Raw genomic sequence first — 56,107 nt, forward strand, 5'->3', positions numbered from 1 at the left:
CGGCGGGCGGCCGACGCCGCGGTGGCCGCGGTGCACGAGTCCCTCCCGCTGCGCCAGTGCAGCGGCCGACTGTCCCCCAGCGGGACCGGCACCGCGTGCGCCCTGGCCGACATGGGCCGGTGCGGCGCCCCGTGCACCGGCGCCCAGTCCCGGGAGGAGTACGCCTCCGTCGCCGCCGTCTTCGCCGCGGCCGTCTCCACCGACCCCCGGGAGCTGTGCGCACCGCTGCTGGCCCGCGTCGACCGGCTGGCCACCGAGGGCCGGTTCGAGGACGCGGCCGTGCTCCGCGACCGGGTCGCGGTCCTGGTCCGCGCCGTCCGCCGCCGGCAGCGGCTGGAGCTGCTGGCCGCGGTGTCCGAGCTGACCCTGGCCCGACCCGACGGGGCCGGCGGCTGGGCCCTGTCGGTGGTCCGCCGGGGCCGCCTCGTCGCCGCCGGGGTCGCGGAGCGGGGCACCTCCGTGCGGGCCCACCTGGAGGGGCTGCGGGCCACCGCGGAGACGCCGACAGGGCCCGAGGACGAGCTGGCCGCCACCGTGGACGAGACGGAGCTGGTGCTGCGCTGGATGGAGAAGCCCGGCACCCGGCTCGTCGACGTCACCGGCACCCTGGCCAGCCCGGTCCCCGGCACGGGGGCGTTCAGCGGCTTCCTGGACCTCGTGGAGGCCGGCCGGGACGCCCGGGACCCCTTCGGGGACTCACGGTCCCTGCGCACCAGCTCCCAGCCCGACCGCGTCCGCCCGACCCGCGGACGCGCGGACGGCCGACGGACGCGGGCGGCGCTAGCCTCCCGGGTGTGATCACCGCCATCGTCATGATCGACGCCGCGACCGACTCGATCGGCGAGGTCGCCCAGGCCATCGCCGACCTCGACGGGGTCAGCGAGGTCTACTCCGTCGCCGGCGACGTCGACCTGGTCGCGCTGGTCCGGGTCCGCGAGTTCGACCAGATCGCCGACGTCGTCGCCGGGCGGATCAACAAGGTCCCCGGCGTCGTCGACACCGCGACCCACATCGCCTTCCGCGCCTACTCCCAGCACGACCTGGAGTCGGCGTTCTCCCTCGGCCTGGACTGAGGCGCCGCCGGGGGCAGCGCCTCAGGAGCCTGCGCGTACCTGCTGGCTGACCCGGGACCACCGCTCGAGCACCGCCGCGGCCCGCCCGTCGTCCACGGCGGCGGCGGCCCGTCCCAGCCCCTCGGCCAGCTGGTCGTGCAGGCGGCCACCCCGCTCGTCGAAGGCGGTCAACGCCGCCGCTGCGTTGAGCAGGACCGCGTCCCGCACCGGGCCGGTCTCCCCGCCGACCAACCGGCGCACGACGTCGGCGTTGTAGGCCGGGTCGCCACCGCGCAGGGCATCGGGTCCGGGGTCGGCGATGCCCAGGGCGAGCGGGTCGACCCGCTCGGGCACGACCTCGCCGTCCCGGACGACCCAGACCGCCGACGTGGTGGCGGTGGTGAGCTCGTCGAGGCCGTCGTCCCCGCGGAAGACGAGCGCACGGTTGCCCCGGCCCGCCAGCACCGCGGCCAGGACCGGGGCCATCCGGGCGTCGGCGCAACCGATCGCCGCGGCCACCGGTCGGGCCGGGTTGGTGAGGGGACCCAGGAAGTTGAAGACGGTGCCGATGCCCAGCTCGCGGCGCGGAGCGGCGGCATGGCGCATCCCCTGGTGGAAGACCGAGGCGAAGAAGAACCCGATGCCGGCCTCGGTGACGCAGCGCGCGACCCCGGCCGCCGGCAGGTCGATCGCGACACCGAGCGCCTCGAGCACGTCGGCCGACCCCGAGGACGACGACGCCGCCCGGTTGCCGTGCTTGGCGACCGGCACGCCCACCGCGGCTGTCACGAGCGCGGCCATCGTCGAGATGTTCACCGTGTGCATGCCGTCGCCACCGGTGCCGACGATGTCGACGCACGCCAGGGGGAGGTCCACCGCCACGGCCTGGTCGAGCATCGTGGCGGCCATCCCGGCGACCTCGTCGGGCGCCTCGCCCTTGGCGCGCAGGGCCACCACGAAGCCGGCCACCTGCGCCGGTGTCGCGGCGCCGGCCATGATCTCGCCCATCGCCCAGGCAGTGTCGGCCTGGGCCAGGTCCTCGCGCCGCAACAGGCGCGTCAGCAGCCCCGACCAGGTCGGGGTGGGTGTGGTCACCGGTTCAGCCGTGGACGGCCGGGCGACGGGCACGCAACAGCCCGGCGACGACGTCGGGAGCCACGAGCGGGTCGACCGGGTGGGCCAACGTGGCCTCGGCCATCGACCAGTGGGCGAGCCACCGGTCGGCCTGACGTGCGATGAGGACGACCACCGGTGGGCACTCGGCGACCTCGTCCTTCAGCTGGCGCGCGATGCCCATGCCACCGGTGGGCTGTGCCTCACCGTCGAGGACACAGAGGTCCACCCGTCCCGAGTCGACCGCGGCGACGACCTCGGCGCCGGTGGTGCACTCCAGGTACTCGACGGGCCCGACGTCGACGGCCGGGAACCGGCCCACGGCAGTGCGGACGGCGTCACGCACGTCGGCGCGCTGGCTGAAGACCAGCACGGTGGCCGGTGCGGCGGCAGGACTCACGTCCGCGACCCTAGTGCCCTCGGCCACACCCGCTCCTCCCCGCGCCCCCGTGCGCGTGAGGACCGGCTCCCGGGGCCCCTCGCGCACCACCCGTCCCGACCGGCACCGGCCTGGTCAGCGGCTTCGTCGGCAGCGGACCCACAGGCACCTCCCGGGTTCGCCACGCGGGTGCACCCCCAGTCGTCCACCGGCTGCACCGATGCCATGATGAGTCTGTGACAACGGCCCCCGTGGCGAGCAGCACCTTCGACACCTCGCGGGTGCACTCCCTGACCCGACCGAACATGGTCAGCGTCGGCACGATCATCTGGCTCGCCAGCGAGCTGATGTTCTTCGCCGGACTGTTCGCCATGTACTTCACCGCGCGCGCCCGGGCAGGTGACCCCTGGCCACCGGCGCCCACCGAGCTCGACGTGCCCTACGCGCTGGTCTTCACGCTGATCCTGGTCGCCTCCTCGGTGACCTGCCAGCTGGGCGTCTTCGCCGCGGAGAACGGCAACGTCTACGGGCTCCGCCGCTGGTTCACGGTCACCTTCGTGATGGGCCTGGTCTTCGTCCTGGGCCAGGCCAACGAGTACCGCGTGCTCGTGACCGAGCACGGCACGACGATCTCCTCGTCGACCTACGGCTCGGTCTTCTTCCTGACCACCGGCTTCCACGCCCTGCACGTCATCGGCGGCCTCGTGGCCTTCGTGTTCGTGCTCATCCGGTCCACCATGGGCCGATTCACGCCAGCACAGGCGACCTCGGCGATCGTGGTCTCCTACTACTGGCACTTCGTCGACGTCGTGTGGGTCGGGCTCTTCGCCACGATCTACCTGATCCGCTAGGGAACCGGTGTCCACCACGAACCCCACCCCCGACGTGCCCACCGAGTCGGCTCCCGCCGGCGGGCTGCTGTCCCGCCTGCGCCGCTCCACCGGTGCCCCCGCCGATGCCGCCCGCGCCCGCAAGCGCTCCAAGCAGCGTCGGCGGATGACCAACGTCGCCGGCCTCATGGCCGCTCTGGTGCTGACCGGCGTGGGCTACTCCGCCGTCGCACCGGCCAACGCCGCCGACGACGCGGTCGCCAGCCAGTCCTCCGCCGAGGAGGCCGGTCAGGCCCTGTACGAGCGTTCCTGCATCACCTGCCACGGCAGCAACCTGCAGGGCGTCGACGACCGCGGCCCCTCCCTCATCGGGGTGGGCGAGGCCTCCGTCTACTTCCAGGTGCACACCGGCCGCATGCCGCTCGTCCGTCAGGAAGCCGACGCGGCCCGCAAGCCCGCTGTCTTCTCCGACGCGGAGATCGACCAGCTGATGGCCTACGTGCAGGCCAACGGCGGCGGTCCCACGCTGCCCTCGGGTGACCTGCGTGAGGGCGACGTCGCCGAGGGCGGCGAGCTGTTCCGGCTCAACTGCGCCTCCTGCCACAACTTCGTCGGCGAGGGCGGGGCGCTGTCCTCGGGCAAGGCCGCCCCCAGCCTCGAGGACGCGAACGACCTCGAGATCTACTCGGCGATGCTGTCCGGGCCGGAGAACATGCCGGTCTTCGGGGACAACCAGCTCACGCCCGAGGAGAAGCGCTCGATCATCGACTACGTGCAGACGCTCAAGGAGCAGGCCGACCCGGGTGGCCTGGGCATCGGCCGCGCCGGCCCGGTCGCCGAGGGCCTGGTCATCTGGCTCGTCGGCATCGGCGCCCTGCTGTTCGGGATCTTCTGGATGGGGACCAAGGCGTGAGCACCACCGACCACCGCAGCCCCGGCTCGCACGGCGGCGACGACACCCCCGGCCCGCTGCACGGCGGCCCGGACGACGACTACACCCCCCAGCAGCTCGCGGGGATGGACGCGGAAGAGCTCAACCGGCTCGGGGCGCGCTACGACGGCGTGGAGATCCTCCACGTCGACCCGCCGCCGGCCCCGGGCTCCGGCCTGGAGAAGCAGGCCGAGCGCCAGGTCTCCCTGGCCTTCGGCGCTGCCGGCCTGTTCGCGGTCCTCTTCGCGGTCGTGTACTTCGGCTCCGACTGGTTCCTGCCGAACTGGCAGTGGGCGTCCACCGACAACGGCTGGAGCGCGCTCTACACGCCGCTGCTGGGCCTGACGATGGGCGGCGCGCTGGTCTTCATCGGCGTGGGCCTGGTGCTCTTCGTCAAGAAGCTCCTCCCCCACGAGACGGCCGTGCAGGACAAGCACGACGGCTCGCAGTTCGACCGTTCGACCACGGCGGCGACTCTGATGGGTGGTCTGGACAAGACCGGCTTCCCCCGCCGCAAGATGATCGGGCGCAGCCTGGGCTTCGCCGGCGGCGCCATGGGCCTCATGCTCATCGCCCCGCTGGGCGGTCTGATCAAGAACCCGAACAAGGGCAACCCGCTGGGCACCACCCCGTGGGCCGAGGGCATCCGCCTGGTCCGCGACGACGGCACCCCGATCCGGCCCGGCGACCAGGAGCCCGGCTCCCTGGAGACGGTCTTCCCGGCCGTCGAGGGGGGCAACTTCGCCGCCGACGCCGCCACCATGCTGATCCGCCTGCGCCCCGAGCAGATGGCCGACCTGCAGCCCCGCGAGGGCCAGGCCGACTTCGGCTACGGCGACTACGTCGCCTACTCCAAGATCTGCACGCACGCCGGTTGCCCGGTGTCGCTGTACGAGCAGGAGACCAGCCGCATCCTCTGCCCGTGCCACCAGTCGCAGTTCGACGTCACGCAGGGCGCCAAGCCGGTCTTCGGTCCCGCGTCCCGCTCCCTGCCGGAACTGCCGATTACGCTGGATGACGAGGGGTACTTCGTCGCGCGGAGCGACTACATTGAAGCGGTCGGCCCCACCTACTGGAACCGAGAGCGGATCTGATGGCAACAACCGCGGTCGCGCCGGGACAACCCACCACGAAGATCGGCAAGGCAGCCAGCGAGATCGACGAGCGACTCATCGTCGCCGGTCCACTGCGCCGCACCCTCAACAAGGTCTTCCCCGACCACTGGTCCTTCCTGCTCGGGGAGATCGCCCTCTACTCCTTCGTCATCCTGCTGCTCTCGGGCACGTACCTGACGTTCTTCTTCGACGCCTCGATGGCGGAGACCGTCTACGAGGGCGCTTACGCCCCGCTGCGCGGCGTCGAGATGTCCCAGGCGTACGAGTCGACCCTGGCGCTGAGCTTCGACGTCCGGGGCGGTCTGCTGATCCGGCAGATCCACCACTGGGCGGCCCTGCTGTTCGTGGCCTCGATCGTCGTCCACCTGCTGCGCATCTTCTTCACCGGCGCGTTCCGCAAGCCGCGTGAGACGAACTGGATCATCGGTGTCGTCCTGCTGGTGCTGGCGCTGCTCATGGGCGTCACGGGCTACTCGATGCCCGACGACCTGCTGTCGGGCACCGGCCTGCGCATCATCTCGGCGATCCTGCTGTCCATCCCGGTCATCGGGACCTGGGCGCACTGGGCGGTCTTCGACGGTGACTACGTCGGCGACGCGATCATCGGACGCTTCTACATCGTCCACGTGCTGATCCTGCCGGCGATCATCCTGGCGCTGATCGCCGTCCACCTGCTCCTGCTGATCAAGCAGAAGCACACCCAGTTCCCCGGTCCCGGCCGGACCGAGCACAACGTGGTCGGCAACCGTCTCTTCCCGGCCTTCGCGGGCAAGGCGACGGCGCTGTTCTTCATCGTCTTCGGCCTGACCGCCGCCCTCGGTGGCCTCGTCCAGATCAACCCGATCTGGCTGTGGGGTCCGTACAACCCGGCGCAGGTGTCGGCCGGTTCGCAGCCGGACTGGTACATCGGCTTCCTGGACGGCTCGACGCGTCTGTTCCCGGCCTGGGACATCAACCTCCCCGGCGACTACACGATCCCGGCGCTGTTCTGGCCCACGGTCGTCGTCGCCGGTGCGATGTTCACCGTGCTGGCGCTCTACCCGAACATCGAGCGCAAGCTCACCAAGGACACCGCGTCGCACCACCTGCTGCAGCGTCCCCGCGACGTCCCGGTGCGCACCTCGGTCGGCGTCATGGCACTCACCTTCTACGGCGTGCTCATGATGTCCGGTGGCAACGACCTGATCGCCGACAAGTTCGACATCAGCCTCAACGCCATGACCTGGGTCGGGCGGATCGGGATGATCGTCCTGCCCCCGATCGCCTACATGGCGACCTACCGGATCTGCCTGGGTCTGCAGCGCCACGACCGTGAGGTCCTGGAGCACGGCATCGAGACCGGTGTCATCCGCCGGCTGCCCAGCGGTGAGTTCATCGAGGTGCACCAGCCCCTCGGCCCGGTCGACGAGCACGGCCACGGCCAGCTGACCTACGGCGGAGCTCCGGTGCCGAAGCGGATGAACCAGGTCGGCGGTGCGCGGCGGGCGGTCAAGGGCTTCTTCAAGCCCGTCGAGCGGATCTCCGACGTGCACATCGGCAGTCGCCAGGAGCAGCGTGGCCTGGAGGCCGCCGAGGCCGAGCGGCAGCAGCTCACCGGCTCGGGTCGTCCCTCCGAGGGCGGCCGCCCGTCCGACGGCGGTCGACCGCAGGACCCGCGCGACTGATCGAGCACGACCCGCACCACCAGCAGGGCCCCGACGGTCTGACCGTCGGGGCCCTGCTCGCGTCGGGGCCCAGCTCGCGTCCGGCCCGGCTCGCGTCGAGGCCCAGCTCGCGTACGGCCCTGCTCGGGTTGGACCTTGCTCGCACTGAGCCCCCTGCTCGCAACGGGCTGGCTCGCGTCGGGTCCTGCTCGCGTGAGGCTCGCACGCGTCGGGCCATGCCCACATCGGGCCTGGCTCGCGTCGCGCCCTGCTCACGTCGGGGGTCCCGGTCGCCTCGGGGTCCAGATCGCGTCATCGCCCTGGCCCATGCCGCGCCTCTGCTCACGCCCCGTGCGAGCTCACGCTCCAGCCTCTCGCCCGTGACCGGACTCCGCTCACACCACAGCCTCTGGGCGAGCCGCAGCTCCGCCTCACGCCTGCTCTGCTCACGCCGCTGCCGTTGCTCGCGCCCTCCCTCTGCCAGCACCGAGCCTGACCAGGCACGGCTGCCCTGTCCGCGGGGGCGCCGGCCCACCCCACGTCAGATCCCCCCACCGCCGTGGCCCTGTGGGCACGCAGCTGTGTTCCCGCCGTGGTCCTGCTCGCGCTGGCCGACTCACTCCCCCGCGATTCGACGCCACGTCGCGTCGGTCCGTGTCTGTCGAGCCCACACAGCCACCAGCGGCCGTCTCCGGTGGCCGACTGACCGTCCCCCCGGGCGATGCGGGCATCGACGTGCAAGGCGGGCGGGGGCACCACAGCGCCGTGCGCCCCTCGCGAGGTACCGGTCTGTCAGCCCTCAGGGAGCTGGTCGGCGCCACCAGAGGTGGACTGGCCAGGACTCGTGGCGTGCCTGGGACGCATTCCGCAGGCTGACTGCGTCCTCAGCACTCCCTGAGGACGCCCCGCCCAGAGGACGAGGGCGACGTCGACGGTCGGCGGTCGGGAGCCGCGGGGTCCAGGCCCGTCCAGTCGCTGAGGCGGTCCGTCAGGGCGCGGGGCTCCACGCACGGCGGTCCTCCATGGCCCGAGGGGCCCACCCCGTCCGTCTGCGGGCGCCCGTCCGGCCACCCGGCCCCGCCGCTCGCTGCTGTCACCCGACCGAGCGGCCGAGGACGGGGGCGAGGTCAGTCCGGGAACCGCTGACGTCCGTCGCATCGGGGCAGTGGGCCGAGCTCGGTGCAGCGTCCACCCGACGAGCGGCGCTGAGCAGGGCGAGGCGAGAGCCTGACGCAGCTCGTCCGGCGATCAGGCGCGATCAGCCTCGTCCACCCCGACGCTCGGAGGGGCCCCACAGATGCTGGCGACGCGTCCACGACCACCAACTGGCCCAGGAACGCACGAAGGCCCCTCCCACAGCGGGAGGGGCCTTCGGTAGAGCGCAGAGCTCGAGCTCAGCTGTGCGCGTTCTGCCCGGTGTAGTACTCGAAGAGCAAGCCACCGATGGTGATCAGCAGGAAGACCCCCGCCGTGACGATCAACCAGGGGTAGAAGAACGCCAGGGCCAGACCCATCAGCGCGGCCGAGAGGGCCAGGCCGAACGGCCAGTAGCTGCCCGGGGAGAAGAAGCCCAGCTCGCCGGCGCCGTCGGCGATCTCGGCGTCCTTGCGGTCCTCGGGGCGGGCGTCGATGCGCCGCGCCACGAACCAGAAGAAACCGCCGATGAGCCCCATGAGGCCGGCGGACAGGGCCAGCGCCGTGGTGCCGATCGGCTCACGCGACCACACGCCGTAGACGACGGCGGCCACGACGCAGAACGCGGCGATGACGTTGAAGATGAGCGCTTCGACCTTCACGGCCGGTCCTCCTGCTGGTGGGTCGTCACGTCAGTTGCCGGCAGCGTCGAGCTGCTGCTGCTCGCTGATGTTGAAGGGACGCGTCGTGGTGGCCGAGCCGGGCTGGCCGATGCTCTCCAGCGCGTCGAAGGTCGACAGACCGTCTTCCCGCGCGGCGAGGTAGGCGTCGTAGTCCTCGCCGGAGACGGCGCGGACCTCGAAGTTCATGTTCGCGTGGTAGGTCCCGCACAGTTCGGCGCAGCGGCCCACGAAGGCACCCTCCTCGCGGACGGTCACCTCGAAGACGTTGTCGCGCCCGTTCTCGTTGCCCGGGATGACGTCGAGCTTGAAGAGGAACTCCGGCACCCAGAACGAGTGGATGACGTCGGCGGAGGCGACCTCGAAGCGGACGGTCTGGTCGGTCGGGACCACCAGGATCGGGATCTCGGTGCTCGACCCGACGGTGCTCACCGGCGTCCCGCCGTTGGAGTCGGTCGTCTCGGGGTAGACGAACTGCCAGTTCCACTTGAACGCGTTGACCGCGATGGTCACGTCCGGGTTGTCACTGCGCTCCTGGACCCGGTTCTGCACGACCACGGTGTAGAAGAAGAGCACCGCGATGATGACGAACGGGATGATCGTGTAGACGATCTCCAGCGGCAGGTTGTAGGCGGTCTGCTTGGGCAGTTCCTCGCCACGCTTCTTGTGCCGCACGACCGACCAGAAGATCAGCGCCCACACGGCGATGCCGACGACCAGGGCCGCGATGACCGACCCGGTCCACAGCTGCCGCATGTCCTGCGCCTGGTCCGTGATGCCCTCAGGCCACCCGAACCGCCAGAACTCGTTGTTCAGGTCGCACCCCGTGAGGGTGAGCACGGCCAGGACGCCGAGCGCGGCGACCCGCGCGAGCTTGCTCCGTCGAGCCACTGCCCGCTGCCTCCTTGTTCCTCCGCACGACGTGTGTCGCGCGGTCTGGCTCGTGGGTGCCCTCTCGGTGTCCCGACAGGTCCTGCCCACTCCGACCACAGTCTGGTTGGAGCGTAGCCGAGTGCACCGACGCGGCGACCCCTGGCCGGGTGGCCGGGGCACCGGGTGTCGGGACCACCCGCGGCCCGGCCGAGGAGACCCAGACGGGGTGCGACGGGGCTCACCACCGCGGCACCGGGGACGGGGCAGCCCACCGCGGTCGGGCGACCGCGCACACGACACGGCCGCTCCCCCACCGGCCCGTCCCGCGGGTGTGACGTCGGTCGGCCCTGCCGCCGCGCCCCACCCGGCGGTTACAGTCGAGGGGTGCTCCCCCGGCTGCTGACCCCCAGGTGGGTGCTGCTCCACCTGCTGGTGGCGGCCCTCTTCGTGGCCACGTTCTTCCTCGGTTACTGGCAGTTGACCAAGGCCGAGGACGGCGGCGGCGCCGTCAACTGGAGCTACGCGCTGCAGTGGCCGCTCTACGGCTTCATGGGCCTGTGGTTCTACTCCAAGATGGTCCGGGACGAGCTGGCCCGGGACCCCGACGCCGACGAGCCCGGCCACGAGGTCGTGCTTTACCAGCGTCCGCGGATCGACACCACGGGCGACCCGGAGATGGCCGCCTACAACGCCTACCTGGCCGAGCTCAACGAGAAGGCACTGCGAGGCCGAGATGTCCGCTGAGACCACCGCCCCCCGCGCGCCCCGCCGGGACGAGGCGAAGATCCCCGGCAGCCTGCGGCGCTACTCGGTCATGGCCTACGTGGTCGGCGTGATGCTGGCGGTCCTGGTCTTCGTGGGCGTGCCGCTGAACTACGGGTTCGGCGTCCCGGAGGTCTCCGCTGTGGTCTCCCCGATCCACGGCTTCCTCTTCATCGTCTACCTCGTCGCCGCCTTCGATCTCGCCCTCAAGGCCAGGTTCACCGGCAAGGGCACCGCTCTGGTCCTGCTGGCCGGCGTCGTCCCCCTGCTGTCCTTCTGGGTCGAGCGCCGCGTCAGCCGCCGCGTGCGCGCGGGCCTGCCCGTCTGATCCCGCACCAACCGCTCGTCCCGTCCGGGGCCGAGCCGCCGACACCCCCGGAGACCTGCGCCTGATGTGTGGCCTGCTGGCCTACCTGTCCACCGACGCCGAGCGGGTCGACGACCCCCGGGTGAGCGGGGTGCAGCACGCGCTGCACTGCCTGCACCACCGCGGCCCCGACGACACAGCGGTGTGGTCGGACGGCAACGTCGTCCTCGGGTTCAACCGGCTGTCGATCATCGACGTCGACGGGAGCCCGCAGCCGCTGCCCTACGCCGGTGGCCGCTACCGGATCCTGTTCAACGGCGAGATCTACAACTACCTGGAGTTGCGGGCCGAGCTCGCGGAGCTGGGGGCGGAGTTCGCCACCGAGGGCGACACCGAGGCGATCGTGGCCGGCTTCCACCACTGGGGTCCCGACGTCGTCACCCGGTTGCGCGGGATGTTCGCCTTCGTCATCTGGGACACCGAGACCCGGACGGCGTTCGGCGCCCGGGACCACTTCGGCATCAAGCCGCTGTTCACCGCCCGTCTCGCCGACGGCGGACTGGTCTTCAGCAGCGAGAAGAAGGCCGTGCTCGAGCTGCTGGGCGGGTCCGAGGCCGCCGGCGGCGTGGACCCGGCGTCGCTGCAGCACTACCTGACGCTGCAGTACGTGCCCGAGCCCGCGACCCTGCACCGCGGCATCCGCCGGATCGAGAGCGGGACCCGGTTCACCGTCGCCGGCGGCGAGCTCACCACCGAGCGCTGGTTCCACCCCACGTTCACCCCGCAGCCGGTGCCCGCCGGCCGGGAGCAACAGCTCTACGACCGGATCGCCGCAGCACTGGACGAGTCCGTCGCCAAGCACATGCGCGCCGACGTCACCGTCGGGTCCTTCCTGTCCAGCGGCATCGACTCCACGGCGATCGCCGCCCTGGCGCACCGGTACAACCCGGACCTGATGACCTTCACCGTCGGCTTCGAGCGGGAGTCGACCTCCGAGGTGGACATCGCGGCGCAGTCGGCCGCGGAGCTGGGTGTCGCCCACGTCCCCGTCGTCATCACCGCCGAGCAGTTCGCCGCCGCCATCCCCGAGGTCGTCTGGTACCTCGACGACCCGGTCGCCGACCCGGCGCTCGTGCCGCTGTACTTCGTGGCCCGCGAGGCCCGCAAGCACGTCAAGGTGGTGCTCTCCGGGGAGGGCGCCGACGAGCTCTTCGGCGGCTACACGATCTACCGCGAACCGATCAGCCTGGCCTGGGCCCAGCGCGTGCCCGCCGTCGGCAAGAGGGTGATGGCCGCACTGTCGAGCCGCCTGCCCGACGGCGTGCGCGGCAAGGACCTGCTCCGCCGGGCCTCGATCCCGTTGGAGGAGCGCTACTACGGCAACGCGCGCAACTTCTCCGGCGCCGAGCTCGCGGCCCTGCTGCGCGGGCACGACGCCGACGTCTCGCACGTCCAGGTCACCGAGGACCTCTACCGACAGGCCCGCACCGCCGGCTACGACGACGTGACCGCGATGCAGTACGTCGACCTGTTCACCTGGCTGCGCGGGGACATCCTGGTCAAGGCCGACAAGATGACGATGGCCAACTCCCTGGAGCTGCGGGTCCCGTTCCTGGACGCCGAGGTGTTCGAGGTGGCCCGCACCATCCCGCTGGACCAGCGGGTCCCCCGCGGCGGCGACGCGACCAAGTACGCGCTGCGCCGGGCGATGGAGCAGATCGTGCCGCCGGCCATCCTGCACCGCCGCAAGCTGGGCTTCCCGGTGCCGACGGCCGAGTTCCTCGCCGGCCCGCTGCACGAGTGGGCCCACCAGGTGATCGCGGACAGCCAGACCGACGAGTGGCTGGACCGCGCCAGGGTCGCGGCCATGCTCACCTCGCTGAGGACGGCGGAGGTCCCGAGCAAGCGGATCGCCCGTCAGTTGTGGGAGGTGCTCGTCTTCATGGTCTGGCACGGCATCTTCGTCGAGGAGCGGATCGTGGTCGACGTCCCGGAGACGGTGTACCCGGTCCGCCTGTAGGCAGCCCGGACAGACGACGAGGCCCGGTCCCCCCACGTGGGGAGACCGGGCCTCGTCGGTCGTTCAGGCGATCAGGAGAACGAGTCCCCGCAGGCGCAGGAGCTGCCCGCGTTCGGGTTGTCGATCGTGAAGCCCTGCTTCTCGATGGTGTCGACGAAGTCGATCGTCGCGCCGCCGAGGTACGGGCCGCTCATCCTGTCCACGATGACCTCGACGCCACCGAACTCGTGGGTCTGGTCGCCGTCGAGGTAGCGCTCGTCGAAGAAGAGCTGGTACCGCAGGCCCGAGCAGCCACCGGGCTGGACGGCGATGCGCAGGCGCAGGTCGTCCCGACCCTCCTGGTCCAGCAGCGTCTTGACCTTGAGGGCGGCGGTGTCGCTGAGGAGCACGCCGGTGGCGGCGGGGGCCGCGGGGGCCGTCGTGTCGACAGTGGTGTCCTGCACGGTCATGGTCTGTCCTCCCACATTCGAGGGTGTCCGGTACGCGGGTGTCGCAGCCGTTGCCACGACCAACACCGCCGTGGCGGAGCTACTTCCCACTGTACGGCGCGGAACGGGCCGGACCGTGTCAGCCGCGTCTCCTCGTGCACGGGGACACCCCCTGGGGGCACGTAGACTCCCCCACGTGAAGCTCCGCCTGCCCGGCCGCCGCCGCGACGAGACGACGTCGGACACCGCCACCGACCTGACCGCCCAGCAGCTGGCCGCGGTCGGCAAGGGCCGCCCCACGCCGCGCCGCGCCGAGGCACAGGGTCGGCGTCCGGGCCCGCCCCCGCCGCCGCCGACCACGCGCAAGGAGGCCTACAAGCGGCAGCGCGAGCAGCAGGCCGCCAACCGCGGGTCGGCCCGCGAGGCCGCCGCCCGAGGTGACGACAGCGCCCTCCCGGCCCGCGACCGGGGCCCGGAGAAGCGCCTGGTGCGCGACCTCGTCGACGCCCGCCGCAACGCCGGCAGCCTCTTCCTGATCGTCGCCGCCCTGGTGCTGGTGGGCTACTTCATCCCCAACGCCGCCGTGCAGCAGTACACGGTCTTCATCTGGTTCGCCTTCTTCCTGCTGATCATCGCCGACTCCGTCGTCCTGGGTCGCAAGATCAAGAAGAAGATCGCGGAGCGCTTCCCCGCCGTCACCAAGACGCGTGGGCTCATCTGGTACGGCGTCAGCCGAGCGACGATGATCCGCAAGTGGCGGTTCCCCAAGCCTCAGGTGGAGCTCGGCGCCGACGTGTAGACCGGCCGCGACCGGCCTAGGTTCGTGGCGTGGACACACGTCGCCTGGGCCGCTCCGGCCTGAACATCACCCAGCTCGCGTACGGCAACTGGCTCACCCACGGCAGCCAGGTCGAGGAGGACGCGGCGCACGCCTGCGTGCACGCCGCCCTCGACGCCGGCATCACCACCTTCGACACCGCCGACGTCTACGCCGGCACCAAGGCCGAGTCCGTGCTCGGCCGCGCACTCAAGGGCCAACGCCGTGAGGGCCTCGAGGTCTTCACCAAGGTGTACTGGCCCACCGGGCCCGGTGCCAACGACCGCGGCCTCTCCCGCAAGCACGTCATCGAGAGCTGCCACGCCTCCCTCGACCGGCTGCAGACCGACCACATCGACCTCTACCAGGCGCACCGGTACGACTCCACGGTGCCGCTGGAGGAGACGATGACCGCCTTCGCCGACCTGGTGCGTGCGGGCAAGGTCCTCTACATCGGTGTCAGCGAGTGGCGCGCGGAGGAGATCGCCGCCGGTGCGGCGCTGGCCCGCGAGCTGGGCATCCAGCTGATCAGCAACCAACCGCAGTACTCGATGCTGTGGCGGGTCATCGAGAGCGAGGTCGTCCCGACGTCGGAGCAGGAGGGCCTCTCCCAGATCGTCTGGTCCCCGCTGGCCCAGGGGGTGCTGACCGGCAAGTACCTGCCCGGTCAGGCCCCGCCGGCAGACAGCCGCGGCGGCCACGAGCAGGCCGGGGCGTCGATGAAGGGCTACCTCACCGACGACATCCTGACCCGCGTGCAGCAGCTGCGGCCCATCGCCGACGAGCTCGGTCTGTCCATGGCCCAGTTCTCGTTGGCCTGGGTGCTGCAGAACCAGAACGTCGCGGCCGCGATCATCGGCGCGACACGTCCCGAGCAGGTGCACGACAACGTCAAGGCCGCCGGCGTCGAGCTGCCGGCCGAGGTCATGACCCGGATCGACGAGGTGCTCGGCGACGTCGTCGAGCGCGACCCGGCGAAGACCAGCCGCGGCTGACCGGGAGGCCTGGCCGCCGGCGGTCCGTCTCCGGACGGGTCAGCCGGCGGCCAGGCCCATCGGGCCGTAGACCACGGCGTCGCCGCGGAGCAGGCTCACCGTGGCGACGCCGCGCTCGAGCAGGTCGCGCCAGTGCTCGCCCAACCAGGACTCCGCCTCGGCCTGGGCGTCCTCCACGGGGACGACGACCCCCACCGCCGCAGGGTCCAGGGTCTCCCCCGCTGGGTCGTGCAGCCGCCAGGTCCAGGACGAGGGCGAGGTCATGCCGGGGAGCGTAGTGACTGCCCGACCGCCCGGCCCGCCGCGCACGGGCGCGCAGGCGGCGCGCCCGACCGGGGGTTGCACCTGGCCTGCAACGGGCATGGGACGGACTCGTCTGCATCCCACGCCCCGAACCACCGTGCCCCACCACCGTGCCCCGGAGGAACCATGAGCCAGCCCCCCGCGGCTGACGGCGCACACCGCGCCTCCACCCCGCCCCTCGACCCCGCCAAGGCCTCCACCGGCCAGTTGATCGGCGAGCTCCCCGAGCTGGTCACCCGCCTCGTCCGCGACGAGGTCCGCCTCGCGCAGGCGGAGGTCAAGGGCAAGGCCAAGAAGCTCGGCGTCGGTGCCGGGCTCTTCGGCGGCTCCGGACTGGTCGCCCTGCTGGCCCTCAACGCGCTGATCACAGCCGCCGTCCTCGGCCTGGCGAACGTGCTGCCCGGCTACCTGGCCGCGATCGTCATCGCCGTGGTCCTGCTGCTGATCGCCGGCGTGCTCGCGCTGATCGGCAAGAAGGACGTCGAGAAGGCGAAGCCGCCGCTGCCCACCGACACCCTCGAGAGCGTCAAGGCCGACGTCGCCGCCGTCAAGGAAGGTGCCGCCCGATGAGCGAGCCCACGTACCGCCCGCACGACGCCGACGGCCCCGGCGCGCCCGACGTCTCCGGCCCCACCGAGCCCGACGAGATCAAGGCCGACATCGAGGCGACCCGTGAGCAGCTCGCCGCGACCGTCGACGAGCTCAGCCACCGCCTGGACGTGCCCACCCGGGCGAAGGAGGGTGCCGCCCAGGCCAAGGACACCGCTGTGGAGACCTACCGGGAGAACCCGCCGGTGGTCATCGGTGTCGGGATCGCCCTGGTCGCCGGCATCGTCGCCCTCGTCGTCTGGCGGCGGAAGCGGTGAGCGCCGGTGCGAAGATGGCCTACCGGCCCATCGGGCTGCTGGGCAGCCTCGCCGCCGGTGCCGTGTCCAGCGCCGTCTTCGGGCAGGTGTGGAAGCGGGTCGCGAAGGAGGACGACGCCCCCAGCGCCATGCAGAGCGAGTACCCGATGAAGCAGGTGCTGCTCGCCGCGGCGATCCAGGGCGCGATCTTCGCCGTCACCAAGGCCGCGATCAACCGGGCGGGGGCGCGTGGCTTCACCAAGCTGACCGGCTCCTGGCCCGGCGACTGACCCGCTCCCGCACACACCACCCACCCGAGCAGCACCTCGAGGAGCCACACATGGTCGACACCGGACGGCCGGACAGCGCCGTGGACCGCATCCGTGAACGGGTGGCTGAGAAGGCCGCCCGTCGTGCCGCAGCCCGGGAGGCCGAGGACCGGGCCGGGACGCACGGCTCCTCCCCCGCCGCGACGGAGCCGCCCGAGGCGCGCGGTCAGGAGGCCCGGCTCCCGGGGGTGGACGCCGAAAAGCCCACCGAGATCCCGGCGCGTGGGTGGGTGCAGATCCTCAAGCGGGCGTGGGCGGAGAACAAGGCCGACAACATGCCGATCATCGGCGGCGGGGTCGCGTTCTTCGGCTTCCTGGCGATCTTCCCGACGCTGATCGCCGCCATCTCCCTCTACGGCCTGGTCGCGTCACCGGCCACGGTCCAGGAGCAGGTCGACGGCCTGAGGGGCACGGTCCCCGACGAGGTGCTGTCGATCATCCAGACGCAGTTGACCAGCGTCGCCGACGCCGGGAGCGGGGCGCTGTCGGTCAGCCTGGTCATCTCGATCCTGGCCGCCCTCTTCTCCGCCTCGGGCGGGGTGAACAACCTCATCACCGCGGTCAACCTGGCCTACGACGAGGTGGAGACACGCGGCGCGATCAAGCTGCGCGCCCTGGCGCTGCTGCTCACCTTCGGTGCGATCGTCTTCGTGCTGCTGACACTGACCCTGGTCGCCGTCACCCCGATCGTCCTCGACGCGCTCCCGTTGGGCATCGTCGGCACGATCCTGGCCCAGGTGCTCCGCTGGGTCCTGCTGCTCGGGCTGATGGCCGGCGCGCTGTCGGTCCTCTACCGCCTCGCCCCCGATCGGGACGCCCCGAAGTTCCGTTGGGTCAGCCTCGGGTCCGGCGTCGTGACGGTGGCCTGGGTGCTCGTCTCGGTGGTCTTCAGCTTCTACGTGAGCAACTTCGGCAACTACTCGGCCACCTACGGGGCCATCGCCGGCGTCGTCGTGCTGATGCTGTGGTTGCAGCTGACCTGCTTCCTGGTGCTGCTGGGCGCCGAGATCAACAGCGAGGCCGAGCACCAGACCGCGCAGGACACCACCGAGGGGCCGCCGGTCCCGATGGGCCAGCGCGACGCCACGATGGCCGACGAGCTCCCCGACCCGCCGACCCCGAGCAAGGCGCAGAAGACCAGCGCCTGACCCCGCGACGCGGACGGCCCGACCACCCTCGGTGGTCGGGCCGTCGTCGTCTCAGCGGACGTGGGACTCCACGAACGGCGGCTTCACGACCTCCACGGCCTGCGGGCGCCCCCGGACGTCGACCGCCAGCTCCTGGCCCGGCTCGGGCTGCGCCGCGGTGTCCAGCAGGGCCAGCGCGATCCCGGTGCGCAGGGACGGCGAGAAGGTCCCGCTGGTGACCTCCCCGACCCGGTCGCCGACGGCGTCCAGCACGGCCATGCCCGGCCGCGGGATGCCGCGGCCGGGTGCGCGCAGGCCCCACAGCTGCCGGTCCGGGCCAGCAGCACGCTCCGCGGTGAGTGCCTCACGACCCCAGAAGGCCTCCTTGCTCCAGCCCACCGCCCAGCCGGACCGGGCCTGCACCGGGGTGATCTCCACCGACAGCTCGTGGCCGTGCAGCGGGTAGCCCATCTCGGTGCGCAGCGTGTCCCGGGAACCCAGGCCGCAGGGCCTGATCTGCTCCAGCTCACCGGCGGCCAGCAGCGCGTCCCAGAGGTCCCCGGCGCGCTCGGCGGCCACCAGCAGCTCGTACCCGTGCTCACCGGTGTAACCGGTGCGGCAGACGGTCACCTCGGCCCCGTCGTGCCCCGGCGTCTCGGCGAAGGCCATGTAGTCCAGCGCGCCGGGGAGCCCGACCGCGGCCAGCACCTCCGCCGAGCGGGGGCCCTGCAGGGCGAGCACCGCGACCTCGGTGTGCCGGTCGGTGACGGTCACCCCCGCGGGGGCTGCGTCGGCGAGCCGGGCCAGCACCTCGGCGGCGTTGGCGGCGTTCGGGACCAGCAGCACGTCGTCGGGGCCGTGCAGGTAGACGATGAGGTCGTCGACCACCCCGCCGGCGTGCTCCTCGCCGTCAGGGCGGCAGCACAGCGTGTACTGCGCCTGCCCCGGCCCGATGCGCGACAGGTCGTTGGTGAGGCAGCTGTCGACGAAGGCCACCGCGCCCGGTCCGCGGACCGTGCCGGTGCCCAGGTGGGAGACGTCGAAGAGACCCACGCCCTCCCGGACGGCGGTGTGCTCGGCGATGACCCCGCCACCGGCGTACTCGATGGGCATCGACCACCCACCGAAGTCGGCGAGCTTGGCGCCGGCAGCCAGGTGGCGGTCGTGCAGGGGCGAGGTCAGCGGGGTCGGCAGGCTCACGGTCTGCAGACGCTAGCGCCCGCGGCCCGGCCGTCTCCTGTGCCGCCCTCACGACCTGCTCCTAGGATCGCCTGGTGCCGCCGACGATCTCCGCCACCGACCGCCCCCTCGAGAAGCTCTCCGCCGACGCCGTCGTCGTGGGGGTCGGCAGGGGCCCCGACGGGCTGCTGACCACCCCCGGTGCCGACGCGGTCGACCGGCTGCTGGGCGGGCGCCTGCTCGCCGCGCTGGCCGACCTGGGTGCCCGCGGTGGCGAGGACGAGGTCACCCGCCTGGCCACGTTCGGCCAGGGCCCGTTCCCGGTCGTCGCCGTGGCCGGTCTGGGCAGCCCGCTGCCAGAGGGCGGCTACCCCGCCGAGGCCGTGCGCCGGGCCTCCGGTGCCGCCAGCCGGGCGCTGACCGGGCGGGCCTCGGTCGTGACGCTGCTGGCCGCCGTGGGCGGGGCGCCGGACGCCGAGCGCCTGCACGCCGTGGGCGAGGGTGCCCTGCTGGGCGCCTACGAGTTCACCGCCTACAAGTCCTCCCTGCCCGCCGACCGACCGGCCCCGCCGACGTCGGTCGAGCTCGTCGTCCCCGACGCGGGCGAGGCCAGGGCGGCCCTGGCCCGGGTCCGCGCGGTCGCCGACGCCGTGGCGCTGACCCGCGACCTGGTCAACACCCCGCCCAACGACCTGTACCCGGCCGAGCTCGCCGCCCGCGGCGCTGCCGCCGGCAAGAAGGCCGGTCTGTCGGTGGAGGTGCTCGACGAGGCCGGGCTGACCGCCGGCGGTTACGGCGGCATCCTGGCCGTCGGCGGCGGGTCCACCCGTGGCCCGCGGCTGCTGCGTCTCACCTACCGCGGCAAGAAGGCCAGCCGCTCCATCGCCCTGGTCGGCAAGGGCATCACCTTCGACTCCGGCGGCATCTCGATCAAGCCGGCCGCGAAGATGGAGGACATGAAGAGCGACATGGCCGGCGCCGCCGCCGTGATCGCCACCGTGTGCCTGGTCGCCGAGCTCGGCCTGCCCGTGGACGTGACCGCGACCGTCCCGATCGCGGAGAACATGCCCTCGGGCTCGGCCTACCGACCCGCCGACGTGGTGACCTTCCGCAACGGCAAGAAGGCCGAGATCACCAACACCGACGCCGAGGGCCGGGTCGTGCTCGCCGACGCCATCGCCCGGGCCGCCGAGGATTCCCCCGACTTCCTCCTGGAGACCTCGACGCTGACCGGCGCGCAGACCGTCGCCCTGGGTGACCGGACCGCCGGGGTCATGGGCTCTGACGAGCTGCGTGACCTCGTCGTCGCCGCCAGTCTGCGCAGCGGGGAGCCCATGTGGGCCATGCCGCTGCCGCCCGAGCTGCGCCGCGGCCTGGACTCCCCGGTCGCCGACATGGTGAACGCCAACGCCGACCGCCTGGGCGGGATGCTCGTGGGCGGCCACTTCCTCGCCGAGTTCGTGCCCGCGGGCCTGCCGTGGGCGCACATCGACGTCGCCGGACCGGCCTACAACTCCCGCGCCCCCTGGGGCTACACGCCCAAGGGCGGGACCGGGGTCCCGGTCCGCACGCTGCTGGCCACGATCGAGGAGCTCATGCGCTCGTGAGCAGACGTCCCGCCCCGGCGACCGGGGCGGGACGGCTCACTGCAGCTTGCGCTTCTGCGCCGCACTCCAGTCCCGCATCCGCTGCGGGTAGCCGGTGATCTGCGCGTCGTACACCGGGACGGCGAGCTCCTTGGACAGCCGCCGGGCCACGTCGAGCCCGTCGATGCGACGACGCGTCCACTCCCCGTCGGCGGCGACCAGCAGGATGGTGGTCTCGGTGACCGCGGTCCTGGGCTCCACGTAGCCCTCGACCCCGCGCCGGGTGGCCACGAACTCCTCCAGGTGCGCCAGGTCGCCCTTGCCCGACGCCCGGTCCAGCGTGCCCGGGCGACCGCCGCGCGCACCGGCCGCGCCACCGCGGCCCCGACCCCGGAACCTGTCCAGCAGACCCATGTCCGGCTCCCTCCCTCCTCCGCCGGCACGGCGTCCGCAGTGCTGGCGAGGGTGACCGACACGGCACCCAGCGAGCCAACGGAGCAGCCCGGTCGCCCGTTCCCCGCTAGTGGCAGGATGGGGAGGCACAGGCCCCAGACCGGTCGCGGCGAGCACGACCTGCCCGCCGACCGGGACGTCAGCACCGAGGAGATCCCGTGAGCGCACCGACCCAGCCCGCCGACCTGGTCATCCTCGGTGGTGGATCGGGTGGCTACGCCGCCGCTCTGCGCGGCGCCGAGCTCGGCCTGTCCGTCGTCCTGATCGAGAAGGACAAGGTCGGCGGCACCTGCCTGCACCGCGGCTGCATCCCCACCAAGGCGCTGCTGCACGCCGCCGAGGTCGCCGACTCCGCCCGCGAGGGCGAGCAGTTCGGCGTCAAGACCTCGCTGGCCGGCATCGACATGGCCGGGGTCAACGACTACAAGGGCGGCGTCACCGCCAAGCTGTACAAGGGCCTGCAGGGCCTGATCAAGAGCCGCAAGATCACCTACGTGGAGGGCGAGGGCAAGCTCGTCTCCCCCACCGCCGTGGCCGTCGGTGACACCACCTACGAGGGCAAGCACGTCCTGCTCGCCACCGGCTCCTACGCCCGCAGCCTGCCCGGCATCGAGATCAACGGGACCTCGGTCATCACCAGCGACCAGGCCCTCGAGCTCGAGCGGGTGCCCAGCTCGGTGATCATCCTGGGTGGCGGCGTCATCGGCTGCGAGTTCGCCAGCGTCTGGAAGTCCTTCGGCGCCGACGTGACCATCATCGAGGGCCTGCCGCACCTGGTGCCGCTGGAGGACGAGTCCTCGTCCAAGCTGCTCGAGCGCGCCTACCGCCGTCGCAAGATCGACTTCTCCCTCGGCAGCCGGGTCTCCAAGGTCACGTCGACCGAGGACGGGGTCTCCGTCGAGCTGGAGAACGGCAAGTCCTTCGAGGCCGAGATCGTGCTCGTCGCGGTCGGCCGCGGGCCGGTCAGCCAGGGCCTGGGCTACGAGGAGGCCGGTCTCACGATGGAGCGTGGCTTCGTCATGGTCGACGAGTACATGCAGACCAACGTCCCGACGATCAGCGCGGTCGGGGACCTGGTGCCCACCCTGCAGCTGGCCCACGTGGGCTTCGGCGAGGGCATCCTGGTGGCCGAGCGGCTGGCGGGTCTCCCGGTCGTCCCGATCGACTACGCCGGCGTCCCCCGGGTCACCTACTCCGAGCCCGAGGTGGCCTCGGTCGGCCTCACCGAGGCCCAGGCCAAGGAGAAGCACGGTGAGGTCGAGGTGCTGACCTACGACCTGGGCGGCAACGGCAAGAGCCAGATCCTCAAGACCCAGGGTGCGGTGAAGCTGGTCCGCGCCAAGGACGGCCCGGTCGTCGGCGTGCACATGGTCGGCTCCCGCGTCGGTGAGCTCGTGGCCGAGGCCCAGCTCATCTACAACTGGGAGGCCCTGCCCGACGAGGTCGCCTCCCTCATCCACCCGCACCCGACGCAGAGCGAGGCTCTCGGCGAGGCGCACATGGCCTTGGCCGGCAAGCCGCTGCACTCGCACAGCTGACCCGCTCGACCACCCACCGCACGCCACCCAGCACCCCCCAGACCTGAGGAGAACTGCACTCGATGCCGACGTCCGTCACCATGCCCGCCCTGGGCGAGAGCGTCACCGAGGGCACCGTCACCCGCTGGCTCAAGCAGGAGGGTGACACCGTCGAGGTCGACGAGCCCCTCCTCGAGGTCTCGACCGACAAGGTCGACACCGAGATCCCCTCGCCGGCAGCCGGTGTGCTGACCAAGATCATCGTCGCCGAGGACGAGACGGTGGACGTCGGTGCCGAGCTCGCCGTCATCGGCGGCGAGGGCGAGGGCGGTGGCGAGTCCGCCCCGGCCGAGGCGCCCGCGCAGGCCGAGGCCCCCGCCCAGGAGCCGACCCCCGAGCCCGAGCCGACCCCGGAGCCGGAGGCTGCCCCCGCGCCCTCCGCGGGCTCCTCCGACGACGGCGGCGAGGGCACCCCGGTGACCATGCCGGCGCTCGGCGAGTCCGTCACCGAGGGCACCGTCACCCGCTGGCTCAAGGCCGAGGGCGACACCGTCGAGGTCGACGAGCCGCTGCTGGAGGTCTCGACCGACAAGGTCGACACCGAGATCCCCTCCCCGGTCGCGGGGACGCTCACCAAGATCCTCGTGGGCGAGGACGAGACCGTCGACGTCGGCGCCCAGCTGGCCGTCATCGGCGGCGGCTCCGGTGGCCAGTCGGCACCGGCCGAGTCGGCCCCGGCCGCTCCGGCCCAGGAGCAGACCCCCGACGAGGCCCCCGAGCCCGAGCAGGCCTCCGGCGCCCAGGCCCAGCCGACCCCGGTCGAGGCCGAGCCCGCCAGCTCGACCCCGGGCGCCGACTACGGCTCCAGCGGCTCGCTGCCGGCTGGGTCCCCGACGTCCCAGCCGGCCCCGCAGGTCGCCCCCACCGCCAAGCCCGCGGCGGCCCCGGCTGCGCCCAGCGGTGACGGCGGGGGTGCCTACGTGACGCCCCTGGTGCGCCGCCTGGCTGCCGAGCACGGTGTCGACCTGTCGACGCTGTCGGGCACCGGTGTCGGTGGCCGCATCCGCAAGCAGGACGTGCTCGCGGCCGCCGAGTCCGCCTCCCCCGCCGCGGAGGCCCCGGCCGCCGCTGCTGCGGCCACTCCGGCAGCCGCCGCGCCGGCCAAGGCCGCTCCTGCGCCGAAGCCGGACTCGGCCCTGCGCGGGCGCACCGAGAAGATGTCGCGGCTGCGCAGCGTGATCGCCAAGCGGATGGTCGAGTCGCTGCAGGTCAGCGCCCAGCTGACCACCGTGGTCGAGGTCGACGTCACCCGGATCGCGAACCTCCGCACCCAGGTGAAGAACGACTTCGCCGCCCGCGAGGGCGTCAAGCTGTCGTTCCTGCCCTTCTTCGCCAAGGCCGCGGTCGAGGCACTGAAGGCGCACCCGACGGTGAACTCCTCGCTGGACATGGAGGCCGGCACGGTCACCTACCACGACGCCGAGAACCTGGGCATCGCGGTGGACACCGAGCGCGGCCTGCTGGTGCCGGTCATCCAGGGTGCCGGCGACCTGAGCATCGCCGGGATCGCCCGCAAGATCGCCGACCTGGCCGAGCGCACCCGGACCAACAAGGTCACCCCGGACGAGCTGGGCGGCGGCACCTTCACGCTGACCAACACCGGCAGCCGCGGTGCCCTGTTCGACACACCGATCATCAACCAGCCCCAGGTCGCCATCCTGGGCACCGGTTCGGTCGTGAAGCGTCCGGTCGTCGTGCAGGACGCCGAGCTGGGCGAGGTCGTGGCGGTCCGCTCGATGGTCTACCTGGCCCTGTCCTACGACCACCGGATCGTCGACGGCGCCGACGCCGCCCGCTTCCTCACCACGGTGAAGGAGCGGCTGGAGGCCGGCCAGTTCCACGGAGAGCTCGGCCTCAGCTGAGCTGACACACCGCTCCACCACCTCGGGCCCCGGCGATCGCCGGGGCCCGAGGTGTCGGTGGGGCCGGACCCGGGCACCGCACGGCTGACCGCCCGGACCGACCCGCCCTCTCCTGTCCGTACGACCCGCACGCACGACCGACCCGGAGGTCATCGAGACCATGAAGATCGCGGTGACCGGCTCGTCCGGTCTGGTGGGCACCGAACTGCTGCGGTCCCTGCGCGCCGAGGGGCACGAGGTGCTCCGGCTGGTCCGCCGCACCCCCCGCACGGCCGACGAGCACCGCTGGGACCCCTCCCACGGCGAGCTCGCCCCGGGGGTGCTGGCCGACGTCGACGCCGTGGTGAACCTGGCCGGTGTGGGCATCGGCGACAAGCGCTGGACCGACTCCTACAAGCGGGAGGTCGTGCAGAGCCGCGTCGACAGCACCCGCACGGTGGCCCAGGCCCTGGCCGACGCCGCCGCGGCCGACCCCTCCCGCCCGCGGGTGCTGCTGTCCGCCTCGGCCGTCGGGTACTACGGCGACGGCGGGGACACCGTGCTGGACGAGCAGAGCCCTCGCGGCACGGACTTCCTGGCCGACGTGTGCGTGCAGTGGGAGGCGGCCACCGCACCCGCCGAGCGGGACGGCATCCGGGTCGCGCACCTGCGGACCGGGCTGGTCCTCGGCAAGGGCGGCATGATGGCCAAGCTCAAGCCGTTGTTCGCCCTGGGTGTGGGCGGCAAGCTCGGGTCCGGGGACCAGTGGTGGCCCTGGATCAGCTTGCGCGACGAGGTGGACGCGATCCGCTTCCTGCTCACCGCAGACGTCGCCGGACCGGTCGATCTGACCGGTCCCGAGCCGGTCACCAACGCGGCCTTCACCGAGGCGCTGGGCCGGGTGCTGCACCGGCCCACCCTGGTCCCGGTCCCCGGCATCGCGCTCTCCCTGGTGCTCGGTGAGTTCGCCGGCGCCGGGGTGCTGGCCGGCCAGCGGGCCCTCCCCCGCGTCCTCATGGAGTCCGGGTACCGCTTCACCCACGGCGACGTGGAGTCCGCGCTGCGCTGGGCCGTCGACCAGGACTGACGGACCGACCCCGGTCGCCCCGGGCAACGGGCGCACCCGGCCCGGTCCTCACGGGCCGCGACGGGCGTCCAGCACCCGCCAGCCCGCCGGCGTCCGGACCAGGGTCATCGTGACCTCGGCGGGCTCCCGGCCGGCCAGCTCGGTGCGTCTGCCCTCCCGGTCCTCGACCGCGTAGGCCGGCACCCGGTCGACCAGGGTGAGGACCACCTGGTCGGAGTCGCCCTGCGGTGCTGGCGCGGTGGTCGCGGTGACCTCCTCGACCACCGGGGCGAACCCGGACCAGCGTCCGCCGGCTGCGGTCACCGCGGTCAGCCCGGCCGTGTCCGCGGCCAGCAGCGGGCTGTCAGCTGCGTAGACCCCGCTCAACTGACCGGCGGCCCCCGCTGCGTAGGCGTCGGCGCGGGCCTCGTACAGGCTGCTGACCAGGGCCTGCCAGCCGGCGGCGTCGGCGGGGGCCGTCGGCGCCCCCGGGGCGGCGGTCGGCACGGGGCCGGGCCCGGGCGCCGTGCTCGATCCCGGCGTCGTCCTGGGTCCTGCCGTCGTGCTGGGTCCCGCTGTCGTGCTGGGTCCCGCTGTCGTGCTGGGTCCCGCGGTCGTGCTGGGTCCAGGCGACGACGTGCCTGGGGACGTCGTCGCCGGGGACGTGGACTCCGGCGGCCTCGGCTCTCCCGCGTCCGGCCCGGTCGCCAGCTCCGCCGACCCGGCAGCGGGGACGGCGGCGTCGGGGACCGCACCGGTCCCGCCCCACTGCACCCCCACCCACACCGCCGCGGCCAGGGCGGCGAGGACGGCACCGGCAGCCGCCGTCCGGCGCGCGGCAGCGACCACTCCCCCAGACCCGAGAGACACCCGTGACCGCAGCGTGGCCCACCGGCCCCGGTGCGCCGGAGCGGAGTGCGCCCCCGGCGGGCGGCGCACCTGGTGGGTCAGCTCGGTGCGGGACACCTGACCGGTGCGGGCCAGCAGCGCGTCCTCCACCCCGGAGCGGGGCATCGCGATCCGCTCGGGGCGGCAGGCGTGCCGCAGGTCCAGGGCGAAGGCCGCGGCGGTGCCGCGCAGGTGCGGGTGCGGGGACAACCCGCGCTCGACCACGGCCACCAGCTCCTCGGGGGCCTCGGGGGCGAGCAGCCCGAGGTCGGGCACCTGCCCCTCGGCGGCGACCCGCAGCGTGGCGGCCGCACCGGCGGCGTTCCACGGCGGGACGCCGGTGAGGGCGTGGAACGCCGCCGCCGCCACGCCGAAGACGTCGGAGGCCGGCCCCGGCGCACCGCCCCGCGCCACCACCGGGTCGACGTAGGCCGGGGTGACCTCGACGTCGGAGGTCTGCCCGAGCACCCGGCCCACGCCCAGGTCGGTGAGCACCGGACGGCCCTCGGCGGTGAAGACCACGTTGCCCGGGGAGAGGTCGCCGTGCACGATGCCGCGCTCGTGCGCGTGGGCCAGCGCGGCAGCGACCGGCGCGATCGCGGTGACCACCTCGCCCGGGCGCAGTCGCCCCCGGCGGGCGAGCAGCCGGGCCAGGCTGCCGCCGGGCAGCAGGTCCAGCACCAGGGCCACCTGGGTGCCCCCGCCGCGCAGCCCCCGGTGCACGACCTCGACGAGCCGGACCAGGTGCGGGTGGTCGAGCTCCGCCAGCAGCGCGGCCTCCCGGTCCTGACGGGCGGGGTCGCCGACGTGCAGCACCTTCACCGCGACCCCGACACCGCCTCCGCGAGGACGCGCCCGCCACACCTCACCGGAGCCACCGCGTCCCAGCAGCTCCTCCAGCACGTACCCCGGGACGACGGGTGGGGCCGCGGGGGTGGACGGCGGGGGCTAGGACATGGCCGGGGACGGTAGGCGGGTGCGGCGCCGCACGCGCGGCGCTGTCCACAGGCGGGGCCGCGTCCACAGCCCGTGGCACCCGAGGGGTCGGCCGGCGTGCACCCGCCTAGGTTCAGGGCATGTCGCTGCCGGACCGGGTCGAGGTCGTCGTCGTGGGTGCCGGGCTGGCGGGGCTGTCGGTGGCCACCCGGTTGGCCGCGGCCGGCCGCGACGTCCACCTCGTCGACGCCGCCAACCACGTCGGCGGCCGGTTGACCACCGAGCGGGTCGACGGCTTCACCGTCGACCGGGGCTTCCAGGTGCTGAACACCGGCTACCCACGGGCGGCGGCCGACCTCGACCTCGAGGCCCTGGACCTGGGCTGGTTCTGGACCGGCGCCGTCCTCTGGGTGGACGGGCGGGCACACCGGGTGGTCGACCCCCGGGAGCACCCCACGGCCCTGCTGGACACCGTCCGGGCGCCCATCGGGAACCTGCTGCGGGAGGCGGCGATCGGCCTGTTCTCCGCCCGCGCCGGCTACCTGCCCGTCGACCGGCTGCTCGCCGCCCCCGAGCGCACGGCAGAGCAGGCCCTGCGGGCCGCACGGGTCGGCGACGTGGCCCTCGAGCGGTTCTTCCGCCCCTTCCTGTCCGGCGTGCTGCTGGAGTCCGAGCTCGCCACCTCCAGCCGCTACCTGGACCTGCTGTGGCGCAGCTTCGTCCGCGGCCGGATCGGCCTGCCCGCGCGGGGCATGCAGTCAGTCGGCGAGCAGCTGGCCGACCGGCTGCCCGCGGCCTCCCGGCACCTGGGCACCGAGGTCACCGCCGTCGAGGGCACCGGCGTGCGGACGGCGGAGGGCACCACCCGCGCCGATGCGGTCGTCGTCGCCACCGACCCCGGGACGGCGTCCCGGCTGCTGCCCACCGTCCAGGCCGCTGCCCCGCGGCAGGTCACCACCCACCTGCACGTGCTGCCCACCTCGCCCTGGGACGCACCGCTCATCGTGCTGGGCAGCCCGGGCGGCCGGCTGGTCAACTCCGTCGTCGTCAGCGACGCCCAGCCGGCCTACAGCCCCGACGGCCGGGCCCTGGTGGCCAGCTCGACCCTGCAGCCGACCACGGAGGCCGGGGTACGGGAGGAGGTCGCGCGGGCGCAGGGCGTGGCCACCACCGACCTGGAGCACCTGACCAGCGTCACGGTCACCGGCGCCCAGCCGGCCGCCACCGTCCCGCTGCAGCACCGTCGGCCCGTGGACCTGGGCGGCGGGCTCTTCGTGTGCGGCGACCACCGGGACACCCCCTCGATCCAGGGCGCGATGGCCAGCGGGGCCCGGACGGCGCGGGCCGTGCTGGCCCGGCTGCAGGTCGCCCGGTGACCGCTTCCGCCCCGACCGTCCTGGCCACCAGCATCGGGTTCGACTCCCGCGGCCGGGGCCCGTACGACTGGTCCCCGGGTCCGGTGTTCGACCTGGCCTTCGACCTGGCCGGGGCGCCGGGGCGGCCCCGCATCTGCCACCTCGCCACGGCCACGGGAGACGACCCAGCCCGGGTCGGGGCCTTCTACGCCGCCTTCGCCGGCCGCCCGGTGGACGTCTCGCACCTGAGCCTGTTCACGATGCCGACGGTGGCCGACGTGCGGGCGCACCTGCTGGCCCAGGACGTCGTCTGGGTGGGCGGCGGCAGCGTCGCCAACCTGCTCGCCGTCTGGCGGGTGCACGGCCTGGACGAGGTCCTCGCCGAGGCCTGGCGCGCCGGGGTGGTGCTGGGGGGTGTCTCGGCCGGGTCGCTGTGCTGGCACGTCGGCGGCACCACCGACAGCTTCGGCCCGCACCTGCGGCCGGTGACGAACGGGCTGGCGCTGCTGCCGCACTCGAACTCGGTGCACCACGACTCCGAACCCGGACGCCGGCCGCTGTACCGCCGGCTGGTCGGGGACGGCACGCTCCCCGCCGGCTACGCCTCCGAGGACGGCGTCGGCCTGGTCTACCGGGGCACCGAGCTGGTCGAGGCCGTCGCGGACCGGCCGGGCACCTCCGCCTGGCACGTCCGTCGACTGCCCGGGCAGGCCCCGGACGGGACCGAGGCCGAGGAGACCCGCATCGCCCCCCGGCGGCTGCGGTGACGGCCGGCACCGGTCGGCCGGCGGGGCCTAGGCTGGGCCGGTGACCGATCTGGTGGTGGTGCGGGCGGGGACCGTCGACTACGAGGAGGCCTGGGCGCGCCAGCGCGAGCTGCACGCGGCCCGCGTCGCCGGGACGGGTCGCGACACGATGTTGCTGCTGGAGCACCCGTCGGTCTACACCGCCGGCCGCCGCACCCTGGACCACGAGAAGCCGCAGGACGGCACGCCCGTGGTCGACGTCGACCGTGGCGGCAAGATCACCTGGCACGGTCCCGGCCAGCTCGTCGGCTACCCGATCGTGGCGCTGCCCGACCCGGTCGACGTCGTGGCGCACGTCCGCCGGCTCGAGGTCGCGCTGATGGCCGTCTGCGGTGACCTCGGCGTCGTCACCGAGCAGGTGGAGGGCCGCAGCGGCGTCTGGGTCCGGGCCGACGACCGCGGGCCCGACCGCAAGATCGCCGCGATCGGCGTGCGGGTGGCCAAGGGCGTCACCATGCACGGCTTCGCCCTCAACGGCGACCCCGACCTCTCCGCGGGCTTCGCCGGCATCATCCCGTGCGGGATCGTCGACGCCGGGGTCACCTCGCTGACCACCGAGCTGGGTCGCGACGTCACCGTGGCCGAGCTGCTGGACCCGGTCGAGTCCGCGATGCGGTCGGTGCTGACTCCCACCCTGGTCGGATGAGCGGTCTGCCGGCGGGCCGCTACGTCGCGCTGACCACCTACCGGCGCAACGGCACCCCGGTCACCACACCCGTCTGGTGCGCCCCGGACGGCGACGTCCGGCTGGTGTGGACCAACCCCGACGCCGGCAAGGTCGAGCGCCTGCGGCACACCTCGGACGTGCTGCTGGCCCACTGCGACGCCCGAGGCCGGGTCCGCGGACCGCACGTCGCGGGCACCGCGACCCTGCTGCCCGGGGACTCCTGGCCACGCCTGGACGCGGCGCTCTCGGCCCGGTACGGCTGGCAGTACCGACTGTCCCGGCTCGGGTCGTCACTGGCCGCCCGCCGGGCGGGACGGCAGGGCCCACTCGGCATCGGCATCGAGATCGCCCCGCGCCGGCCGGACCCCACCCCGGCCGACCGACCCGGTCCCCACTGACCGCAGCGGGGACGGGGTCGGTCAGCTGGCGACGACGTTGACCAGTCGCCCGGGGACCGCGATGACCTTGCGGACCGTCTTGCCCGCCAACAGCTCGGTGATCCGCGGGTCGGCCAGGGCCACCGCCTCCAGGGCCGCGGCGTCGGCATCGGCCGGCACGTCGAGCTGGGCCCGCACCTTGCCGTTGACCTGGACCACGATCTGCACGACGTCGTCGACCAGCAGCGCCGGGTCCGCGACCGGGAACGGCGCCCACGCCGAGGACCCGGTGTGCCCCAGCCGGGACCACAGCTCCTCGGCCAGGTGCGGGGCCAGGGGTGCGACCAGCAGGGTCAGCCACTCACACACCTGACGGGGCACCGGACCGGACTGGCCGTAGGCCTGGGTCAGGTGGTTGGTCAGCTCGGCGACCCGGGCGATGGCCACGTTGAACCGCAGCGTGCCCATGCCGTCGCGGACGCCGTCGACCGCGCGGTGCAGGGCCTTGGCGGTGTCCCCGGTGACCTCGTCGTCGCCGGCCCGGACGTCACCGGTCGTCTCGTCGACGACGACCCGCCAGACCCGCTGCAGCAGCCGCTGCGACCCGACGACGGCCTTGGTGTCCCAGGGGCGGGACTGCTCCAGGGGCCCGGTGGACATCTCGTACACCCGGAAGGTGTCGGCGCCGTAGGCCCCGATCATGTCGTCGGGGGTGACCATGTTCTTCAGGCTCTTGCCGATCTTCCCGTACTCGCGGTCGACCGGCTCCCCCTCGTAGAAGAAGCCGCCGTCCCGCTCGACGACGTCGGCCGCCGGCACGTAGAAGCCGCGCGCGTCGGTGTAGGCGTACGCGGAGATGTAGCCCTGGTTGACCAGCCGCCGGAAGGGCTCCTCGGAGCTGACGTGCCCCAGGTCGAAGAGCACCTTGTGCCAGAAGCGGGCGTACAGCAGGTGCAGCACGGCGTGCTCGACACCGCCGACGTAGAGGTCCACTCCCCCGACGTCGCCCTCGGAGCGCGGACCCATCCAGTAGGCCTCCAGCGACGGGTCGACGAAGCGCTCGTCGTCGGAGGGGTCCAGGTAGCGCAGGTAGTACCAGCACGACCCGGCCCAGTTGGGCATCGTGTTGGTCTCCCGGCGGTACTGCCGCGGACCGTCGCCCAGGTCCAGGGTCGCCGTCGTCCACTCGGTGGCCCGGGACAGCGGCGGCTCGGGCGCGGAGGTGGCGTCGTCGTCGGCGAAGGTCTTCGGGGAGTAGTCGTCGACGTCGGGGAGCAGCACCGGCAGCTGGTCGGCGGGCACGGCGACCGGCAGGCCGGCGTCCGGACCGTCGACGGCGTAGACGATCGGGAACGGCTCGCCCCAGTAGCGCTGCCGGCTGAACAGCCAGTCGCGCAGCTTGTAGGTCGTCGTCGCCTCGCCGTGCCCGTGCGCGACCAGCCAGTCGGTCACGGTGGCGATAGCGGTGGCCTTGTCCAGGCCGTCCAGGGACAGCTGGTCGTTGGAGCTGTTGATCATCGGGCCGGTGCCGGTGTACGCGCCGCCCTCGAAGCCCTCCGGGGGCTGCACGGTGCGCACCACGGGCAGGCCGAACACCTGCGCGAACTCGAAGTCGCGGGTGTCCTCACCGGGGACGGCCATGATCGCGCCGGTGCCGTAGCCGGTGAGCACGTAGTCGGCGATGAACACGGGCAGGTCGGCCCCGGTCAGCGGGTTGACCGCCGTCGTCCCCAGCCAGACGCCGGTCTTCTCCCGACCCTCGGCCTGCCGGTCCAGCTCGGAGCGGCGGGAGGCCTGCAGCTGGTAGGCCGCGACCGCCTCGGCCGGCGTCGGCGCACCGGCGGTCCAGCGCGGGTCGGCGCCCTCGGGCCAGGTGTCGGCGGTGAGCGAGGAGACCAGTGGGTGCTCGGGGGCCAGCACCAGGTAGGTGGCGCCGAAGAGGGTGTCCGGGCGGGTGGTGAAGACCTCGACGTCGCCGAAGCGGACCCGGGCGCCGGTGGAGCGGCCGATCCAGTTGCGCTGCATCTGCTTGAGCGAGTCCGACCAGTCCAACCGGTCCAGGTCTGCCAGCAGTCGCTCGGAGTAGGCGGTGATCCGCATCATCCACTGGGTCAGCGGACGCCGGAAGACCGGGAAGTTGCCCCGCTCGGAGCGGCCGTCGGCGGTGACCTCCTCGTTGGACAGCACCGTGCCCAGCCCCGGGCACCAGTTCACCGGCGCCTGGTTCAGGTAGGCCAGCCGGTGCAGGTCGACGACCTGGCGGCGCTGGACCTCGTCCAGCTCGGCCCACGGACGGTCGAAGGGGTTGGTGTCGGGCTGCCGGGTCCCGGCGTCCAGCTCGGCGACCAGCTCGGCGATCGGCCGGGCCTTGTCGGCGGTCGTGTCGAACCAGGCCCCGAAGACCTGGGTGAAGATCCACTGGGTCCACTTGTAGTAGCCCGGGTCGATCGTGGCGAAGGTGCGGCGGGTGTCGTGGTCGACGCCCAGGCGGCGCAGCTGCGCGGAGATCGCGGCGATGTTGGCCTCGGTGGTGACCCGGGGGTGCTGCCCGGTCTGGACGGCGAACTGCTCCGCCGGCAGGCCGAAGGCGTCGTAGCCCATCGGGTGCAGCACGTTGTGCCCGTCCATGCGCAGGAAGCGGCTGGTGACGTCGGTGCCCAGGTAGCCCAGCGGGTGCCCGACGTGCAGCCCGGCACCGGAGGGGTACGGGAACATGTCCATCAGGAAGGCCTTGGGCCGGTCGGCGACGCGCTCGAACCCCTCGGCCAGCCGGCCGGTCGGGTTGGGCGTGTGGAAGGTGCCCTCGGCCTCCCAGCGGTCCTGCCAGGACAGCTCGATCTGCTGCGCCAGCGCCGGGGTGTAGCGGTGCGGCGGGACGGCGTCGGTGCTGGGCTGGCTCATCGCGGGCTCCTGGGGAGGTCGTGCCGGTGGGTGGGCAGAAAAAAACCCCTCACGCAGGAGGGGCAGCCGTGGTGACCTGGGGTGGTGCGGTCAGCACGGCCTGAGGAGGAGCGGTCCACCGGACACGACCGCGAGGTTACCCGCCCCCGGGGCCGCCGTACGACGTGGCCGGTCGCCGTGGGTGCCCGGCTGGGCCGCTCACCCGGGAGGGGCACGCCGGCGTCCGCCCGCTGAACGTGCGCCCCGGCGAGACCGATGGGGTCCGTATGGCGGTGAGTGGATGGACGGACACCCGGGGACGCACCCGGCTGGCCCTGGTGCTCGGCGCCGGGTACGCCCTGGGTCGCTGCGCGGTGCCCGCCGACACCTGGGCCCCGGTCGGCCTGGCGCTCGTCGCCGCGTTGCACCTGCTGGCCATCGGCTCGTGCCTGGTGGCCGCCCGGCGAGAACCCGGCGAGCGACTGGTCTGGTGGGCGGTCGCCGCGACCTTCGCCGCGAACGTGGTCGGTTCGGGCTGGTCGGCCGCCCTCTCGCTGCAGACGGGCAGGGACCCCTTCCCCTCGGTCGCCGACGCCTGGTGGCTGGCCGCCTACCCCTTCCTGGTCGTCGGCATCCTGGGTCTCTACCGCTCCCGGGTGGCGGCCGGTGAGCTGACCACCTGGCTGGACGCGGCGACTGCCGGTCTGGGGGTCACCGCGGTGGGGGTGGCCCTCTACTCCCTGGCCCCCCAGCACGGCGACCGGCTCTCCGACGCCGCGACCGCGGTGGCGCTCGCCTACCCGATCGCCGACGTCGTCGTCCTGGGCCTGGCGGTCGGGCTGGTCGCGGTCGCCGGCCGACGGGCCGACCACGTCGTGGTGCTGATGACGTCGGTGCTGCTGACCAAGTCCGCCGGCGACCTGGCCCTGGCCACCTCGCAGTCCGGGGGCCCGGCCGGGGCCGGCGTGCTGGCGGAGCTGTGCTTCGTCCTCGCCACGGTGCTGGGCGTGGTCACCGCAGAGCACGCCGGCTCCCGCCCCACCCCGGTCGGCGTCGTCCCGTCCACCCGGGCGGCGCTCACGCCGCTGCTGGGCACCGCGGCCGGGCTGGGGGTGCTGGGCACCCTGTGGGGCGACGGACGGGCCAGCGTCGCCGAGGCCCTGGCCCTGGGGTGCCTGCTCGCCGCCCTGGGCCGCTCGGCCCTGGGCGTGCGGGAGGCCGACCGGCTGCGCGAGGTGCACCGGCAGGCGCACACCGACGAGCTCACCGGCCTGGCCAACCGGCGCGTCCTGGTCTCCCGGCTCCAGGCACTGCTCGACCGGGGCCGTCCCCTGGGCCTGCTGCTGCTGGACCTGGACGGGTTCAAGGCGGTCAACGACGAGCTCGGCCACGCCGCCGGGGACGACGTGCTCCGGCACGTCGCCCGGGTGCTCGCCGAGCGGACCGGGACGGGCTCCACGGCGGCCCGGCTCGGCGGTGACGAGTTCGCCGTCCTGGTGCCCGGCGGCACCGCCGCGGGACTGGTCGACCTGGTGGCCGACCTCGAGCAGCAGGTGTCGGCGCCGGTCGCCACGGCGGGCCGGGTGGTCCACGTGGGGGTGTCCATCGGCGTGGCCGAGGCGGGTCCGGACAACACCGGTCGGCTCCCCGCCGCCGTCGACGTGCTGCGACGGGCCGACGAGGCGATGTACGGCCGCAAGCGCCGACGGCACGGGGACGTCGTCCGCGCCCCGCTCGCGCCGCCGGGCTGAGCAGGGACCGGGCGAGCGCCGCAGGTCACACCTGGTGCTCCGGGGTGTGGGAGGGCCCCGGTCCGGGCAGGATGACCCCCGAGACGATCAACTCGGAGGTGCGTCAGTGTTCCGCAAGAAGAGCCATGCCCAGGTCATCGGGGCCGAACTGCAGGAGGGCCTCGCCCACATCGGTTCGGCGGTCACCGAGGCCGGACGGGCCACGGCGGAACAGCTCGGCCCGCGCGTGGAGGCCGCTGCCAAGTCCGCGCAAAAGACCCTGGAGAAGGACGTCGCCCCGCGCTTCGAGGCCGCCGTCGCCGCCGTGGGCCCGCAGCTCGACGCTGCGCGCGAGGTCATCGTGCCCCGCCTGGAGGCCGCTCAGAAGACGCTGGCCCCCCAGCTGGCGAACGCGCAGAAGGTCTACGAGAAGGACGTCGTCCCGCGCCTGGAGGCCGCCCGCACCCAGGCTGCCGCCGGCATCGCGACCGCCGTCGCCGCGGCCGGCCCCAAGCTGGTCGAGGCGCGCGAGGCAGCCGCCCCCAAGCTCGAGCAGGCCGCCAAGTCCGCGCAGAAGACGCTGGAGAAGGACGTCACCCCGCGCGTCCAGGCCGCCGTCGCCGCGGCCCAGCCCCGGCTCGAGGCCGCCCGGGAGACCGCGGTCGGCTACGCGGCCCCCCGCGCCGCCGCCGTCCGGGACGCCGCCGCTCCGGCGCTGCACAACGCCCGCGGCACGTTGAGCGCCGGCCTGGAGACCGCCCGCGGCGAGCTCGAGGCCCGTCGCGCCGAGCTCACCGCCGCCGCCAGCTCCGCCGGTGGTGCCGTGGCCGCCGCCACGCACGACACCGGCAAGAAGGCGACCAAGGCCCGCAAGCAGGCCGCGAAGGACGCTGCGTCGCTGAAGAAGACCGCCGGCAAGCGGGCGTCCTCGGCCCGCTCGGACGCCGCTGCGGCCGCTGAGGCCGCCCGCGACCAGGCCGCGGCCCGGGTCGCCGAGCTGCGCTCGGCAGCCGAGGCCAACCGCAAGGCCGTGGGCAAGAAGGCCGACAAGCTGTCCAAGAAGGCCGAGAAGCGCCGCAAGGAGCTGGCCAAGGCCGCGAAGAAGGCCGGCAAGGACGTCTCCGCGCAGACGACCGAGCTGAAGTACCGCGTCGGCATCGAGCGCAGGCCGCGCCGCTGGCCGTGGGTGCTGGTGGCCCTCGCCGTCGGCGGGGTCGTGTTCTCCCTCGTCCGCCGGCAGAAGGCCGACGACCCGTGGACCCCCGCCCCCACCGGCGACGGTCCCGTCCCCACCTACCGGGAGGACCCCGTGCCCAGCAGCCCCAGCACCCCCGCCGACGACCCGGCCGACACCTCGACCGAGCCCACCGACGGCGGCACGGCGGTCTCGACCGCCGAGGACGCCCCCGGCGACGCCACCCCGGCCGACACCGACCTGGGCTGGCGGGACGGCGTGCACCACGAGGCCGCCACCGACAAGCAGAACGACCCGAACACCGCGGTGAACACGGTCCCTTCGGCGGAGACCCTGGACAAGCCAGCGCTCGGCCGCGAGGCCGACGACACCGAGGGCGGCAAGCACCAGGCCTGAGCGATGGCCTGGGCGACGCCCGAGCAGGGCCTGAGCACGACCCTGTCAGGGGGCGCACCGGAGCACGGTGCGCCCCCTGACGCGTCTGCGGGCCACGACCGCCCGCCCCGCCCCGGGAGTACCGTGACGGGCATGAGCGACGCGCCGACGACAGCCACCCCGGCGAGCACGGCGAGCATCGACCCGGCCGGACGCAAGCTGCTGCGCCTCGAGGTCCGCAACGCCCAGACCCCGATCGAGCGCAAGCCCGACTGGATCAAGACCAAGCTGCGCACCGGCCCCGAGTACACCGAGCTCAAGTCGCTGGTGAAGCGCGAGGGTCTGCACACGGTGTGCGAGGAGGCCGGCTGCCCGAACATCTACGAGTGCTGGGAAGACCGCGAGGCCACCTTCCTCATCGGCGGTGACCAGTGCACCCGGCGCTGCGACTTCTGCCAGATCGACACCGGCAAGCCCGCGGACTACGACCGGGACGAGCCCCGCCGGGTCGCCGAGAGCGTCGCCACGATGAACCTGAAGTACGCCACCATCACCGGTGTCGCGCGCGACGACCTGCCCGACGGTGGTGCATGGCTGTACGCCGAGACCGTCCGGCAGATCCACGCCTCCATCGAGGGCTGCGGCGTCGAGCTGCTGATCCCCGACTTCAACGCCGACCCCGACCAGCTGGCCGAGGTCTTCTCCTCCCGCCCCGAGGTGCTCGCGCACAACGTCGAGACGGTGCCGCGCATCTTCAAGCGGATCCGACCCGGCTTCCGCTTCGAGCGATCGCTCGCCGTCATCACGGCCGCCCGCGAGGCCGGCCTGGTCACCAAGTCCAACCTGATCCTGGGCATGGGCGAGGAGCCGCACGAGGTCACCGAGACCATGCAGGCCCTGCACGACGCCGGCTGCGACCTGCTGACCATCACCCAGTACCTGCGCCCCAGCCCCCGGCACCACCCCGTGGTCCGTTGGGTCAAGCCGCAGGAGTTCGTCGACTTCGCGGCCCAGGCCGAGGAGATCGGCTTCCCCGGCGTGCTGGCCGGGCCGCTGGTCCGCAGCTCCTACCGGGCGGGCCGGCTGTACCAGCAGGCCGTCGAGGCACGCGGGCTCACCCCCGCCGTCTGAGGCAGGTGCCCCCGGGGTCCGACCCCGGGGGCCTATCCTCAGCCCATGGCACGCAGCAAGCCCACAGACGCCCCCGCCCCGCCGACGAAGGCCGGGAAGGGCGCCTCGGGGTCCACCAAGGTCGACGCCAAGGGCGTCAAGGGCGCCAAGGCCTCCAAGGCCCCCAAGCTCGGCAAGGACGGCAAGCCCAAGGTCGGCCGCTGGTCGAAGATGAAGACCCAGGGCGGCCAGATCAAGCAGGCCTACAAGCTCACGTACAAGAACGACCCCAAGCTCCCTTGGATCATGCTGATCGCCTTCGTGGTGGTCGCCGCCGTGGTCGAGCTGATCGCGGTCCTCTTCGGCGCCCCGCTGCTCTTCATCCCGATCGCCGTGCTGCTGGGCCTGCTCGCCGCGCTCGTCGTCTTCGGGCGCCGCGCCCAGGGTTCGGCCTACCGGCAGGTCGAGGGCCAGCCCGGCGCCGCCGCGTGGGTGCTGGAGGGCATGCGCGGTGACTGGCGGGTCAGCTCCGGTGTCGCCGGCACCCCGCAGCTGGACGCCGTGCACCGCGTCCTGGGTCGCCCCGGGATCATCCTGGTGGCCGAGGGCGTGCCCCAGCGGGTCCGCCCGCTCATCGCCCAGGAGAAGCGCCGGATCGCCAAGGTCGTCGGTGACACCCCGATCTACGACATCGTCGTCGGTGACGCCGAGGGCCAGGTCCCGCTGAAGAAGCTCAGCTCGCACGTGATGAAGCTGCCGCGCAACCTGGACGGCGCGGAGGTCAACAGCCTGGGCAAGCGGATGAACGCCCTCGGTGGTGCCCGGATGCCGATCCCCGGTGGGCCGATGCCGGGCGGCAAGCAGATGTCGGTCAGCCAGCGGCAGATGCGCCGCCGCTGACCCGGCTCCTCCCCCCCACCGTCGACGGGCCCCGCTCCTGCTGGAGCGGGGCCCGTCGTCGTCCGTGCCGGTGTCAGCGGGTGCGGATCACCGCGGTCGAGGTCAGCCGGTCGTGCAGCCCGCGCGCGTCACCGTCGACGACGAGGGCGGGCACCAGCAGCATCAGCAGCGCCGTCCGGACGACGGCCCGCCACACGGCGACCCGCTCCCCCTGCCGGGGGTGGGCCAGCTGCAGGCCCAGCGCCGCCATGCCCGGCGTCCGGCCGACCAGCACCAGCGAGACCACGGTGATCAGACCGAAGGCCAACAGGCTCCAGTTCTCCGGGATGCCCTGCACGACCAGCGCGGCCACCAGGGCGGCCACGACAGCGTCGACGACGAAGGCGACGGCGCGGGTGCTGAAGGAGGCGACGGACCCCGGGCCCTGTGCGGGCAGCCCCAGCGAGGCTCCCCGGATGCGCCCCTGAGAGGGTGGTGTCTCGTCCCTGACCATGCGGCCAGCGTAGGCACCGGACCCCCTGCCCCCCGCCACGAGCACCTCCGCGGCGGGACCCTGCAGGAGTCCGGCGACACGCCGGGGCGCTTGTAACGGCTCGGAAACACGCGAGACACCGGGGGGCAACCCCCCGCTCGTAGCTTCCGGGTCGGCCGTCCGCCCACTCTCGGAGGATCGATGTTCAACAGTCCCGACGAGGTCACCAAGTACATCCAGGACAACGACGTGAAGTTCGTCGACGTCCGGTTCTGTGACCTCCCCGGCGTCATGCAGCACTTCACCATCCCCGCGGAGACGTTCGGCGAGGACACCTTCACCGACGGGCTGGGCTTCGACGGCTCGTCCATCCGTGGTTTCCAGACCATCAACGAGTCGGACATGCTGCTGCTGCCCGACCCGAACAGCGCCTTCGTGGACCCGTTCCGCACGTACAAGACGCTGAACGTCAACTTCTTCATCCACGACCCGATCACGCGTGAGGCCTACTCCCGTGACCCGCGGAACGTGGCCAAGAAGGCCGAGGCCTACCTCGCCAGCTCGGGCATCGCCGACACCGCGTACTTCGGCCCCGAGGCCGAGTTCTACGTCTTCGACTCGGTGCGGCACGACACCTCGATCAACGAGTCGTACTACCACATCGACGCCGTCGAGGGCGTCTGGAACTCCGGCTCGCGCAACGGCGAGAACGGCATGGGCCCGAACCTGGGGTACAAGACCCGCCAGAAGGGCGGCTACTTCCCCGTCGAGCCGACCGACCACCAGAGCGACCTGCGCTCGGCGATGATGGTCAACCTCGCGAACGCCGGCCTCGAGCTCGAGCGCGGCCACCACGAGGTGGGCACCGGCGGGCAGGCCGAGATCAACTACAAGTTCGACACCCTGCTGCGCTCGGCCGACAGCCTGATGCTGTTCAAGTACATCATCAAGAACACCGCCTGGGCCGCCGGCAAGACCGCCACGTTCATGCCCAAGCCGCTCTTCGGGGACAACGGCTCGGGCATGCACTGCCACCAGTCGCTGTGGAAGGACGGCGTCCCGCTGTTCGCCGCCGAGACCGGCTACGCGGGGCTGTCGGACATGGCCCGCCACTACATCGGCGGCCTGCTCAAGCACGCCCCGTCGCTGCTGGCCTTCACCAACCCCACGGTGAACAGCTACCACCGCCTGGTGCCCGGCTTCGAGGCCCCGATCAACCTGGTCTACTCCGCGCGCAACCGCTCGGCCTGCACCCGGATCCCGATCTCGGGCGACAACCCGAAGGCCAAGCGCATCGAGTTCCGCGTGCCCGACCCGTCGGCCAACCCCTACCTCGCCTTCTCGGCGATGCTGATGGCCGGCCTGGACGGCGTGAAGAACAAGATCGAGCCCCCGGCCCCGGTGGACAAGGACCTCTACGAGCTGCCGCCCGAGGAGGCCCTGGGCATCGAGAAGGTCCCGGCCTCCCTCGACGCCGTCCTCGACCGGCTCGAGGTGGACCACGACTACCTGCTCGACGGTGGCGTGTTCACCTCCGACCTGATCGAGACCTGGATCGAGTACAAGCGGGAGCACGAGATCACCCCGATCCGCCTGCGCCCGCACCCGCACGAGTTCGCGATGTACTACGACATCTGAGTCACGCTCGCCCCTGAACTGCGGGTTCTCCGCAGGTCAGGGGCCGTAGTCCGCACAGAGTCCGCGCGAGTCGCCAGCACTGCACCCACGGCGGCTCGCGCGGACTCGTCGCTGTCGGGCCACATGTGCCCGTAGGTGTCCAGCGTCGTCTTCGCGCTCCCGTGCCGGAGCCGGTGCTGCACGACCTTCACGTCGAGCCCGGAGCCGATGAGCAGGCTCGCCAGGTAGTGCCGCAGGCGGTGAAAGCGGAACGCCGGCGGCAGACCCTCCACGCCCCCCGGGCCGCGCGCACCGCCCGCTCGATCGCCCAGGTCGACGTCGGGCGCCCAGTGCCGTCCGTGACGACCCGCTCCCCGCCCCAGCGGCCCACCGCGGCCGACAGCGTCAGGGCGAGCTTGCCCGGAATCGGCAGCGGGGTCCGTGACGTCTCAGTCTTCAGCGGCAGCCCGTCGCCCTGCTGCACCGGCCGCACGACGCCGCGCATGAAGTCGACGTCCTCGACCCGCAGCCCGACGACCTCGGCCGTCCGCAGGCCCACGAACGCCCCGAGCAGCACCGCCGGCCGCAGGTGCTCGGCGACCGCGTCGTGCAGCCCTCACACCTGCTCAGTGGTCGCCACGTAGGGCCGCTGCTGGCCAGCGCCCGGACTGGTCAGCCTCAAGCACGGGTTCCGCGGGATCAGCCCGTCGTGCACCGCGTCGTTCGTGAGCTGAGACATTCGGGAGTGCAGCGCGTAGACGTAGCTGTCTGCCAGACCCTGGCCCTTGAGCCCCGCGGTCCACGATCGGACGTCGGACGGCTTCACCGTGGCGAGCCGGCGGTCACCGAACGCCGCCGTGTAGTGCGCCAGGTGCACGTCGGCCTGCCGCACCGCGCTTGGCCGCCGGGTCGCGTAGCCTGTCAGTCAGGTGGTCGCCCAGTCCCCCACCGTCGTCCGCGCGGTGTCCGGGTCCACGTAGCTGCAGGTGACCACGCTCGTCGTGACCTCGTCGAGCCAGCGCTGCGCGTCGAGCTTCCGGTCGAAGTGCCGGGCGTGCTCCCGACCACCGTCGTCCCGGTAGCGGACCCTCCAGCGACCGTCAGCCCTCTTCGCGATGCTGGCCGTCGCCGCCGCCCTCCCCCGCCTCATCACCTTCGTAGATGGTGTCGAGTTCCGCCTGCAGCTCGGGATCCGGCTCGACTAGGGCGTGGCCGATGTCGAGCATCCCCCGGGCCTCCTCCCGCAGTCCCATGGCGGCAGCCAGGCGAGCGCGAGCCTGCTCTAGCGCGAGCTTCAAAGCTGCAACATCGTCCTCCGCAGCCCTGACCCGTGCCTCGCGCTCGGAGAAAAGACCGTAAGCCTGGGCGAATACGTCGGTCTGGTCGATGCTGATCAGGCTCCTCCAAGCGTCGACGCTGCATAGAAGCCACGCGCATGGTGAGGCTGGCCAGGGTGCGGTCCTTCTCCTCAGTGGTGACCGGGCGAGGGGTGCGGCGCGGCACCCGGGGCCGGTGGAGCTTGCGCATCGGGATGTCGGCCCGGGCCTCCTCGTTGTCCACGAGCCAGGAGAACGACGCTTTCACCGCGGCGAAGTACGTGGCCCGGGTGTCAGCGGACTCCAGCCCGGCGACGTAAGTGACCAGGGCGGCCTGGGTGAGCTCGGTGGGTAGCTGCTCGACGTTTCTGGACAGCACGGTGACCACGCGGCGGCGCTCAACGACGGTGCGCTCACTGCTGCCCTCCGACCGCATCCGCAGCTGCCAGGCGTCCAGCAGGCGGGCGCTGGCCGCTTCCCGCACCGGCAGGGGCAAGACGGTGTCCGCCGGCGGTGTGGGCGGCGTGGCGGCACCCGGGGGCACGGCGACCCGGCCGGCCACCTGCACCCGCTGTCGCGGCCGCGCCCCTACCGGTGCTGTCCGGGCAGCTCGAGCTGCCCGGCCAGGTGTCACTGCAGCAGCCACGCCAGTACATCCGGATTGTTCACCAGTGCTGCGAGCAGCGGTGCGGTGAGGCCGGCGACGGTGTACTCCTTGACGGTGAATCCACCGTGCTTCTGCCGGGCCTTGGCTACGAGCTTGGCGTAGGCGTTGGGTTCAGTGCCGCAGGCCTGTAGGCAGCAGTGCAGCAGCTCGTGCACCAGGTTGATCCGGTTGGCATCCATCGAGTGCGCCGGGTTGAGACCGATGACGTGCTGTGCGTGTCCGGAGAACGCCACCCACTCGTTCTCGTCATCGATGTCAGCCTCGTCGCTGACAGCCCGGATCGCCGCGGCGTCGAGCAGCACCCGAAACCCGACGGCGCCCACTCGGACGGTGGTCGGGATGGGCGGTGCGACGACGGCGACGACCGCGGCGTTATTACCCGATTCGGGCTCCTGGGACACGAGTCCTTCAGCTTCTGTGGAAAACATATATCTCTGAGAGGGTGGAGCTGGGGCCCACTCATCAGCGCGAACAGTTTCGACTGCGGCCCCGGCGAAACATTCCCGACCTCCGCCGACGGCCGGGACGACCAACTCACGGGGGAGCAAGGCAATGCCACGTCGGACGGTGACAGTTACCCGCATCTGGGCCTACGACCGCAGGAAGCTCGACAACATCAAGGACCTCTCGGCGCTGCCCGGAGACCAAGACGTGCTGCACCACGTGCACGCCTACTTCCGTGACATCCCCGCCCACGAGCTGGTCGACCACCCCAAGGAGCGGTACGTCCGCATCGAGAAGGTGACGCCGGCCGGCCGAACAGTCCTGGTAGAGCTCGAGGCGGGCCACTTCGGCGAGCGTGGCCGTACCCGGGACGTCAACACCGGCGCCCAGACAGGGGAGCGCGACGTCCACGAGTCGTCAACCGCCCTCGTCCGCGCACTGTTCGTACTGCCCGAGCGGTCGACGAGCTTGCTGCTGTTCCTGGAGACATCCACCGGCGGTAGCGCCTCCTGGGCCATGGTCGAACCGCTCCGCAAGCACTTGCGAGACCGGTTCGGCGACTTCACCTGGGACAGCGAAGGTCTCGTCGTGCCCGGTGCCTGGATGCAAGCGGCCAACCTGGTCGAGGTGACCGCGGTCATGCACAACCACAGCCCCGACATCGCCTCCAAGGGAGTGCCCAAGGTGGTCGGCAACCTGCGCCACGAACTGGTCCCCCTCCGCGGGGCCAAGACCTTCCCGCGCGGTCTCTTCGACGGGCTGGTGAGCGGTAAAGTAAAGCGAGGCGCGCTGTTCGGGGTCAAGTCCAAGGACATCGACGACATCTTCGTGCGCTTGGAACGCGACGGCCGCAGGAAGACCTTCGCCCTCGGCGACACAGGTGCACCCTTGGCCCGGTGGGTCCTGGCAAAGCCGGGGGACCCGGAGCCGTCGACAGCCGCGGCCGTCGACTTCTTCTTCGACCTCGCACCCGACCTCCTAGAGGCTGTCGGTACCGACTGGCAGGCTGGGGACCGCTTCGGCGACTGGTCGAAGGAGGCGATGAACCTCAAGTCGGAGGTGGCGAAGTGAGCAAGTTCTCGGTCCTGCCCGTGATCCGGGATCACCTCGACACGCTGGAGGATGAGCGCACCGGCAACCGCCGCTGGCAGGACTGGGCCGTCCTCTACGGGATTCCCGTCGGTGCCGCGACGGTGATCATCTGGTGGGACGTGCGACTGCAGGGCATCGGTGAGGTCGTTGGCGGGCTGTCCATCCTGGCTGGGTTCCTCTTCGGCCTGGTGGTCTTCGTCTTCCAGCTCCGCATGGGGGCCGCCGCGGACCCTCGGGTCGCTCCGCAGGGCCTCCTCTCTAGGTTGCTCGACCAGCTCTTCGCGAACATCAGCTACGCCGTCGTCGTCGGGTTCATCACCGTGGTCGTCGCCATAGCGGCCAGCGCGACCCGCTCCCCAGACAAGGCCGGTGACCTGGAGGCCCTCAACAGGTGGTGGTCTGCCTCGATCGTGATGCTCGGCGTGCACCTCACGCTGCTCCTCGGGATGGCACTGCGCCGTCTTCGGCGGGCCTACGCAGAGCTCACGCGCTGACTTGGCCCGCAGATGTTGCAGATACTCACGATCTTGGTCCCCCTCCTCGCCGCGGCATTAACCAGCTGGCGTTGGCCCACCCTGCAGCGTCGCGTGCGCGCTCACGCGGAGTTAGTGAAAGGGCTTCCTGAGGGGTCCGACCGGGACCTTCGCCGCGTCCTAGACAGGGAGATCCAGGCCCTTGCTGCACGAGAGGAGCGACGTCTCGATGGCGGGTCGGAGCGATGGAACGCAGCACTGCGCGGCGGCTTCATCCTCACGTCCTTCGCTGCCCTCGGTGTTGTTTTCGTCGACCGGGACCAAGACATCCGTGAGTTCACCCCGGCCAGCGTGCTGCCGATCTATCGGGACGCCTTCCTGCTCGCCGGTTCCCTGCTGGTGCTCTTCATAGCCATCGCATTCTTGTGGTGGATCACGGGTCAACTGCTGAGCCTCCTCATCCCCCTGAGCCGGGCGGTGAGACGATCGCTGGATGAGCGGGCGGACAAGATGCGCGCGGGGCTGGAGACCACTGCCACACACCCCGCTCACCCACCCAAGACGGACGCTCACCCCGACGCTGACTGACTGGCAGCCGCGAGGTACCCAGCCGCCTGGTCCGCCCTCGCTGTGCAGAGGTGAGGGGCACCCCCTCCCCGGGGTACGGGTCTCGTCACCGCTAGACCTGCTCCCGCCACAACGTCCGACTCTGGGACTTTCCGGCCGCGTTCCGCAGACACGCTGTCGCGGGGTCTCCGCTGGGCCATCCGGCCGGGGGCAGGTTCCTCGCCAGCGGCCGTAGAGTCAGAGAGTGCCGCGAGCGCCCCACCGGTGTCTGTCCTGCGGCACCTCGATCCCCGCAGGCAGGCGCTTCTGCCGGGTCCACGCTGCCGATCATGAGGAGCAGCGAGGAACGCGGGCGCAGCGCGGCTACGGCGGTACCACCGGACGAAGCGGGCGCGCCTCGTGCCGTCGTCGAGGCCGGCGGCGCGCTGTGCTGGCGTTGCGGTCTACTGATCCAGGCCCGGCCGGCCGTGGCACCTAGGCCACGACGACGTCGACCGCTCTCGGTACCGCGGGCCAGAGCACGAGCGGTGCAACACGAGCGCCGCAGCGGTGTCCGTTCACTGACGAACTGCCGTGCGAGACCGGTCGAGTGGATGCCATTCCGGCAGCTCCCCCAGGGGTGGGGGGTCACCCCCTCCCCGCCCCTGCCGCTGTGGTCACCGCCGGTACTGCAGAAAATCCCGGGCGAGGGTCTGGAAGGGACGCAACATCGGCCCTATCTCGGCCCAATCGCCCGGGCCAGGCGGCCCATCGGGTCGATACTGGTCTCTCTGGGGGCCGTTCTGGCCCCGCTGTCCCTGAGGAGTGACCGCCGTGGCAGGGGTGGGCCCGCCCGCCAAGCACCCCACTCTTGGCAGGCGTCGTCGGCAGAGTCTGCCTTTGACATCACTGCCCGCCGGCGGCCTCGGGAGCCGACGTGCCCCGAGGTGGCCCCTACCTGCCGACACTCGCCTCGAGGTGCGTCAGGGGCTGGCTGAGGAGCGCCAGCGTGAGGCCCAGGCCGAGCTCGACGATTGCCAGGACGGGCGCAGTCGCCGGCGCATTGAGCGCGAGATCACCGCAGCGGCCACCGTGGCCGCTGAGTGCGCAGCCAAGCTGGCCCAGATCGACCTAGAGAAGGCGATGTGGCGCGACTTGTGGCGAACCCGCAGGCCGCCGCGTGGGAGGGGATGGGCTCCGGGACAGCTCGCGAGGTTGCCACCTACGTCCGCTTCAAGGTGCGCGGCGAGCTCGGCGACATGGAGGCCGCGAAGGAGTCCCGGCAGTGGTCTGGCCGACTTGGGCTCAACCCGCAGGCGCTACTGCGCCTGCGGTGGGAAGTTGAGCGCACCGAGAAGGCCGAGGCGCGTGGGGCGCCACGCCGTAAGCCCGCCGCGGCCGGACGGTCGACCACACCCCGGCTTGACCCCCGGGCGATGCTGCACGCCGTCCCTGACGCGCCGGCCACGCCACGGTCCCCCATTGCATGACGAGAGCCATGGCGCACGGACGGCGGCGCGCACCACAAATGACCTGGGCCGTCGACCTCGCACACTGTCAGTGGTCGACCGGGGCTCCGGAGTTCTCAGCGACGGCGCAGCGGCACGACATTGTCCGGGCGAAGCGCCACCTGGTCCGCGGCCGTGACAGGCGGCTTGGTCCGCCGCGCGGGTGCTGTGGCGTAGCGGGCGAGCTCGCGCTCCAGGTCTGCCCCGTAACGGTGCATCGCGCGGGCGGCTTTGGCCACGTCGAAGCGAGGACCGTAGGCGAGCTCGAACATCTTCCGCAGCGCGCGAGGCCGTTCCGGCTGTCGGAGATCCCACCCCGGCTCCTGCGTGCGCCAACCGCGCACCCCGATCTGCTTGTGCAGCCCGCGCCTGCGGTCGACGTCGATGAGGCCAACCTCGTACGCCCGCCAAACCAGAGCACCCAGGGACATGCCCCATCGCTGCTTCAACGGGAGGAGCTGCTGGAGAGTCAGGCCCTGGGGGATCTCCTCCAATGCTGCGTCTCGGGGGAAGAGGAAGGCGCCGGCGAAGCGGTCGGCCTGGGCCTCGACGTCGTCGGCGAGAGCCGGCAGTCCCGCCCCGCTCCGGTGCATGACGAGGTGGCCGAGCTCGTGAGCTGCCGTCAGCCGGAGCCGGTCCCAGCTCCCGGTGGCGGCAATGGCCATGATCGGTCGCTCCAGGGCCGGGCCGGTCCAGGTTGTGAAGGCGTCAATCTTGCCGCTGTCGATGGGTTCGACCGAGTAGACGAAGACACCGGCCTTCTCTAGGGCATTGACGACGTTCGGGATGACGGCGTCTGGTGCGATGGAGAGAGCGGCCCGGGTCTGCTGGGCTGCTTCCTCGATGTCGGTGGTCGAGTGAGCCGGCACACGGTTGACCGGCGGATCCACGAACCGAATCAGGTGATGAGCCAGCTCGTGGGCGACCTCGGCACGCCGACGAACCAGGGTCAAGTCCGCTTTGGTGGTCTTCCGAGCCCGATACCGCATGGAACCGTCGCTGAGTTCCTCAGGGACGGGCGTGGTGAAGAAAGCAGGCGGCATGAGGAGGTAAGCGCTGAGCGCCTCGGGAGTCACGGCCGTTGTCGTCGGCCCACCCGTCTCGATTTGGGTGAGCCGAGCACCGGTGATGCCGAGGTGCGAGGCCAGCACGCCGCTCTTGATGCCGCGCAGCTCCCTCGCCTGCTTGACGCGGGAGCCGTTGATCATGCGAGGTCCGGCCCGTCATCATCGCCGTCGCCGGCGATGTCGTCGCGCACGACGAACTCGTCGAGGTCATCGACGCCATCCTGAGGATCAACGGCCACCCATGTGCTGCCGGCCTGGGCGAGCTGGTCGGGAACAGGCAGGCGCCAATGGAAGCCGGCCAGGGCGGCGCGTTCACCGGGCGCTGCCGGCAGGAGGAGATGCTGCACGACCTCTCCATCGGCAGTCACGTGCCAGGTCCACTGCAAGGTGATCCTGGACGGGGCAATCTCATCGCCGAACAGGGCGAGGTTGGCGGCGAGCTCCTGGCCTCGCTTGCGGCTCGTGGGCTGGGCGACGCGAAGCCCATCGGGCTTCTTCATCACGCGCAGCCGTACGTTCCGCGCTGGGTCCAGGGATAGGTACACGCTGTTGCGGTCAGCAGGGTTCGCGTCGTCAGGGTCCAACAGCCCCTCGGCCTCTAGTGCCGCTCGGATCACTGCACGCACCTCGTCCGGGAGGAGCGCATCGCCGACTCCGCGAGGGAAGATCGAGACGCGGGCTTTGGCCGTGAAGACTGCCGTCTCAACGATGTGAGGGAGCTTCGGGGCCAAAGCCAGGACAGAGTGCAGAGCCTGTGCGCCAGTGGCGTAGGGGTGTGCATCCACGACTTAAAATTAAGCGCTAAAAGCACACTTGGCAAGTGGGGCCAGCCAGCTGCGTGATGTCTGTGCTTCGGACAGGCAGCCGGGACTGCTGGACTGCGGGAGCGCCGCGCGTGGGTCGACGGAGACCGTCCCGTGACCAGCCTGGCCCTCCGCCGACGACGGCGAAGGTGGGTAGCCCGAGAACCGCCGCCCGGACCTCTGCGTCGTCGACCTCGGTGTACAGCACAGTCATGGCTACCGAGGCGTGCCGGAGGGCCTCTTGGGCCACCCGCAGGTTGCCGTCGGCGGCCCGCAAGGTGCTCGTGCCAAACCAGTGCCGGAGCTGGTGTGCCGTGCAGGGCAACCCAGCTCGGTCGAAGGTCTTGGACGCGGTCTGGGAGCTGCGGACACTGCGGATGTGCTCGCCAGCCCGCCCGTGGGCCTCAAAGGACGGGAACCACCACCCGCGGTTGGGGTAGCCGGCGGCCTCCTCCGCGATGAGAGGGTGCAGGGGCAGTACAGCCACGACACCGCCCTTCCCACCGATGCGCAGCGTCTGGTCGTAGAGGTCGATGCCCCCGCCTCGGACCCGCGCGATCTCGCTGACTCGCAGTCCCTGGAAGGCGGCCCTCAGGATCCAGGTGCGGGTCGCCGTCGGTTGACGGTGTCGAGCACCGTCGTCAGCTGCTCGTCGGTGACCGGCCGGGGAAGCCGGCGGGGGACACGGGGACGGCGCATCCGGGTCATCGGGTTCTCTGACAGCAGCCCTTCGTCGTCAACGAGCCACCGGAACCAGGCTCGTACCGCCCCCCAGTACGTGGCCCGGCTGCCGACACCCGGGATACCTGCCAGGTAGCCGGCCACGTCGTCAGAGGTGAGAGCGAGCGGGTCGCGGTCGACGACAGCCGCAACCCGCTCCACCACCCGCCGGCGTTCGGTGTACGTGCGTGGCAGGACACCTTCGGCTCGTCGGGAGATCACCCAGCGGTTGAGCAGGATGGTCGTGGTCTCCGTGATCACCTCGGTAGTCGTCACAGCTCGCTCCCCCTGCGGATGGCGCCCAGGACGCGCAGGGCCCTCTCGAGCGCGGCCGCGAGTATGACAGCGGAGGCCGGCTCGAGCTCCGTTAAGTCGAACACCTGCTCGTCCACCCACAGGTACGGCTCGCCGACCGCCCAGCTGAGGCCTACTGGAGTGAGCGCCTCCTCGTCGCACGCGATCACGACGGCCTTGTCCACGGTGAGCCAGTGCTGGCGGGCGACCAGCCCGTCGTCGCGTCGGCCCCTCCCATCGAAGGCGTGGCCGGCGGGCCGGTCACACCATGGCGAACAACCAGGGGCCAACGCGTCGCTCCGTGCTCCGGTGTTGTGGTCCTCCCGGGCGGTCACGCCGCGAGTCCCGCCGTCTGTGCGGCCCACTGGATCGCCGTGAAGTACGCCACCGAGATCGGCTGAGAAAGGGCCGCGGCACCCAGCACTGCCGCCAGGGCACGGAGGTTGGCGCCGCGGCGGTGGGTCAGACGGCACCGGTGTCGGGGGGCGCGGTGGGCGCCCACGTCGCGTCTCCCGGTCGGGTGACTCGTTTGGGAGGCGCCCAGGAATGGGTGACTCCTCCGGGCGTGCAGCTCTACGGCAGTCGCGGGCGCATGTCCCTCTGTGGGGTGGTGACGCGTGTCAACAGCATCCGTCATCATGATCTTGGGTCCTCGTCCTGTAGCCGGGTCGTGGATCAAGGCCTGGTCGGGTGCTCCAACACCTGGCGAGGCCGGCCTACATCTGAGAGTCAGTCCGCAGTCAGTCCGCAACTAGTCCGCAAGAGACCCACCGATAGCCATATGCGACCGTCAGTCTCAGCACACATATTCGCCGCTTGGGCCGTAGAACCGTCTCCTCCCATACGCAACCGTCGATGTGCTCGGAGGTCGCGATTTACTACGACATCTGATCCACCGGCACGCGACCGCGGCCCCCGACCTCACCCGAGGTCGGGGGCCGCGGTGCGTCTGCCCGTCGGAGGGTCGGGGGCGGCCGGGTGGACGACCCGGCCGGGACGTGTCCACCACCAGGGCGCGACCTGCCCGAGCCGACCGGCGGTCTCGGCACTCCTCGCCGTCGAATCGACATGTCTCCCCGCACTAACGTCGAGTCAACACCCGACCACGAGGAGCAACCGATGGCCCGCACCACCCCTGCCCCTCCCCGCCCCGAGCTGGCCCTGGTCGGCGGCTGCGCGTGCGCGGGCCCCCGCTGCTCCATGAGCGGTCCCTGCCTGGACGCGGCACTGTCCGACGAGCGCTTCGCGGTCTGGGCCCCGCGCCGCCGGACCCGCCTGCGCCTGGCCTCCTGACCCACCCGCCGGCTCCCCTGAGGGACCCGGTTTTTCGACTCAACTAGTTCCGCATGTGTCCGTAGTGAGGTCGTCGGCACCACCGCCACGACCACGCCGAGGAGCCACCGTGCTGGGACGACCCAAGACCCGGGTGACCACGACCCACCCCGCCGACGTCCCCCGCGACGTCGAGGCGCTGGAGGAGGTCATCGCCGCGCTGGACTCCGGGGTCTCCGACGAGGCCTCGGCGCACCGCGTCGTCGTCGCCACGCTGGTGCGGGCCCTGGGCCTGGACTACGGCGCCGTCTGGCTGCCGGGCCCCGGTGGCCTGGTGCTGGCCCACGAGACCGGGCCGCTGGTCCCGACCATGGAGCGCTCCTGGGACCGGGCGCGGGTGCTCACCCGGGAGTCCGGGCTGGGCGGCCAGGCACTGGCCCGCCGCACCCCGGTCCTGGCCGGCCCCACGACGGACGCCGCCACCTGCACCCGCTGGGCCACGGCCTCGGCCGCCGGGGCGGGCCAGGGGTGCTTCCTGCCGGTCCTCGAGGACGGCGAGGTGGTGGCCCTGCAGGAGTTCTACGCCCGCACCGAACTGCCCTTCTTCGGCGCCCGGGCGGAGAAGTGGGAGGCCCTGGCGCGGCTCACCGCGCACGCCCGCCGCCGCGCGCTGGCCGAGGCGCTGCTCCAGGAGACCGTCGACGACCGCCTCGCCGTCACCTCCGTCGTCACCGAGATCGGGAACGCCACCACCCAGGCCGACGCCCTGCGCACCGCGCTGGACACCGTCCGCAGCGCCTTCGGGTGGGCCTACGGGTCGTTCTGGGCGCTGGACACCGTCAGCGGCCTGCTCCGCTTCGAGACCGAGTCCGGTTCCGCCGGGGCCGAGTTCCGCGAGGTCACCCTGGGCGCCAGCTTCGCCGAGGGCGTCGGGCTGTCCGGGCGGGCCTGGCGGGCCCGCGACCTGGTCTTCGTCCGCGACCTCGCCGAGATCACCGACTGCGTGCGGGCGCCCGCCGCTCAGCGGGCCGGCGTCCGGTCCGGGGTGTGCTTCCCGATCACCATCGGCGGTCAGGTCATCGGCACGATGGACTTCTTCACCACCGCCACCATCGACCTGTCCGAGTCCCGCGCCTCGGCGCTGCGCAACGTGGCCCAGCTGGTGTCCCAGCGCCTGGAGGTCGTCCGCCGCACCGAGAACGACGCGACCAACGCCCGGGCGCTGCTGGACACCGTGGCCCGGCTCCGTCAGGCCGCCGACGACGCCGGCCGGGTGGCCGAGGCCGCCGTTGGCCAGGCCGCCGCCATGACCGCCGAGGTCGACGCGCTGGGCGAGGCGTCCACGGCCATCGGCGAGGTCATTCGGATCATCTCCGGCATCGCCGACCAGACCAACCTGCTGGCCCTCAACGCCACCATCGAGGCCGCCCGGGCCGGGGAGCTGGGCCGCGGGTTCGCCGTCGTGGCCAACGAGGTCAAGGAGCTGGCCCGGGAGACCGCCGGCGCCACCCAGCGGGTCGCCGACCAGATCGCCGGCATCCAGGACACCACCCGCTCGGTGTCCGCCGGGATCCTGGCGACCAGCCAGCAGATCGGCCAGCTGGACGCCGTCCAGGCCCGGATGGGCGACGTGCTGGAGGAGCAGGCCCGGATGGCGGCGGCCTTCGAGGGCTGAGGCGACCCGGCGCCCCGTGTCGGGGCGCCGGGTCTGCGGTCACAGGACGAAGAGCATCTCCTGGTAGGTGGGCAGCGGCCACAGGTCGTCGGCGACCAGGGACTCGACCTGGTCAGCCGCCGCCCGCACCGAGGCCATCGCCGGCAGCAGGGCGTCGCGGGCGTGCTCTGCCTCGGCCGACGCCCCGTGCCCGGTCTCCGCGGCCAGCGCCGAGCGGAGCACGGCCAGCCCCTCGCGCAGCTGCGCCAGCGGGGCGCTGATCTCCTCCAAGGGAACCAGGTCCGGCTCGAGCCCGACGGCCTTCAGAGCGGCCAGGTTGGTGGCGATCTCGGTCTGGTGCCGGACCGCCGCCGGCAGCACGGACGTCGTCCCGATCTCCAGGGTCAGCCGGGCCTCGACGCCGATGGTGAGCGCGTACTGCTCGAGGCCGATCTCGTAGCGGCTGTGCATCTCCCGGTGGCTGAAGACCCCGTACCGGCTGAAGAGCTCCAGCGCCGGCTCGCTGACCAGCTCGGGCAGCGCGTCCAGCGTCGTGCGCAGGTTGGGCAGACCGCGCGCGGCCGCCTCGACCTGCCACTCCTCGGAGTAGCCGTCCCCGTTGAAGACGACGGCCCCGTGGTCGCTGATCAGCTCCTCCAGCAGCTTCTGGACGGCGGTGTCGAACGCGGTGCCCGCTGCGACGGCGGCCTCCAACGTGGTGGCGATGTGGTCCAGCGCCTCGGCCATGATCGTGTTGAGCGTGACCATCGGCCCGCCGACGGACTGCAGGGAACCGGGCGCGCGGAACTCGAAGCGGTTGCCGGTGAAGGCGAACGGGCTGGTCCGGTTGCGGTCGCCGGGGTCGGTGGGCAGCACCGGGAGGGTGTCCACGCCGATCCTCAGCGTGCCCTTCTCCTTCGACGAGGTCGCACCGCCCTTGGCCACCTGGTCGAACACCTCGGCCAGCTGGTCGCCCAGGAAGATCGAGATGATCGCCGGCGGTGCCTCGTTGGCGCCCAGCCGGTGGTCGTTGCTGGCCGAGGCCACCGACGCGCGCAGCAGGCCCCCGAACTTGTGCACCGCGCGGATGACGGCTGCGCAGAAGACCAGGAACTGGGCGTTCTCGTGCGGGGTCTCACCCGGCAGCAGCAGGTTGCCCTCGGAGGCGTTGCCCAGGGAGAAGTTGACGTGCTTGCCCGACCCGTTGACGCCCTCGAAGGGCTTCTCGTGGAAGAGGCACTCCATGCCGTGCTTCTGGGCGATCCGCTTGAACGTGGTCATCAGCAGCTGCTGGTGGTCCGCGGCGACGTTGCCCCGCTCGAACACCGGCGCGATCTCGAACTGACCGGGGGCGACCTCGTTGTGCCGGGTCTTGGCCGGGATGCCGAGCTTGAACAGCTCCCGCTCGGTGTCCATCATGAAGCCGAGCACCCGCTCGGGGATGGCCCCGAAGTAGTGGTCGTCGAACTCCTGGCCCTTGGGCGGCTTGGTGCCGAACAGGGTGCGGCCGGCGTTGAGCAGGTCGGGGCGGGCCAGGTGGAAGTGCCGGTCGATGAGGAAGTACTCCTGCTCGGCGCCGCAGTAGGAGACGACGGCGTCGGGCTGCTCGTGCCCGAACAGCCGCAGGACCCGCTCGGCGTGCACGGCCATCGACTGCTGGGAGCGCAGCAGCGGGGTCTTGTGGTCCAGGGCGTCACCCTGCATCGACACGAAGACCGTCGGGATGCACAACGTGTTGCCGTTGGGGTTCTCCAGCACGTAGGCCGGGCTGGTGACGTCCCAACCGGTGTAGCCGCGGGCCTCGAAGGTGTTCCGCAGCCCGCCGCTGGGGAAGCTGGAGGCGTCCGGCTCGCCCTGGGTGAGGGTCTTGCCGGCGAACTCGGCCAGCGCCGAGCCGTCCCCGGCGGGCTCGAGGAAGCTGTCGTGCTTCTCCGCGGTCAGGCCGGTGAGCGGGTAGAAGACGTGCGCGTAGTGGGTGGCCCCCTTCTCCATGGCCCAGTCCTTCATCGCCGAGGCGACGGCGTCGGCCACCAGCGGGTCCAGCGGGGCCGCGTGGTCGATGGTGGCCAGCACGGAGCGGTACACCGACTTGGGCAGCCGCTTCTGCATGACGGTCTTGGAGAACACGTTGGCCCCGAACACCTCGCCGGGGGTCTCCCCCAGGTCGAAGCTGACGGCGGGCGGTACGTACGCCTCGACGTCCTTGATGGCCTGCAGACGGACGGCGTTGCCGCTCATGGGCGCTCCTGGCTCGACGGCCGGACCTGTCGGTCCCGGTCCTGCGCCATGGGACCAAGTCCCCGGATCGGGCGTGTTTCCCGGTCGTGAACACCGCGCACGGGCCTGACCTGCGGGTGTTCAGGACCCCCACCGGGCTGGGCATGACCAGGAGCATGCCGCTGCCTGAGCCCCGGGGTCCCCTCTCCTCCGCGCTGTTCGCCGACCTCGTCGGTGGCCGGTCGATCTCCCCCGCCACCCTCGCGCTGGCCGACCAGGCCGCCGCCACCCCCGTGCCGCTGGCCGACGACGACCTGCAGATCACCCTGCACACCTGCTACGAGCTGCACTACCGCGGTTTCCCCGAGGTCGACGAGCGCTGGGAGTGGGACCCGGACCTGCTGCGCCTGCGTGCGGTCCTCGAGGACCGGTTCGAGGCAGCCCTGCACGAGGCGGCCGACCGCTGGGTCGACGACGTCGCCCCGGCCGGGGAGACGGTGGACCGGCAGCTGGCCGCCATGGTGTCCGCCGACGACGGGCCGTCGCTGTCCTCGTTCATGGCCAAGCAGGCCGACGAGCGCCAGTGGGCCGAGTTCCTCACCCTGCGGTCGGTCTACCACCTCAAGGAGGCCGACCCGCACACCTGGGCGATCCCGCGGGTGACCGGCCGGGCCAAGGCCGCGCTGGTGGAGATCCAGGCCGACGAGTACGGCGGCGGCTCCGCCGTCCGGATGCACTCGGCCCTGTTCGGGCGCCTGATGCGCACCTTCGGCCTCGACGACACCCACGGCACCTACGTGGACGCCGCCCCGGCCGAGCAGCTGGCCACGCTGAACGCGATGAGCTTCTTCGGACTGCACCGACGCCTGCGGGGGGCCACGATCGGCCACCTGGCGCTGCTGGAGATGACCTCCACCGAGCCCAGCCGCCGGTACGCCGCCGGCCTGCGCCGCCTGGCCAAGGGCGACGACGCCACGCTGTTCTACGACGAGCACGTCGAGGCCGACGCGGTGCACGAGCAGGTCGCCTCGGTGGACATGTGCGGGTCGCTGGTGCGCGACGAGCCGCAGGTGCACCGCGACGTGCTCTTCGGTGCCGCGGTCGCGCTGGAGCTGGAGACCCGGGCCGGTGCCCGGGTGCTGCAGGAGTGGACGTCGGGCCGGACCGCCCTGCGCACCGTCGCCGGGGTCCCCGCGCACGCCTGACCACGTGGACGCCTGACCCGCCGCAGACGACGGCCCGCCCCCCACGTGGGAGGCGGGCCGTCGTGGCGTCTCAGGACTCCTCGGCCTCCAGGGCGGCCAGCCGGGTGGCCGGTCGTTCCTTGCGGGGTGCCGACGG

Annotated in this window: 58 protein-coding genes (2 of these 58 only partly in view); 34 read left to right on the top strand and 24 right to left on the bottom strand. The window is 72.4% G+C overall.

The window, feature by feature from the left end; genetic code table 11:
* A protein-coding gene (locus tag AC0IVP_RS04195) for a DEDD exonuclease domain-containing protein (protein ID WP_471754796.1) crosses the window boundary here: on the top strand, positions 1–798 show its final stretch. The gene continues 1,068 nt to the left of window position 1, outside the view; the window shows 798 of its 1,866 coding nt (coding positions 1,069–1,866); the start codon falls outside the window, past its left edge; its stop codon occupies positions 796–798.
* Complete coding sequence (locus AC0IVP_RS04200; RefSeq protein ID WP_056298006.1) at positions 795–1,073, top strand: Lrp/AsnC family transcriptional regulator; 279 nt, start codon at positions 795–797, stop codon at positions 1,071–1,073. Before AC0IVP_RS04195 ends, AC0IVP_RS04200 begins: the two co-directional genes overlap by 4 nt.
* A gap of 21 nt (positions 1,074–1,094) precedes the next feature.
* Here the strand turns inward: AC0IVP_RS04200 and trpD are convergent, their stop codons facing one another.
* Together trpD and AC0IVP_RS04210 are read right to left on the bottom strand one after the other, a co-directional pair.
* Entirely contained in the window at positions 1,095–2,147 is a 1,053-nt protein-coding gene (gene trpD, locus AC0IVP_RS04205) for an anthranilate phosphoribosyltransferase (protein WP_471754798.1), read from the bottom strand.
* A 4-nt stretch (positions 2,148–2,151) separates the two neighbouring features.
* Positions 2,152–2,565 (bottom strand): response regulator, encoded by a 414-nt coding sequence (locus AC0IVP_RS04210; protein WP_082557054.1) that lies wholly within the window; start codon positions 2,563–2,565, stop codon positions 2,152–2,154.
* 230 nt (positions 2,566–2,795) lie between these two features.
* Between AC0IVP_RS04210 and ctaE the strand changes: the two genes are divergently transcribed.
* From ctaE to qcrB, 4 genes are read left to right on the top strand one after another with little or no spacing between them, the layout of a single operon-like run.
* A complete protein-coding gene (gene ctaE / locus AC0IVP_RS04215; protein WP_369800055.1) occupies positions 2,796–3,395 on the top strand; it encodes an aa3-type cytochrome oxidase subunit III in 600 nt (199 codons plus the stop codon).
* 7 nt (positions 3,396–3,402) lie between these two features.
* Complete coding sequence (qcrC, locus tag AC0IVP_RS04220) at positions 3,403–4,287, top strand: cytochrome bc1 complex diheme cytochrome c subunit (RefSeq protein ID WP_235564882.1); 885 nt, start codon at positions 3,403–3,405, stop codon at positions 4,285–4,287.
* Complete coding sequence (qcrA, locus tag AC0IVP_RS04225) at positions 4,284–5,399, top strand: cytochrome bc1 complex Rieske iron-sulfur subunit (RefSeq protein WP_056298000.1); 1,116 nt, start codon at positions 4,284–4,286, stop codon at positions 5,397–5,399. The genes qcrC and qcrA overlap by 4 nt, the downstream gene beginning before the upstream one ends.
* Entirely contained in the window at positions 5,399–7,084 is a 1,686-nt protein-coding gene (gene qcrB / locus AC0IVP_RS04230) for a cytochrome bc1 complex cytochrome b subunit (RefSeq protein ID WP_056297997.1), read from the top strand. The genes qcrA and qcrB overlap by 1 nt, the downstream gene beginning before the upstream one ends.
* 1,373 nt (positions 7,085–8,457) lie before the next feature.
* On the opposite strand, the gene AC0IVP_RS04235 is transcribed toward qcrB, so the two are convergent.
* On the bottom strand, positions 8,458–8,859 hold the full coding sequence (locus tag AC0IVP_RS04235) for a cytochrome c oxidase subunit 4 (protein ID WP_056297994.1): 402 nt from the start codon (positions 8,857–8,859) through the stop codon (positions 8,458–8,460).
* A gap of 30 nt (positions 8,860–8,889) precedes the next feature.
* The gene (ctaC, locus tag AC0IVP_RS04240) at positions 8,890–9,768 is read right to left on the bottom strand and encodes an aa3-type cytochrome oxidase subunit II (protein ID WP_082557053.1); all 879 of its coding nucleotides are present in this window, start codon (positions 9,766–9,768) and stop codon (positions 8,890–8,892) included.
* 366 nt (positions 9,769–10,134) lie between these two features.
* On the opposite strand from ctaC, the gene AC0IVP_RS04245 reads away from it, so the two are divergent.
* From AC0IVP_RS04245 to asnB, 3 genes are all read left to right on the top strand, one after another.
* Positions 10,135–10,494, top strand: coding sequence for a hypothetical protein (locus tag AC0IVP_RS04245; protein ID WP_056297990.1), 360 nt, complete (start codon positions 10,135–10,137; stop codon positions 10,492–10,494).
* Entirely contained in the window at positions 10,484–10,840 is a 357-nt protein-coding gene (locus tag AC0IVP_RS04250) for a DUF3817 domain-containing protein (RefSeq protein ID WP_056297987.1), read from the top strand. The genes AC0IVP_RS04245 and AC0IVP_RS04250 overlap by 11 nt, the downstream gene beginning before the upstream one ends.
* A 64-nt stretch (positions 10,841–10,904) precedes the next feature.
* On the top strand, positions 10,905–12,839 hold the full coding sequence (gene asnB / locus AC0IVP_RS04255) for an asparagine synthase (glutamine-hydrolyzing) (RefSeq protein ID WP_471754800.1): 1,935 nt from the start codon (positions 10,905–10,907) through the stop codon (positions 12,837–12,839).
* Between the two features lie 71 nt (positions 12,840–12,910).
* On the opposite strand, the gene AC0IVP_RS04260 is transcribed toward asnB, so the two are convergent.
* A complete protein-coding gene (locus AC0IVP_RS04260; protein ID WP_056297980.1) occupies positions 12,911–13,288 on the bottom strand; it encodes a HesB/IscA family protein in 378 nt (125 codons plus the stop codon).
* Between the two features lie 175 nt (positions 13,289–13,463).
* On the opposite strand from AC0IVP_RS04260, the gene AC0IVP_RS04265 reads away from it, so the two are divergent.
* Both AC0IVP_RS04265 and AC0IVP_RS04270 read left to right on the top strand, forming a co-directional pair.
* Positions 13,464–14,066, top strand: a complete 603-nt coding sequence (locus AC0IVP_RS04265) for a DUF3043 domain-containing protein (protein ID WP_471754802.1) — start codon at positions 13,464–13,466, stop codon at positions 14,064–14,066.
* A gap of 29 nt (positions 14,067–14,095) precedes the next feature.
* Positions 14,096–15,079, top strand: coding sequence for an aldo/keto reductase family protein (locus AC0IVP_RS04270; protein ID WP_471754804.1), 984 nt, complete (start codon positions 14,096–14,098; stop codon positions 15,077–15,079).
* 39 nt (positions 15,080–15,118) lie between these two features.
* Here the strand turns inward: AC0IVP_RS04270 and AC0IVP_RS04275 are convergent, their stop codons facing one another.
* The gene (locus tag AC0IVP_RS04275; RefSeq protein ID WP_056297971.1) at positions 15,119–15,343 is read right to left on the bottom strand and encodes a hypothetical protein; all 225 of its coding nucleotides are present in this window, start codon (positions 15,341–15,343) and stop codon (positions 15,119–15,121) included.
* 165 nt (positions 15,344–15,508) lie between these two features.
* Here AC0IVP_RS04275 and AC0IVP_RS04280 point away from each other — a divergent pair, with 165 nt between their 5' ends.
* From AC0IVP_RS04280 to AC0IVP_RS04295, 4 genes are read left to right on the top strand one after another with little or no spacing between them, the layout of a single operon-like run.
* Entirely contained in the window at positions 15,509–15,952 is a 444-nt protein-coding gene (locus AC0IVP_RS04280; RefSeq protein WP_471754806.1) for a phage holin family protein, read from the top strand.
* A complete protein-coding gene (locus AC0IVP_RS04285) occupies positions 15,949–16,248 on the top strand; it encodes a DUF3618 domain-containing protein (RefSeq protein ID WP_056297966.1) in 300 nt (99 codons plus the stop codon). The genes AC0IVP_RS04280 and AC0IVP_RS04285 overlap by 4 nt, the downstream gene beginning before the upstream one ends.
* On the top strand, positions 16,245–16,517 hold the full coding sequence (locus AC0IVP_RS04290) for a DUF4235 domain-containing protein (RefSeq protein WP_200939041.1): 273 nt from the start codon (positions 16,245–16,247) through the stop codon (positions 16,515–16,517). The genes AC0IVP_RS04285 and AC0IVP_RS04290 overlap by 4 nt, the downstream gene beginning before the upstream one ends.
* A gap of 50 nt (positions 16,518–16,567) precedes the next feature.
* Complete coding sequence (locus AC0IVP_RS04295) at positions 16,568–17,704, top strand: YihY/virulence factor BrkB family protein (RefSeq protein WP_471754808.1); 1,137 nt, start codon at positions 16,568–16,570, stop codon at positions 17,702–17,704.
* A 51-nt stretch (positions 17,705–17,755) separates the two neighbouring features.
* Here the strand turns inward: AC0IVP_RS04295 and gcvT are convergent, their stop codons facing one another.
* Positions 17,756–18,883 (bottom strand): glycine cleavage system aminomethyltransferase GcvT, encoded by a 1,128-nt coding sequence (gene gcvT, locus AC0IVP_RS04300; protein WP_471754810.1) that lies wholly within the window; start codon positions 18,881–18,883, stop codon positions 17,756–17,758.
* 74 nt (positions 18,884–18,957) lie between these two features.
* Here gcvT and AC0IVP_RS04305 point away from each other — a divergent pair, with 74 nt between their 5' ends.
* Entirely contained in the window at positions 18,958–20,469 is a 1,512-nt protein-coding gene (locus tag AC0IVP_RS04305; RefSeq protein ID WP_471754812.1) for a leucyl aminopeptidase, read from the top strand.
* Positions 20,470–20,505: 36 nt separating this feature from the next.
* Here the strand turns inward: AC0IVP_RS04305 and AC0IVP_RS04310 are convergent, their stop codons facing one another.
* On the bottom strand, positions 20,506–20,862 hold the full coding sequence (locus AC0IVP_RS04310; protein ID WP_471754814.1) for an oxidoreductase: 357 nt from the start codon (positions 20,860–20,862) through the stop codon (positions 20,506–20,508).
* A 197-nt stretch (positions 20,863–21,059) separates the two neighbouring features.
* On the opposite strand from AC0IVP_RS04310, the gene lpdA reads away from it, so the two are divergent.
* From lpdA to AC0IVP_RS04325, 3 genes are all read left to right on the top strand, one after another.
* Positions 21,060–22,439: a dihydrolipoyl dehydrogenase gene (gene lpdA, locus AC0IVP_RS04315; protein ID WP_471754816.1), complete on the top strand. Its 1,380-nt coding sequence runs from the start codon at positions 21,060–21,062 to the stop codon at positions 22,437–22,439.
* 62 nt (positions 22,440–22,501) lie between these two features.
* Positions 22,502–24,340, top strand: a complete 1,839-nt coding sequence (gene sucB / locus AC0IVP_RS04320; RefSeq protein WP_056297955.1) for a 2-oxoglutarate dehydrogenase, E2 component, dihydrolipoamide succinyltransferase — start codon at positions 22,502–22,504, stop codon at positions 24,338–24,340.
* Positions 24,341–24,500: 160 nt separating this feature from the next.
* Positions 24,501–25,406, top strand: a complete 906-nt coding sequence (locus AC0IVP_RS04325) for a TIGR01777 family oxidoreductase (RefSeq protein WP_471754818.1) — start codon at positions 24,501–24,503, stop codon at positions 25,404–25,406.
* Positions 25,407–25,454: 48 nt separating this feature from the next.
* On the opposite strand, the gene AC0IVP_RS04330 is transcribed toward AC0IVP_RS04325, so the two are convergent.
* The gene (locus AC0IVP_RS04330; RefSeq protein ID WP_471754820.1) at positions 25,455–27,176 is read right to left on the bottom strand and encodes a serine/threonine-protein kinase; all 1,722 of its coding nucleotides are present in this window, start codon (positions 27,174–27,176) and stop codon (positions 25,455–25,457) included.
* A gap of 173 nt (positions 27,177–27,349) precedes the next feature.
* Here AC0IVP_RS04330 and AC0IVP_RS04335 point away from each other — a divergent pair, with 173 nt between their 5' ends.
* Genes AC0IVP_RS04335 through AC0IVP_RS04350 form a run of 4 tightly spaced genes read left to right on the top strand, consistent with a single transcriptional unit; the run spans position 27,350 to position 30,435 of the window.
* Positions 27,350–28,585, top strand: a complete 1,236-nt coding sequence (locus tag AC0IVP_RS04335) for an NAD(P)/FAD-dependent oxidoreductase (RefSeq protein ID WP_471754822.1) — start codon at positions 27,350–27,352, stop codon at positions 28,583–28,585.
* A complete protein-coding gene (locus tag AC0IVP_RS04340; protein WP_471754824.1) occupies positions 28,582–29,331 on the top strand; it encodes a Type 1 glutamine amidotransferase-like domain-containing protein in 750 nt (249 codons plus the stop codon). Before AC0IVP_RS04335 ends, AC0IVP_RS04340 begins: the two co-directional genes overlap by 4 nt.
* Before the next feature lie 40 nt (positions 29,332–29,371).
* Entirely contained in the window at positions 29,372–30,016 is a 645-nt protein-coding gene (gene lipB, locus AC0IVP_RS04345; RefSeq protein WP_471754826.1) for a lipoyl(octanoyl) transferase LipB, read from the top strand.
* Entirely contained in the window at positions 30,013–30,435 is a 423-nt protein-coding gene (locus tag AC0IVP_RS04350) for a PPOX class F420-dependent oxidoreductase (RefSeq protein WP_471754828.1), read from the top strand. The genes lipB and AC0IVP_RS04350 overlap by 4 nt, the downstream gene beginning before the upstream one ends.
* Positions 30,436–30,456: 21 nt before the next feature.
* On the opposite strand, the gene leuS is transcribed toward AC0IVP_RS04350, so the two are convergent.
* A complete protein-coding gene (gene leuS, locus AC0IVP_RS04355) occupies positions 30,457–33,315 on the bottom strand; it encodes a leucine--tRNA ligase (RefSeq protein WP_471754830.1) in 2,859 nt (952 codons plus the stop codon).
* Positions 33,316–33,587: 272 nt separating this feature from the next.
* Between leuS and AC0IVP_RS04360 the strand changes: the two genes are divergently transcribed.
* From AC0IVP_RS04360 to AC0IVP_RS04375, 4 genes are all read left to right on the top strand, one after another.
* Complete coding sequence (locus AC0IVP_RS04360) at positions 33,588–35,045, top strand: GGDEF domain-containing protein (protein ID WP_471754832.1); 1,458 nt, start codon at positions 33,588–33,590, stop codon at positions 35,043–35,045.
* Between the two features lie 106 nt (positions 35,046–35,151).
* Entirely contained in the window at positions 35,152–36,615 is a 1,464-nt protein-coding gene (locus tag AC0IVP_RS04365) for a hypothetical protein (protein WP_471754834.1), read from the top strand.
* 132 nt (positions 36,616–36,747) lie between these two features.
* A complete protein-coding gene (gene lipA / locus AC0IVP_RS04370) occupies positions 36,748–37,725 on the top strand; it encodes a lipoyl synthase (RefSeq protein ID WP_056297926.1) in 978 nt (325 codons plus the stop codon).
* 45 nt (positions 37,726–37,770) lie between these two features.
* On the top strand, positions 37,771–38,604 hold the full coding sequence (locus AC0IVP_RS04375) for a DUF4191 domain-containing protein (protein WP_471754836.1): 834 nt from the start codon (positions 37,771–37,773) through the stop codon (positions 38,602–38,604).
* A gap of 73 nt (positions 38,605–38,677) precedes the next feature.
* On the opposite strand, the gene AC0IVP_RS04380 is transcribed toward AC0IVP_RS04375, so the two are convergent.
* A complete protein-coding gene (locus tag AC0IVP_RS04380) occupies positions 38,678–39,097 on the bottom strand; it encodes an RDD family protein (protein ID WP_056297921.1) in 420 nt (139 codons plus the stop codon).
* 180 nt (positions 39,098–39,277) lie between these two features.
* Between AC0IVP_RS04380 and glnA the strand changes: the two genes are divergently transcribed.
* A complete protein-coding gene (gene glnA / locus AC0IVP_RS04385) occupies positions 39,278–40,714 on the top strand; it encodes a type I glutamate--ammonia ligase (protein WP_056297918.1) in 1,437 nt (478 codons plus the stop codon).
* Here glnA and AC0IVP_RS04390 read toward each other — a convergent pair.
* From AC0IVP_RS04390 to AC0IVP_RS04415, 6 genes are all read right to left on the bottom strand, one after another.
* A complete protein-coding gene (locus AC0IVP_RS04390; protein WP_471754838.1) occupies positions 40,702–40,986 on the bottom strand; it encodes a tyrosine-type recombinase/integrase in 285 nt (94 codons plus the stop codon). The two genes, glnA and AC0IVP_RS04390, sit on opposite strands and share 13 nt — an antisense overlap.
* Positions 40,902–41,270 (bottom strand): hypothetical protein, encoded by a 369-nt coding sequence (locus AC0IVP_RS04395; RefSeq protein ID WP_471754893.1) that lies wholly within the window; start codon positions 41,268–41,270, stop codon positions 40,902–40,904. The genes AC0IVP_RS04390 and AC0IVP_RS04395 overlap by 85 nt, the downstream gene beginning before the upstream one ends.
* Before the next feature lie 39 nt (positions 41,271–41,309).
* Positions 41,310–41,585 carry a hypothetical protein gene (locus AC0IVP_RS04400; RefSeq protein WP_471754840.1) on the bottom strand — a complete coding sequence of 92 codons (276 nt, stop codon included), beginning with the start codon at positions 41,583–41,585 and terminating at the stop codon, positions 41,310–41,312.
* 33 nt (positions 41,586–41,618) lie between these two features.
* Positions 41,619–41,843 (bottom strand): hypothetical protein, encoded by a 225-nt coding sequence (locus AC0IVP_RS04405; RefSeq protein WP_471754842.1) that lies wholly within the window; start codon positions 41,841–41,843, stop codon positions 41,619–41,621.
* On the bottom strand, positions 41,794–41,919 hold the full coding sequence (locus tag AC0IVP_RS04410; RefSeq protein ID WP_471754844.1) for a hypothetical protein: 126 nt from the start codon (positions 41,917–41,919) through the stop codon (positions 41,794–41,796). The genes AC0IVP_RS04405 and AC0IVP_RS04410 overlap by 50 nt, the downstream gene beginning before the upstream one ends.
* A gap of 720 nt (positions 41,920–42,639) precedes the next feature.
* The gene (locus AC0IVP_RS04415; RefSeq protein ID WP_471754846.1) at positions 42,640–43,077 is read right to left on the bottom strand and encodes a hypothetical protein; all 438 of its coding nucleotides are present in this window, start codon (positions 43,075–43,077) and stop codon (positions 42,640–42,642) included.
* Between the two features lie 166 nt (positions 43,078–43,243).
* Between AC0IVP_RS04415 and AC0IVP_RS04420 the strand changes: the two genes are divergently transcribed.
* The 3 genes from AC0IVP_RS04420 to AC0IVP_RS04430 all read left to right on the top strand — a co-directional run bounded on the left by AC0IVP_RS04420 (position 43,244) and on the right by AC0IVP_RS04430 (position 45,273).
* Positions 43,244–44,191 carry a hypothetical protein gene (locus tag AC0IVP_RS04420; protein WP_471754848.1) on the top strand — a complete coding sequence of 316 codons (948 nt, stop codon included), beginning with the start codon at positions 43,244–43,246 and terminating at the stop codon, positions 44,189–44,191.
* Positions 44,188–44,706: a hypothetical protein gene (locus AC0IVP_RS04425; protein WP_471754850.1), complete on the top strand. Its 519-nt coding sequence runs from the start codon at positions 44,188–44,190 to the stop codon at positions 44,704–44,706. Before AC0IVP_RS04420 ends, AC0IVP_RS04425 begins: the two co-directional genes overlap by 4 nt.
* 93 nt (positions 44,707–44,799) lie before the next feature.
* Positions 44,800–45,273 (top strand): hypothetical protein, encoded by a 474-nt coding sequence (locus AC0IVP_RS04430; RefSeq protein ID WP_471754852.1) that lies wholly within the window; start codon positions 44,800–44,802, stop codon positions 45,271–45,273.
* A gap of 1,543 nt (positions 45,274–46,816) precedes the next feature.
* On the opposite strand, the gene AC0IVP_RS04435 is transcribed toward AC0IVP_RS04430, so the two are convergent.
* The 5 genes from AC0IVP_RS04435 to AC0IVP_RS04455 are packed head-to-tail and all read right to left on the bottom strand — an operon-like array spanning position 46,817 to position 49,958.
* Entirely contained in the window at positions 46,817–47,947 is a 1,131-nt protein-coding gene (locus AC0IVP_RS04435; protein ID WP_471754854.1) for an XRE family transcriptional regulator, read from the bottom strand.
* The gene (locus AC0IVP_RS04440) at positions 47,944–48,591 is read right to left on the bottom strand and encodes a hypothetical protein (RefSeq protein ID WP_471754856.1); all 648 of its coding nucleotides are present in this window, start codon (positions 48,589–48,591) and stop codon (positions 47,944–47,946) included. Before AC0IVP_RS04440 ends, AC0IVP_RS04435 begins: the two co-directional genes overlap by 4 nt.
* 16 nt (positions 48,592–48,607) lie before the next feature.
* Entirely contained in the window at positions 48,608–49,207 is a 600-nt protein-coding gene (locus tag AC0IVP_RS04445; RefSeq protein WP_471754889.1) for a tyrosine-type recombinase/integrase, read from the bottom strand.
* Positions 49,201–49,605, bottom strand: a complete 405-nt coding sequence (locus AC0IVP_RS04450; protein ID WP_471754858.1) for a hypothetical protein — start codon at positions 49,603–49,605, stop codon at positions 49,201–49,203. The genes AC0IVP_RS04445 and AC0IVP_RS04450 overlap by 7 nt, the downstream gene beginning before the upstream one ends.
* Positions 49,602–49,958: a hypothetical protein gene (locus AC0IVP_RS04455; RefSeq protein ID WP_471754860.1), complete on the bottom strand. Its 357-nt coding sequence runs from the start codon at positions 49,956–49,958 to the stop codon at positions 49,602–49,604. Before AC0IVP_RS04455 ends, AC0IVP_RS04450 begins: the two co-directional genes overlap by 4 nt.
* A 784-nt stretch (positions 49,959–50,742) precedes the next feature.
* Here AC0IVP_RS04455 and AC0IVP_RS04460 point away from each other — a divergent pair.
* Positions 50,743–50,916: a hypothetical protein gene (locus AC0IVP_RS04460; protein WP_471754862.1), complete on the top strand. Its 174-nt coding sequence runs from the start codon at positions 50,743–50,745 to the stop codon at positions 50,914–50,916.
* Between the two features lie 109 nt (positions 50,917–51,025).
* Complete coding sequence (locus AC0IVP_RS04465) at positions 51,026–52,570, top strand: methyl-accepting chemotaxis protein (protein ID WP_056297879.1); 1,545 nt, start codon at positions 51,026–51,028, stop codon at positions 52,568–52,570.
* A gap of 39 nt (positions 52,571–52,609) precedes the next feature.
* Here the strand turns inward: AC0IVP_RS04465 and AC0IVP_RS04470 are convergent, their stop codons facing one another.
* Positions 52,610–54,787 (bottom strand): glutamine synthetase III family protein, encoded by a 2,178-nt coding sequence (locus tag AC0IVP_RS04470; protein WP_471754864.1) that lies wholly within the window; start codon positions 54,785–54,787, stop codon positions 52,610–52,612.
* A gap of 155 nt (positions 54,788–54,942) precedes the next feature.
* Here AC0IVP_RS04470 and AC0IVP_RS04475 point away from each other — a divergent pair, with 155 nt between their 5' ends.
* The gene (locus AC0IVP_RS04475; RefSeq protein WP_471754866.1) at positions 54,943–55,971 is read left to right on the top strand and encodes an iron-containing redox enzyme family protein; all 1,029 of its coding nucleotides are present in this window, start codon (positions 54,943–54,945) and stop codon (positions 55,969–55,971) included.
* A gap of 70 nt (positions 55,972–56,041) precedes the next feature.
* Here the strand turns inward: AC0IVP_RS04475 and AC0IVP_RS04480 are convergent, their stop codons facing one another.
* Positions 56,042–56,107: the 3' portion of a CDGSH iron-sulfur domain-containing protein gene (locus AC0IVP_RS04480; RefSeq protein ID WP_056297869.1), read on the bottom strand. 198 nt of this gene lie beyond the right edge of the window; 66 of the gene's 264 nt are visible here — the last part of the coding sequence; its start codon lies beyond the right edge, outside the window — the gene reads right to left on this strand; the stop codon is at positions 56,042–56,044.

This window comes from Klenkia sp. AC732, assembly GCF_979256525.1.

Coding starts and splice junctions, on each gene's coding strand:
- AC0IVP_RS04310 (WP_471754814.1), bottom strand. CDS start 20,862: ATGGGTCTGCTGGACAGGTTCCGGGGTCGGGGCCGCGGTGGCGCGGCC.
- sucB (WP_056297955.1), top strand. CDS start 22,502: ATGCCGACGTCCGTCACCATGCCCGCCCTGGGCGAGAGCGTCACCGAG.
- AC0IVP_RS04435 (WP_471754854.1), bottom strand. CDS start 47,947: ATGATCAACGGCTCCCGCGTCAAGCAGGCGAGGGAGCTGCGCGGCATC.
- leuS (WP_471754830.1), bottom strand. CDS start 33,315: ATGAGCCAGCCCAGCACCGACGCCGTCCCGCCGCACCGCTACACCCCG.
- AC0IVP_RS04250 (WP_056297987.1), top strand. CDS start 10,484: ATGTCCGCTGAGACCACCGCCCCCCGCGCGCCCCGCCGGGACGAGGCG.
- AC0IVP_RS04350 (WP_471754828.1), top strand. CDS start 30,013: ATGAGCGGTCTGCCGGCGGGCCGCTACGTCGCGCTGACCACCTACCGG.
- AC0IVP_RS04380 (WP_056297921.1), bottom strand. CDS start 39,097: ATGGTCAGGGACGAGACACCACCCTCTCAGGGGCGCATCCGGGGAGCC.
- AC0IVP_RS04260 (WP_056297980.1), bottom strand. CDS start 13,288: ATGACCGTGCAGGACACCACTGTCGACACGACGGCCCCCGCGGCCCCC.
- AC0IVP_RS04335 (WP_471754822.1), top strand. CDS start 27,350: ATGTCGCTGCCGGACCGGGTCGAGGTCGTCGTCGTGGGTGCCGGGCTG.
- AC0IVP_RS04375 (WP_471754836.1), top strand. CDS start 37,771: ATGGCACGCAGCAAGCCCACAGACGCCCCCGCCCCGCCGACGAAGGCC.
- AC0IVP_RS04410 (WP_471754844.1), bottom strand. CDS start 41,919: ATGCTCGACATCGGCCACGCCCTAGTCGAGCCGGATCCCGAGCTGCAG.
- asnB (WP_471754800.1), top strand. CDS start 10,905: ATGTGTGGCCTGCTGGCCTACCTGTCCACCGACGCCGAGCGGGTCGAC.
- lipA (WP_056297926.1), top strand. CDS start 36,748: ATGAGCGACGCGCCGACGACAGCCACCCCGGCGAGCACGGCGAGCATC.
- glnA (WP_056297918.1), top strand. CDS start 39,278: ATGTTCAACAGTCCCGACGAGGTCACCAAGTACATCCAGGACAACGAC.
- AC0IVP_RS04475 (WP_471754866.1), top strand. CDS start 54,943: ATGCCGCTGCCTGAGCCCCGGGGTCCCCTCTCCTCCGCGCTGTTCGCC.
- AC0IVP_RS04275 (WP_056297971.1), bottom strand. CDS start 15,343: ATGACCTCGCCCTCGTCCTGGACCTGGCGGCTGCACGACCCAGCGGGG.
- qcrB (WP_056297997.1), top strand. CDS start 5,399: ATGGCAACAACCGCGGTCGCGCCGGGACAACCCACCACGAAGATCGGC.
- AC0IVP_RS04405 (WP_471754842.1), bottom strand. CDS start 41,843: ATGAGGCGGGGGAGGGCGGCGGCGACGGCCAGCATCGCGAAGAGGGCT.
- AC0IVP_RS04460 (WP_471754862.1), top strand. CDS start 50,743: ATGGCCCGCACCACCCCTGCCCCTCCCCGCCCCGAGCTGGCCCTGGTC.
- AC0IVP_RS04325 (WP_471754818.1), top strand. CDS start 24,501: ATGAAGATCGCGGTGACCGGCTCGTCCGGTCTGGTGGGCACCGAACTG.
- AC0IVP_RS04470 (WP_471754864.1), bottom strand. CDS start 54,787: ATGAGCGGCAACGCCGTCCGTCTGCAGGCCATCAAGGACGTCGAGGCG.
- AC0IVP_RS04285 (WP_056297966.1), top strand. CDS start 15,949: ATGAGCGAGCCCACGTACCGCCCGCACGACGCCGACGGCCCCGGCGCG.
- AC0IVP_RS04295 (WP_471754808.1), top strand. CDS start 16,568: ATGGTCGACACCGGACGGCCGGACAGCGCCGTGGACCGCATCCGTGAA.
- AC0IVP_RS04280 (WP_471754806.1), top strand. CDS start 15,509: ATGAGCCAGCCCCCCGCGGCTGACGGCGCACACCGCGCCTCCACCCCG.